Here is a 54,624-nt window from a genome sequence, read left to right on the forward strand (position 1 = left end):
GCCAGACCGTGCTGCTGGCGGGCCTGATCAGCGACAGCCAGACCAAATCCCGCGCGGGCATTCCAGGGCTCGACCAGATCCCCGTCCTCGGCGAGGCCGTATTCGGGCAGACCGACAAGCAGATCAAGCGCACCGAGTTGATCATCTTCATCCGCCCGCAAATCATCCGTGACGGCGCGGACGCACATTTCGTCGCCGAGGAGTTGCGCACCAAGCTGCGAGGCACGATCAACGCGATCGGGCCGAAGCAGATTGCACCCACCACCTACCGCTGAACCTCGGAGCGGATCTATGATCAAGTCGGGCAGACTCCTCTTGCTCATGGCCGTCCTGGGGATCGCCGCAACTGGCGTTGCCCACGCGGATACGCTCGGCGCCGGAAACGCTGCATTCTCCCGTGGCAATTACAGCGGCGCCGCACGTCTGTTGCTGCCGCTAGCCGAGCGAGGAAACGCCCGCGCTCAGGCCATGGTCGGCTTCATGTGCGCGACAGGACAAGGTCTTCCGCAGGCCTACGACGCCGCGGGCTATTGGTACCGCCTGGCAGCCGAACAAGGCGATGGTACGGCACAATATCTGCTGGGCCTCGCCTACGACAAGGGCCAGGGCGTTCCGCAGGACGACGTCGCCGCCTACAAATGGCTCAACCTGGCCGCGGCGCATGCCCCGAAACGAAACCGCGAGAATTTCGCTAAGCTGCGCAATGCGGTCGCCTCGAAAATGAGCCGAGGCCAGATCGCAGCCGGCCAGTGGCACTCGCTGCGATGGCCTGTGGCCTCGCCGTTCTGAGCAACCCCGCAAGCGAAACCATGTCGCAGTCGCGCCCTCACAGCGGTTTACCCGGCCTGTGTGATCGCATGGATAATATTCAAGTAACATAACCGGACAGGAGTAACGTTACCTGCGCGATGACGATGAAGCAAAGCAGGATGCACAAATGAAACGCATCAAGCGGCGAGTCAGGCAAGCGAAGGGAAAGTGAACGTTTGTCAGAATGAAAAGGCGCGCTCTGTCAGAATTAGACAGACTTGGCAGACTAAGCCATTGAAAACACTGGAGCGGGTGAAGGGAATCGAACCCTCGTATTCAGCTTGGAAGTCACAAAATCTCGCAATCCGCGCAAGGGCTATTCCGACATTTTGCAGCCCTCAAGACGCTTGAGATCACTAGGGAATTTCCTGTTGTCGGAATGGTCGTGCGAGTTTCCCCAACGGTCGCCTAGTCTATGGAAATCCATGAAGTACGCCTAACCGCCGCAATCATTCCTCAACACTCCTGGCCCATCGGTGGAGAGCCGATCCTTGAGGATGTCAGTTTGTGATCGATAAACTGCTCAAATTCTCATTCGCGCTCGTTGCGGCAAGCATTGCTGCGGGCATGTCCTACTCGCTCGCCCTCGTCGTCGGCGCATCCTTGCACGGCGCGCCGGTGCTGAACCTATGGCACCTTACCGACTGGCTAGTTGGTCTGACTGTCCTCCCCTTTATTGGTCTGACTACCATCCCCGAGGCGTTTATCCTGCTTGCCCTTTTCGTCTTCGGGCCTTTGCAGATCGTTCTTGCATGGCGCGGCAAGAACGGTCGCGTCGCGCATATCGCCGCATCGACCTTCATACTCCTCGTAGTCGTCCTCGGATCCCTCCTGATTCTTCAATATGCCGATACGCGCCCGCCGCCACCTTTGCTCGACGAACTGATGTTGCTTGCACCGGTTGCGCCGCTTCTTCTGCCCCCGGTCCTGTTTGCAGCGCTCGTCTCGGGCAGCACATTCACCTGCGTGATGAACGCGCCGCAAAAGCTTGAACTCTGGCTGGTTGCGCCGCTGCTGATCTGGTGCGTCGCGCTCTATGTGGCGGCGCAGGACCATGTCACGGCGGGCATGTCAGGCACACACTGGTCCTATCATCCGGAATTCGCCCGCGACCCGATCCGCGTGGCATGGTCTCGTTATGGTAGTCCTCTGCTCATCCTTCTTGGTGGCGTCGGCGCCTTTCTGGCCTGCCTGCACCCGCGCCTCTCGCTGGCTTTCTTCGCGACGGCGCTCGCTATGCCGCTGTCCTTCGGCCTTTGGTACCGCCTGACGCCGACCGGCCCCGTCAATCCCTCCTTCACCTTGGGCAACCGCACGTTTTCGCTCGATTGGCGGCTCGAGCCTCGTCTCGACAAAGACCAATTCAGCTTCGTTGCTGAAAAGTCCGGCCCCTGGCGCATCGCAAATAGCCCCTTCTCCTCGAACATGAGCATCACGATCGGCACCGATCTCGCTAAGTTCGACAGCCTGAACGGCTATTCATGGGAGCGCGGCCCCTATGAAAAAGAAGGTCTGTCCTGCCGCGACGGACGCTTCGAACGTCGCCCCGAGAATCTCGCTGTCGTCTGCGAGGCGAAAACCGCGGATGGCCATGTGCTATCGTATGTCATGTGCGAGGCCGGCTATTGCTCGCATCATTTCCGCTCGGGCGAGTTCGCCTACTGGCTGCATTACAACCGCGACGATTTCCCGAAATGGCGGGCGTTCGAGACGGAGACTGTCGCCTATATCGACCGCGCTGCACGCGGCGAATTGCGCGACGTGCTCAAGGGCCGCAAATGCTCGATCACATACCGCTGCGCGGAGGACGCTTGGCTCGATAATCAGGGAACGGCGAACAACCTTCCGCGCCCCGCGCCGTGAAAAGGTGATAAGCAACTGAAATCATTGGAGCGGGTGAAGGGAATCGAACCCTCGTATTCAGCTTGGAAGGCTGCTGCTCTACCATTGAGCTACACCCGCGACACCGGCTCCCTAACACGGCCGGGCGGCGGTCTCAACTGCCACTCACTCCCCTTGGACCGCTTTCGCCGGTTGTCCTGACCTTGCGCACAGGCCTGGTTCCGCTCCTCGCCGCGGCCCCTTAACAGCGTCGGCCTTTCTGCCTATATTGAGATCTCCCGCAATCAACGAAAGGAGGTGATCCAGTGTCTTTTACCAAGCGCTGTCACCTCGCTGGGATCGCCCGCTAAGCTCTCGATAAGGGCTCGGCATCGGGGCGCTCTCAGCCCTGGACCAGCGAGCAAGAAATCGGGCGCGACGGGGTTTCCCCGCCGCGCCTTTTTCGTGGTCGGACCGCGCTCGCCGGCGCACGCTCCGCCTAGAGCGGCGGTTCGCCCGCGAGCATCTCGCGAATCTTCTGAGACAGGTCGGCCTTCCGGTACGGTTTCGGCAGCAGCGCCACGCCGGGATCGAGATGTCCCTCGTGGACGATGGTGTTGTCGGTATAGCCGGAGGTGTAGAGCACCCGCACGCCGGGCCGACGGAGCCGGACTGCTTCGGCCAATTCCCGCCCGTTCATGCCGCCGGGCATGATGATGTCGGTGAACAGGAGATCGAAGCTCACCCCCTGGTCGACCAAGGCGAGCGCGGTTGCACCATCGCTGGCAGTCAGCGTGCGATAGCCGAGGCTGCCGAGCTGGGCGATGACATAACCCTGCACGAGCGGATCGTCCTCGACCACGAGGATGGTCTCGTGCCCTCGCGCCGGCGCGGGCGCCGCCACCGGCCCGGTCCTCGTGGCCGCTTCGCCTGCCGATCGCGGCAGGAACAGCCGCATCACCGTGCCGTGGCCCTCCTCGCTCTCGATCGCAACGCTGCCCCCGGTCTGCTTGGCGAAGCCATAGACCATGCTCAGACCAAGTCCGGTGCCGCGACCGACCCCCTTTGTGGTGAAGAACGGCTCGAACACGCGGTCGCGGATGTCGGCTGGGATGCCGTGACCGGTGTCGGCCACGGCGACCATGACATAGGAGCCGGCATCGCCGTCGCCAGTGCCGCTGCTGTCGAGCTCCCGGTTTGCCGTCTCGAGCGTGAGCGTGCCGCCATCCGGCATCGCATCGCGCGCATTGACGGCGAGGTTGACGATCGCCGACGAAAGCTGCGACGGATCTGCCATCGCCAACCACGCATCGTCTGCGAGCCGGGTCACGATCTCGACATGCTCGCCGAGGATCGGCCGCAACAGCTTCGCCGTCTCGACCACGAGACCATTGACGTCGATCTCGCGCGGCTCCAGCGGCTGGCGCCGCGCGAAGGTCAGGAGCTGAGACGTGATCTCGGCGCCGCGCAAGGCGGCATCGTCGATGAGCTGGGCGATCGCGGCGAGCTCCGGCTTGTCGGCGAGCCCTTCCTGAATGATCTCGATGGTGCCGGTGATGACGGTGAGCACGTTGTTGAAGTCGTGCGCGACGCCGCCGGTGAGCTGGCCGATCGCATCCATCTTCTGGGACTGGCGAAGCCGCTCCTCGGTCTCGTGCTGCGCGGTGAGATCGGTGGAGGAGCCGCGATAGCCCATGAAACGCCCGTCCTCGGCGAACACCGGCTGACCGTTGACACTGAAAGAGTGCAGGCGCCCCGCCCGATCGCGGCCGCGATACTCGAACTTCCGGAACGGCTCGTGGCGATCCAGCGTCGCCATGTGATTGCGCCATTTCTCCGCTTCGGCGTCGTGGTCGAAGGCCGCATCGGGACGACGCTTGCCGATCAGGGCCTCGCGATCCATGCCGAAGGCGCCGGCCCGGTCCGATATGTAAGTGAACACGTGATCCGGCCCGGTTTCCCAGAACCAGTCGGATGCGGTCTCGGCATAGTCGCGAAAGCGCTGCTCGCTCGCGCGCGCATCCTCTTCGGCGCGCCGGCGGATCTTCAGATCACGTTCGAGATTCGCATTGGCCTCGCGCAGCTCGCCGTAGGCACGGCCGAGGTTGGCGCACATGGTGTTGAACGCATCGATCACCTTGTCCAGCTCATCGGGATCGTAAGGAGGCCGTCGCTCCAGATGCAACGGCGGCGGCGGCCGCGCCAGGCTGTACTTGCTGACGAAGTCGGCGATGGCGACCAGATGCCGCGTCACCAGAAGATGAACCATGTAGATGATGAACAGCGAGACGAGGAACGTCTTCGCCGCCTGGCTTGCCAGGATGACGAGAGCCCGGTTCAGCAATTGCTGATAGACATCACTCAGCGTCGCCTCGACATGGAGCACGCCGATGGGACGCGCAGTCCCCTGCACGGTGGTGGTCAGGGGATAGTCGCGCGTCACGACCGAGCTGCTGCCTCGCTCGCCGACGGCGACACGGATGGGATTGGGGCGATCGGCAACTTCACGCACTTCGGCGGCGCGGATACTGGGCAGCCGTAGGATGCCGTCGAGCTGGAGCTTGAGCTGGTTCTGGTCGAGATTCCACAGGCTCTCGCCGAGGCTCGCCGTGCTGCTGCGGCCGACCTCATCGAGCCGCGTCTCGATCACGCCGACTTCGCGATCATAGTCCAGATAGAGCTGGAGCGCGGTCAGCGTCAGCGTCACGATCGAGGAGAACAGCAGCACAGCGGCAAGCAGGCGAGGTCCGATGCCGCTGCGTGACCAGTTGAAGATTCGCGACAGCAGCGCTGCGAGCATCGGGGACGTGAACGCGGATCTGATGCCGTTCAAGTCCTGCTTCGCAGCCGCCGGCGTAACAGCGCGGCTGCGATCGGGATTGCTGTCACCTGCGTTGCCCATGCACCCCGTCCCCGAAAATGGCGACACCTCTCCGGCCTGCCGGTCGCAGCCTCACACAATTCAACGGTTTTGAATCTCCCTCAGCACGTGATGCGCGCAGCAATCCTGTCGGCCCTTGAGCGATCTGAGGTCGGTGGGGTCATGTCTTGCGGTCCGGCAGCGGGATCCTCGCGCAAGCTACCACTTCGCATGCTAGAATGACATCGGTGAAAATCGGGAGTCGCCCCCATGACGGGCGAAGGGTCAGTGTTGTTGCTCCGCGCAAGCGCCATCTCCGGTAGATCGCGCAGGCACCAGAACCCAGTGGTAGCAGGACCCGACCAGAGAGGCACATCATGTGGCGGATAGTCGTCGTCTGCGTGTCGCTGTTCGCAGCCGGTTCGTCCTCCGCGCAGTCGGTGATTCGGCTCGCGCGGATCGCCGACATCCCCGATCAGTATGTCGGCGGCGAGATGCTGCGGGCCGTCTATGCCAAGCTGAACATCAAGCTCGAATTCGAGGATGTCCCCGGCAAGCGGGCGCTGGCCCTGTCGAGCGCCGGCGAGGTCGATGGCGAAATCCAGCGGATCGGAACGCTGTCGCGCGAATATCCGACGCTGCTGCGGGTGACGCCGGCGATCAACTACATCGAACCCGCAGTGTTCGCGACCAAACTCCATTTCGACGTGAACGGCTGGAATTCGATCAGGAACTACAGCATCGGCATCGTCCGCGGCGTTGGCTCGTCTGAAGCCGGGACGCGCGGCATGGACCACGTCACGGCGACCACGAGCCTGGAGAACATGATCAGGATGCTGGATGCCGATCGTTTCGACGTGATGGTCACCGACCTCTTCAGCGGGCTGGTCGCCGTTCGCAAGCTCAATCTACAGGGAAGGATCTATCCGCTCTCCCCACCGCTCGAACGCATCCGCATCTTCCACTATTTGCACGAACGCCACCGCGATCTCGTGCCGAAGGTTGGACAGGTGATCGAGCAGATGGAGACGAGCGGCGAGCTGGCGGCGCTGCGCGAGACACTCGTCAAGCAGGTCCTGAGCGCCCCCTGACAACCCGGCTCAGAAGCCGAAGATGGCGAGCACGGACGGACGCTTGCCGCGGCGGCTCTCGACGATACGCTCTCCGCCACTCTCGGCCGAGCTGCCATAATAACGGTGATGGCCGGCCTGGTCGTGCAGATCGGCAGGTTCGGACTTCCCTGCCCGTCGCGCGTCGCAGATGATCTTGATGGTCTGACCCGACATTGCCGCCTCCGATGAGCCTTAACTGCTCTTGTGGCAATCAGTCGCCCCGTCTCCGGACGGCGTTCACTCCGCCGGGTGGTAATCGGGTTTCAGGACCGTTTCGTCGCACGCGCCGCGGCGCAATATTTTCCGGTCGGCCGTTGTCGGTCTCGGCGGCGACCATACGTCCTTCGGGCTGCGTGCCCGAAAAACAAACGAGGTGAAGATGCTTTACGCGATCCTGGCTTACCATGTGGAAGGCGAGATCCTGTCGTGGTCCGCGGCGGAGGACGCCGCGGTCGTCGCCAAGGTCATCGAGGTTCAGGCGCCCTTGAGGGCAAGCGGGCACCTTGGGCCGGCGGCCCGTCTGGACGACACCCACAAGGCCCGCACCTTGCGTGGCCCCGGCGCCGGCATCGTGCTGGACGGCCCGTTCGCAGAGACCAAGGAGCAGCTTCTGGGCTTCCACCTCGTCAACTACGACACGGAAGAGGAGGCCATCGCGGCCGCGCGATTGCTGCGCCAGGTCAATCCCAGTGCGGTCTATGAAATCCGACCGGTCAAGCTTTACGTGCCAGCCGATGGGTTCGGCGCGACGCCATCGAGCAAATAAGCGCGCGGCCTACGCGTTCGGGCCGCTCGGCGCCCCATAGAAGCGCCGGATCAGGAGCCCGCCGAAGGCAATGAACCAGAGGAAGGGCGCGACATGCGGCGCGAATGCCGCAACGATCGTGCCCGGAATGAACACGAGCAGCGGAAACAGCGAGGCCATGGTCTCGCGCCGCCAGCCGCCCAGAATGATCCACCACAGCCACGCATTGAGGCCTGCAATGGCGGTCAGGTGCAGACCGTAGAGCACGGCCACCGCACTGCTCATGCTGTAATTGGTGTAGAGGCCGTTGGTCACCGGCAGCAGCACGATCGAGAGCAGGAAGAACAGATTGAGGATCACCATGCCGCGGCTGCCCACGGGCTGACGTGCCAGCCGCCGGTGATGACTGATCCAGAACAGGCCGGCGATGATGAAGCTGAGCGCAAAGCCGGAAAGCTTGCCGGAATAGGCCTGGGCGAGATCGCTCCAGTCCGGCGCGCTGGTGAACACCGCCGCTTTGGGCAGGTCGTAGGCCAACAGCGTCATGGCGACACCGAAGATGGTGTTGCTGAGCGATTCCAGCCGCCGCATCTCGAACTGGTCGGGCTTGAGCTCGGTCATGCAGGGCGCGCGCTCTTCGGGCTGGAACCTTGGGCCGTCTTTCCCCCTAAATCCTAATTCCGGTTCCGTCCAGCCGCATTGCGATTCGCGCCGGGATCGCCGACTCTCGGTCTTTCACCGGGGCGATTCGTGACGACCTATCTGGACACGCTCAATGCGGAGCAGCGCCGCGCCGTAGAGCATGGCGTGGCCGATGGCGCGACCGTGGGCGCGCCCCTGCTCGTCATTGCCGGCGCCGGTTCCGGCAAGACCAATACGCTCGCCCACCGCGTCGCGCATCTGATCGTCGCCGGTGCCGATCCGCGCCGCATCCTGCTGATGACGTTTTCCCGCCGCGCCGCCGCCGAGATGGCCGGCCGGGTCGAGCGCATCGCCCGAAAAGTGCTGGGCGAGAACAACGCCGCGATCATGCGCGATGCCCTGACCTGGGCCGGCACCTTCCACGGCATCGGCGCGCGGCTGCTGCGCGAATATGCCGAACGGATCGGCGTCGACCCCGCCTTCACCATCCACGACCGCGAGGATTCCGCCGACCTGATGAATCTGGTCCGGCACGAACGCGGCCTGTCGAAGACGGAGAGCCGCTTTCCGGCCAAGGGCACCTGCCTGTCGATCTACTCGCGCTGCGTCAATGCCGAGATGGAGATCGAGAAGGTGTTGGGGGCGCACTACCCCTGGTGCGCGGGCTGGGCCGCCGAGCTGAAAGGCCTGTTCGCCGCTTATGTCGAGGCCAAGCAGGCCCAGCACGTGCTCGATTACGACGACCTGCTGCTGTACTGGTCGCAGATGATGAGCGACGCGCTGATCGCCGACGAGATCGGCGGCCGTTTCGATCACGTGCTGGTCGACGAATACCAGGACACCAACCGCCTGCAATCCTCGATCCTGCTGGCGCTGAAGCCTGATGGACGCGGGCTCACCGTCGTCGGCGACGACGCCCAGTCGATCTATTCGTTCCGCGCCGCCACCGTGCGCAACATCCTGGATTTTCCGCAAAGCTTCTCGCCGCGCGCGGAGATGATCACGCTCGACCGCAACTACCGCTCGACGCAAGCAGTGCTCGCGGCCGCCAACGGCGTCATCGGGCTTGCGCGCGAGCGCTTCACGAAAAACCTCTGGACCGACCGTACCTCCGCGCAGAAGCCGCAACTCGTCACCGTGCATGACGAGGCCGACCAGGCCCGCTACATCGTCGAGCAGGTGCTGGCCAATCGCGAGCAAGGCGCGCTGCTCAAGCACCAGGCGGTACTGTTCCGCACCTCATCGCATTCCGGCCCGCTCGAAATCGAGCTGACCCGCCGCAACATCCCGTTCGTGAAGTTCGGCGGGCTGAAATTCCTCGACGCCGCGCATGTCAAGGATGTACTGGCGCTCTTGCGCTTTGCCGAGAACCCGCGCGACCGCGTCGCCGGTTTTCGCATCCTGCATCTGCTGCCGGGCATCGGCCCCGCGACCGCGCAGCGCGTGCTCGACCAGATGGCCGAGAGCATGGACCCGCTGCACGCGCTCGCGCATCTCCCGGTCCCCGCGCGCACCGGCGATGACTGGACCGCTTTCGTCCGCACCGTCGAAAACCTGCGCTATTCGGAATGGCCTGTCGATCTCGAACGCGTCCGTCTGTGGTACGAACCGCATCTCGACCGCATCCACGAGGATTCCGAGACGCGCCGAGCCGATCTGATGCAGCTCGAGCAGATCGCCAGCGGCTATTCCTCACGTGAAAAATTCCTGACCGAGCTCACGCTCGATCCGCCGGATGCGACCAGCGACAAATCCGGGCCGCCCTTGCGCGACGAGGACTATTTGATCCTCTCCACCATCCACTCGGCCAAGGGCCAGGAGTGGAAGTCGGTGTTCGTGCTCAACGTCGTCGACGGCTGCATGCCCTCCGACCTCGGCGCCGGCACCAGCGCCGAGCTGGAAGAAGAGCGCCGCCTGCTTTACGTCGCGATGACGCGGGCCAAGGACGATCTGCATCTCGTGGTGCCGCAACGCTTCTTCGTCCACGGCCAGCAAGCCAAGGGCGACCGCCACGTCTACGCCTCGCGCACCCGCTTCATCCCGGAGCAGCTGGTCTATCTGTTCGAGCGCGCCGCCTGGCCGAAGGCCGCCGCGGGCGCGGCGCGCACCGGCGCACAGGGGCCGAAGGTCGACATCGGCGCGCGGATGCGGGGGATGTGGCGCTAGACGCAAGAGGCTAGTCTCGGGATCTGCCAGAATGACTGGAACAACAGAGGTCTGAGATGAAAGCCGTCGTCGTCGAGCAATACGCCCCGATCGATCAGATCGAACTCAAGGAGATCCCGTCTCCGCGCATTGAGCCCGGACAGCTGCGCATCCGCGTGGAAGCGGCGGGCATCGGCTTCGTCGACGGCTTGAAGATCGAGGGGCGCTACCAGACCAAGGATCCCCTGCCCTTCACCCCCGGGACGGAATTCGCGGGCATTGTCGTGGAAGCTCCCGGCGCACCGGGCGGCTATCAACCCGGCATGCGCGTGATGGGCATGACGCGATCAGGCGCGCTTGCCGAGGAGATCGTTGTCAAGGCCGACGCGCTCCATCCCCTGCCGGACGGCGTCGCGGCCGACGTCGCCGCCTCGTTTCGCGCCAATTACCTGACCGCCCTCTATGCGTTGAGCGCGCGTGCGTCGCTCTGCGCAGGCGAACAGCTTTTGGTGCTGGGCGCGGCCGGTGGAACCGGCACCGCGGCCGTGCAGATCGGCAAGCTGCTCGGCGCCCGTGTGATCGCGGCCGCGTCAACGCCGGAGAAACGCCAGTTCGCGCGGGCGCATGGCGCCGACGCTGACATCGACTACACGCAGACCGGCTGGCGCGACACGCTGAAGGAACTGACCGGAGGACATGGTGCCGACGTGATCTTCGATCCGGTTGGAGGCGACATCTCGGTGCAGGCCTTCCGCTCGATTGCCTGGCGGGGACGCCATCTCGTGGTCGGTTTTGCCGGCGGCGCGATCCCCGCGCTGCCGTTCAATCTGCCGCTGCTCAAAGGCGGCGCCCTGCTCGGCGTCGACCTCGCCCAAATTCCGACGCGCGAGCCCGAGGTGCAGAAGCGCCTGATGTCGGAGCTGATCGGCTGGCTTGCCGAGGGCAAGCTGACGCCCGCGGTCGGCCGCGTCTTCGGGCTCGAAGACTTCCGCGAGGCCTTCAAGACGATGCAGACGCGCGCGGCGCTCGGAAAGATGGTCGTGCGCCTCTCAAAATAGGATGCACAAACGGAAACCGAGCATTTCCGAAAGCCGCCTTGTGACCCGGCTGCCGTCCATTAGATCTGGTCGATCCTCCCCACAGAGACCTGATCGATGACCGCACCGCTCGAATTCGGACTGGATACCTTTGGCGACGTGACGAAGGACGCCTCCGGCGCCATGATTCCGCATGCGCAGGTGATCCGTAACGTCGTCGACGAGGCCGTGCTGGCCGACGAGCTCGGCATAGACTTCATCGGGCTCGGCGAGCATCACCGTTCCGATTTTGCGATCTCCTCGCCCGAAACCGTGCTGGCCGCGGTCGCGTCGCGCACCAAGCGCATCCATCTCGGCTCGGCCGTGACGGTGCTGAGCTCCGATGATCCCATTCGCGTGTTTCAGCGCTTTGCCACGCTGGACGCGCTTTCGAACGGACGCGCCGAGGTGATCCTCGGCCGCGGCTCCTTCACGGAATCCTTTCCGCTGTTCGGCTTCGACCTCCGCAAATACGAGGAGCTGTTCGAGGAAAAACTCGATCTGTTCGCCGCACTGCTCTCGCAGAAGCCGGTGACGTGGCAGGGCAAGCTGCGCCCGCCGCTCAAGGATCAGCTCGTTTATCCGCCGGTCGAGAACGGCAGGCTCAAAACCTGGATCGGGGTCGGCGGCAGCCCGCAATCGGTGGTGCGCGCCGCGCATTACGACCTGCCTCTGATGCTCGCCATCATCGGCGGCGACCCCGAACGCTTCGCGCCCTACGTCGATCTCTATCATCGCGCCTTCAAGGAGTTCGGCCGCCCCGCGCAGCCGATCGGCGTGCACTCGCCCGGCTACGTCGCCGAGACCGACGAACAGGCGCGGGAAGAGCTGTGGCCCGACTACAAGGCGATGCGCGACCGCATCGGCCGCGAGCGCGGCTGGCCGCCGATGGGCCGCGACGAATTCGTCAGCGAAGCCGAGCACGGCTCGCTCTATGTCGGTTCGCCCCATACGGTTGCGCGCAAGATCGCCAAGACGGCCAAGGCGCTCGGCATTGCCCGGTTTCAGCTGAAATATTCGGCGGGGCCGTTGCCGCACGAAAAACTGATGAACAGTATCGAGCTCTACGGGCGGAAGGTGGTGCCGATGGTGAGGGAGATGCTGGCGTAGTGCGGCAGTCCGTCTTCGCTCTCGCTGCGCTCAAGCTACGCCGGACACGCTTCGCCCTGACGGGCTACGCTCGGCTGCGCCATGCGTAGCCCTTCAGGGCGAAGCATGGTGGGGGAGGCAGGACTCGAACCTGCGAAGCCATGAGGCGGCTGATTTACAGTCAGCTCCCTTTGCCACTCGGGACACTCCCCCGCTCGACGGCAGCACAATCGGGCCGGACCTTGCCGGCGGACCGAAGACGGCCATGGAACGTGAAGGCCGCGACAGCCCGGATGGGGGCGCGACCGGGCGCGGTTATGGGCGAAGCGATGGGGTAAAGTCAACCGAGGCGAACAGCTAAAATCATCCTCTTGGGCGTCCAAATTGCCATATTCCGGGACCCGTGACACAAGCGAGCCCATGAAGGATCGAAAATTCATCCCCAAGGGCCCCCGGAGCGGGTCTAAGCCCTTCAACAGGCCCGGGAAATCGGCCGGCCGGCCGGCCCGGCGCGAACGTGATTCGCATACCGACGGGCCGGTCATCCTCTATGGCTGGCACACCGTCACCATGGCGCTCGCCAACCCCGAGCGGAACATCCGCAAGCTGACATTGACCGAGAACGCCGCAAAGCGCCTGGCGGACGACAACATCCAAACCCGGATTGCGCCCGTGATCGTCCGGCCGCAGGACATCGACCGCCTGCTGTCGCCCGACGCGGTGCACCAGGGTCTGCTGGCCGAGGCCGATCCCCTGCCCTCACCCGACGTCGAGGATTTGAAGCAGGAAGGCCTGGTGCTGGTGCTCGACCAGATCACCGATCCCCACAATGTCGGCGCCATCCTGCGCTCGGCCGCGGCGTTCGCGGTGAAGGCGATCGTCACCACCGCGCGCCACAGTCCGGAAGCGACCGGCGTGCTCGCCAAAGCCGCCTCCGGCGCGCTTGAGCTGGTGCCGATGGTCACGGTGCCAAACCTTGCGCGCGCGCTGACCACGCTGAACGAGATTGGCTTCCAGACCGTCGGCCTCGACAGCGAAGGCAGCGAAGACCTCTCGGACATCACACTGCGCGAGCCACTCGCACTGGTGCTCGGCGCCGAAGGCACGGGGCTGCGGCGTTTGACCCGCGAGACCTGCAGCGTCGTGGCACGGCTCGACATGCCCGGCGAGATCAAGAGCCTCAACGTTTCGAACGCCGCCGTGCTCTCGCTCTATGTCGGCGCGAGCCGGCTTGGCTTGATGAAGCCCTAAAAAAGAAAACGCCCGGCCGTGAGGCCGGGCGCTTCGTCAACTCAACCAATCAGAGATCAGTAGTAGCGGCGCAGCACGCGATGGCCGCCGTAATACGGCGCGTAGCGATGGGCGTAGCCATAGCGCGGGCCATAGCCGTAATGCGTGCGCGGCAGGTAGCCGTAGCGCGGACCGTAGCCGTAGCGATACGGACGGTAGTACGGGCGGTGATGATAGGCGTACGGCGCGACGGCAGCCGCGCGATAGCCATAGCCGTAGCCGTAATTGGCGGGCGCGACGACAGCGTCTTCCTGGTAGGTCGGGGTCGGCGCGAAGGCGCCCGGACCGGTGTAGGTCGGGCCCTGGTTGACGTAGTAGTACTGCGAGGTCGGCTCGGCGAGGCGCTCATAGCCGCCGTAGCCATAGCCGTAACCACCGCAACCGGTGTTGCAGCCGGAATAGACCGGAGCAACCGGCTGGCACGGGTTGAAGCCGCAAGCCATGGCGGGCGCAGCGCCCACAAACATCACGGCAGCCGCCGCGACCAGTCCCGAAATCATTTGACGCATTACTCTCTCCTGTTGATGTCCGTCTTGTTGGATTCTGACGTTTCTTAACCCGGCGGTTTGCCGGGCATTCCTGCACGCGGCCGTGGTCGCGGAGGCCGCGGACGGTCGTTGATTTCTGGGGCGAGGATCACCGGCGGCGGGTTGACCGGCACATCCATTTGCGGCGGCAGCGGCGCGGACGACGCACCCCAGCTCTCGTGATAGCTCTCGGCGGGCTTCGGCAATTTGCGGTTCGCGGGCGGCTCGATTTCGAGGCGGCCATAGCCGGGCTGCAAACCCATGCTCGGGTAATAATGGCCGACGTCGGGGGGCTGCCGTTCAGCCACATAGCGCCCGCCATAGATCGTCGGCTGGACCTGGACGTTCTTGCCCAGGCCCCAGACACCTTCGACGACGCTATAGGACGCATCGATATTGTTGATGATGATGGGCACGCCGGGACGGCCGGGCACGACGATATCGAAGCCGCCGCCGGCAAAGGCCGTCGCGGGCAGTCCGATCAGAAAGGCCGCGAGCGCGTATGCGCGCATGGAAGGATCCCGGTTGTCCGGATCACAACCTAACGGATGGCGGCGTAGAGAGGGTTAAGGACAGCTGAGCAAATTCCGGTAAGCCTAACGCGTAAGGATCGCGCGCTGCTCAAATGCGGCGAAGCGCGCTAGTGAAGCGTTAACGGGAGAGACAGCCGCTCCACCGCTGGCGCCGACAAGGTTGCCTGGCACAGGCTGCACATCCTGCGCGGGTTCACGTCGATGTGACCCCGCAGGCCAGAAAACGCGGCAGAAAACGCGGAACGACAGCGTCACGTTGCACTTAGCACAGGTCTCAACAACATGGAGGAAATGCCATGACGAGCCTGAAGCTACTTGGCTTGGCCGCGATCGTTGCGTCCACGCTCGCCACACCAGCCTTCGCTCAAACTGCGGCCGACAATGCGGCCCGCTGCAATGGCTTGTTCCAGGATCCCGCTTGCCAAAATCTCGGCCCCGGCAATCCCACCACCGATCGCGCCTATCGCCGCCGGCACATGGCCCATCAGCAAATGAACCCGAATGATCAGGGACAATCGGGCTTCTGGCCGGTCGACACGGCGGGGGCGGTGGCAGGCGCCGCCGTCGGCACCGCAGCAGCGGTCGCCGCCGCGCCGTTCCAGGGCTGGAGCAATTCCTATGCGAGCTACGACCGCAGCGGGCCCGGCTGGTACGGCAATTGGGATGCCTATGCCGCCCGCAACGGCATCGTGTGCAGGCCCGGCACGTGGTTCAAGGGGGACGACGGCCGGCAGCATCTCTGCCAATAAGCCCCAAAAACTCAGTCGAAATGGCTCAGGCGGCCCCGATCGGGCCGCCTGTTTCATGCCGGCGGACACCACCGCAGGTTCTGGCACTTCCCGGACAAGTCTGGTATTGCGACCGCGAACAAGCGGACATGCTGGCGCCAGCCGGCAACCCGCATGGGTTCCTTGCAAGTGGCCGGCTTAGCTCAGCGGTAGAGCAGCGGTTTTGTAAACCGAAGGTCGGGGGTTCAATCCCCTCAGCCGGCACCACATCCATCCGCGTTCGTCAGCTCGACGTCTTCCTGATGCTGCCGTGTGGGAGATGCTCGACGTCTGCGCCGGTGATCTCCACCCATACATGCTTCGACCGCTCGAAGACCGATTTGATTGGCGCGGGGAAGTTCGGGTCTGCGATCGCGCCGAGGGCGACGCCGATCATCGCCGGCAGATTGTCGGCTTTCCAATAAACGGTCGAGCCGCAATCAGGACAAAAATAGGAGCGGACCGTGCCGCCGCTCTCGGCGGGACGGACATATTCCTTCGTCGTCCCGGAAATTGTGACGGTGTCTGCAGGATAAAAGGCACCGACGCCAAATGGCGCGCCGCTCCGCCGCTGGCATTCGATACAGTGACAAGCCGCGACCAGGTTGGTCGGTCCCGGAAGCGAAACCACGACTGCGCCACAACTGCATCTGGCATCGATCATTGACTACACTCCTTGCGTCTATCTCTTCCATGTCCGGGCATTTTTGTTCCGCCGAATCTCGCATGGCCTCATGCGCAACCATCCGCGTCCCGCTCCGTAACTCGAAGCGGTGGACTCGGAGCATGCATGGTTATTTTGACTGACGAAGAAGATCTCGCCGTCCAGGCGAAACTCAATTTCATCCTCGGTGCCAAAACATACGATACGTATTTCCAGGGGTTTCATTGTGCAGAACTGACCGACGGCGTCGTCACAGCCTACGCCAAGAGCGAGTACATGGCTGGCGTCATCAGCGCCGAATTCAGCAGCGAGCTCGCGGTGGTGGTGGAGAGCATTACCGGTGAACGCGTGACGGGCGTGCTGGTCCTGCCGCCGCCCGCATCGCGGCGGTGATGGCCGAGCGGCCTGTCAGACGGAGGCCGTGCCGCCGTCCGGCAACTCATCCAGCCGCCAGAGCCCGATACTCTTGTCACGCCAGCCGCCACCACCCTCGTCGCAGCGCTCGTCGATCAGCTCGGACGGGCGCGGCCAGTGGAACGGCGCCTTGGTCATGTTGAGCGCGCGCCAGTCGCCGTCCTCGCAATCGCTATTGTTGTCCCACTCCGGAAACGTCGTAACCAGCAGGAATTGCGCGCCGCTTGCACGAAAGCGAGCGATGGCGCGCGCGATGTTCTGGAAGCTCAGATGCACGAGGCAGTCGCGGCACAGGATGACGTCGCAACCCGGCAAGGAATCGCGCGTGATGTCGGCGACCAGAAAGCGGCCGCGCACATCGCCTCGCGCCACGCGCGCCATGTTGGCCGCGATCAGCGACGGAACGATGTCGATGCCGGTATAATCGACCTCGAGCTTGATGCTGCCGATCCAGCCCGCATCGCCGCAAGGCGCATCGAGCAGCGAACGCGCGCCAAGCCGCTGCAACAGGCCGGGCAGCGTCTCGCGGATCCCTGAGGTGGCATGCCCCTCCGACCCGAGGCCCGAAACCGAGGTCGAAGCTCCCCACAGGTTGGTCCGCTGAATCCGCTCAAAGCGCGCGGCAAGATCGAGGCCGGCAAAATTCTCGCGGTCGGCAACGAACCGCTCGTGGGCAAGCACGGAGGGGCGATGGGAGATCATCGGATGGGCTCGCGTCAAGATTCCGTCGCAACCGCAATATAGACGCGATGCATCGCATCCGAAATGTTTCTCCGAGCCCGTCGATGATCAACCGCCGCGCGGCGCTGGCCGCCATCGCCGCACAGCTCATCCCCGTCACTGCACGGAGCGCACCCGGCGAGCAATTCAACGTCGCGAGCGGACATGACAGCCTGCCGGTGTCGCGTTATGCAGCGGCAGTCGACGGAAAACGTCCCGCCGTCATCGTGCTGCACGGCTCACGCGGGATTGAGCTCAGAACCCGCGCCTATGAGCGATACGCCGACGCGCTGACGGCACGGGGCATCGACACCTATTTTCTCCGCTACATGACGCCGGCCGATATGGCTGCGTTGACGGCCACCTCGCACGACATCCGTGAGGCCTATGAGACGACGCGGTTCGACGGCTGGGCCGATACGGTCGCCGCCACCGTGACAGCGGTCCTCGATCGATCGGACAGTTCGGGACGCATCGGCCTGCTCGGCTTCTCGCTGGGCAGCTATGTTGCCGCCGAGGCTGCCGCGCGCGACACCCGCGTCGCAGCCCTCGCGGTGCTCTATGGTGGCATGCCGCAGGCCATGACCACCAGGATCAAGCATATGCCGCCGTTGATCGCGCTGCATGGCGAAGCGGACAAGAACGTCCCGATCGCGGAAGGCCGGCAACTGGTCGCGCTCGGCAAGTCGTTCGGCGCCGAGACCGAATTCGTGCCCTATCCGGGCAAGGCTCACGGCTTCGATTTCTCGGACACCGATCCGATGACCCAGGATGCGATCGATCGGGTCACGCGGTTCTTCCAGGCCAAACTCATCGTCTGAGCTTAATCCGGCTTCTGCCACTCCATGACGTGGAAGAACGGCACGCGACGATGATGCGCAATTCTATTGGGATCGCCGGCTGTGGGCTGCGGTTCAACGAACAGGCGCAACTGGAGGCCGTGACCGAGCAGCAGCGTCATGTAGGTGCTGAGCGGACGATGCCAGTTCTGGACACGGATGCCGCTCCAGCTGACCCAGATCGGCCGCTCGTCCATGTAGTGGTCGATCGCGAAGCGCGGGATACCCTCGCGGTCGCGCGTCCATCCATCGGGCTGGCCCGCGGTGTTGAAGCTGGTCAGATTGGCGATCAAAAGCGTGCCGCCGGGCCGCAGCGCCGCCACCATCTTCGCGATAGCCCCAGCAAGATCTGGCATGTCGATCAGGCTGAGATAACTGACAACCAGGTCGAACTCCGCCTCGACCTCCATCGTCTCGGCGGAGCCGAGCCGGTAGTCGCCCTGCGGATCCAATTCCTTGGCGCGCGCGAGCAGTACCTCGGTCGGATCGATGCCGATGGTGCGGATGCCGGCACGCTGCATGATGCGGCAGAAGCGGCCTTCCCCGCAGCCGACGTCCAGCGCATTGTGGAAACCGCGTCCTTCGATGCGCGCCTGCATCGGTGCATCCAGCACAAAACGCCGGCCATAGTCGCCGTGTTCGCCCTGCTCGACGATCCATGCGGACGCGGACGCGGCCCAGCCGTCGCCGATGTCATCGCTCATGGCGTAGCCTTCGCGAATGGAGTTGGCCGCTTGCCAGCGGGGACGGCTACTGACCACAGATTGGATCGGAGTTCAACATGAGGTAGCATGCGAGCCGCATGCCGTCCTACACCAACAGAGAAAACGCCAAGATCATCGCCGGAGCCGTCGCGGCCGTCGTCGCGACGCTGTTTCTTTTCGCGGTCGCGATGGCGTTCTTGCTACAATAAGATCTGTGGTCCGCCGGCGGCCTGGAGTGCCGCCGGATCTTCTCCGTCGCGCGGCTCAGGCCGCGCGCACCGTCCGCAGGAATTTTCCGACTTCGTCCTTCAGCCGATTGCTGTCGGTCGCCAGCATCTTCGCGGTCGAGAGCACCTGCGAGGACGCCGAGCCGGTCTCGGCCGCGCCGCGCTGCACGTCCGTGATGTTGGTCGAGACCTGCTGGGTGCCGTGCGCGGCCTGCTGCACGTTGCGCGAGATCTCCTGGGTCGCGGCGCCCTGCTCCTCGACGGCGGCGGCAATGGTCGAGGACACTTCCGACAGCCGCTCGATGGTCGCGGAAATGTCGCGGATCGCCGTCACCGATTCCTGCGTGGCGTTCTGGATACCGGAGATCTGCTGGCTGATCTCGCCGGTCGCCTTTGCGGTCTGCTCTGCCAGTGTCTTCACCTCGGAGGCGACGACGGCGAAGCCGCGGCCGGCCTCGCCCGCGCGCGCCGCCTCGATGGTGGCGTTCAGCGCCAGGAGATTGGTCTGGCCCGCAATGGTGTTGATCAGCTCGACGACGTCGCCGATGCGCGTTGCCGCGACCGAGAGCTCGCTGACGCGCTCGGTGGTGGTGCGGGCCTGATTGACGGCCTCGCTCGCCATCCGCGCGGATTCCTGCACCTGCCGGCTGATCTCGTTGACCGAGGACGACAATTCCTCGGTTGCGGTCGCGACCGACTGGACGTTTCCGGTGGCTTCACCGGAGGCAACCGCGACCACCGAGGTCAGCTCCTGCGCGCGGTGCGCCGTGGTGGCCAGCGTCGAGGACGACGCTTCGAGCTCGGTGGAGGCGGATCCGACGGTGTCGATGATCTCGCCGACCGCGCGCTCAAAACCATCGGCCAGGTTGAACATGTCGCGGCGGCGCTGCTCGGCAGCCTGCTTCTCGGCTTCCACCTGGGCCGCCTTGAGCCGCTCGACCTCGAGCGCGTTGGTCTTGAACACTTCGACCGTCTTGGCCATCTCGCCGATCTCGTCGCGGCGATCCTTCTCCGGCACCTCGGTCTTGAGATCGTTGCGCGCCAGGCCCTCCATGGCGAACTTGAGCCGGGCGATCGGCTTCGACATCGCCACGAGGCCGATGAAGAGCGCAATCGCGATGCCGACGATCAGGCCGCCGGCGCTGACGCTCACCACGGTCCAGGTCGCGGATTTGGTATCACGCTCGATCGCTTCCTTGCGCTGGGTCACGGCCTTGGACGTATCGGCCGTGAACTTGGCAACGCGATCGAGGGCGGCATCGATCAGCGGGTCACACTCCTTGTGAGCACGATCAGCGGCCTTGGCGTTTTCTTCCGGGCTGTTCGCAGCCGCGCCGGCCTGGAGCACGGGATCGCAGCCTGCAAAGGCAGCCGTCAACTGCGCGCCGACGCTCTTCGTCTCGGTTGCTCGCGCCGGGTCGTCCTGCTCCGCAGCGTCCAGGTATTGGCGAATCTCATTGCGATTCTGGTTCGCGATCTTGAGGCGATTGGCGTTGCCCGCCTCGGTCGTCTCGGTGAACACCGCATAGAGTGCGGCGTGGTAGGTCTCGATGCGGCGTTGGGCCCGCGTGAGGTTGAGGGCCGACGACTGCATGGCGGTAAGCTCGCTGAAACCGTCGACGGCCGCCGACAGCTCGCGGATGCCGAAGGCGGCGACGGCGACCAGGGCGAAGCCCATCACGGTCACGATCAGCGCAACCTTCAACACGATCTTCAAATTGTTCAAAAAGCTCATCGCAGCCGCCTAAATTTTTCGATCACCATTGACCGAAGCAGTCCCAGCGGCGGCATTGGAACCCGCTAACGTTAAAATTTGATACTAAATGACGCGCGTAACCTTACGGGAAAATACCCATTCGGCGGCCACCCGTAAGCCTCACGTAAGTTTCGATCGGTTATAGGGCCGCCCGAGCCGCCACGGCTCGCCCGGAACCAACCGCCCGGCTCGCTCGTTCTCGCCCCCATGCGGATCAGAGAAGACAATCGAAACATGTTCCTGCTGACGACGGTCGCGCTGTGCTGCGCCCTTGTCGCCGGCGCGCTCGCGGTGCTCAAGCCCGCGCCCGCGGTGCTCGAGCCCGCGCTTGCGGTGCTTCAGCCGGTGTATGGAGAGCCTCCAGCGAAGCAGGTCGCCGACAGCAGGCCGATCGATAGCTCAGCCCCATCTCAGGTCCGGGTGGTCGGCGGCGCCGCGTTCGTGCCCAACGTCAATCCGCGTCAGCGCTAGCTCGCGATCAGGTCGGAGAGGCCTCGTGGCCGTCCTCGGACCGGGCTTGGGCACGCAGCAGATTCTCGACGAACGCGATCACCTCCGCCCGCTTGTCAGGTGGCAATGACAGAAAGGCGCGCACGAGCCGCAGGCCCTGCGCTTCCTCCGACTGGTCGGCCCCGGAATCCATCCATCCAATGTCGGGCGCCCGGGAAAAATATGCAATCCCTTGCAGACAGCCTGCTTGATTCGGCGCCCCGGCTTTGGTGGAATAGCTCCAAACAGGGTGGTGGATCATGAAGTGGATCAGAGAGCGCGACGCGCTGATCGCGCAGACACTGGCCTTCGTCCAATCGGTTTCCGGCAAGAAGGACGACATCCGTCAGCCGGATACCGCTGCGGCTGCGCCGGTTCTGGCTGCGGAGATCGTCTCCGTCCAGACCGTGACTGTCGCGTTCGAGCCGCAGCCGGCCAATCCACCGCCGCTCGCCCCGCTGCCGCAGCCCCCGCCGGTCCCTTTGCCACCTCGCGCGGCAGGCGATTTCCGCAGCGAGATGCAGGCCCGCATCGCCAATTTCAGAAAGCATCAGGAGCGCTTTGAGCGCGAGCGCGAGGAGTATTGCGCGGCGACCCTGAGCAAGTTGCGCGCCGCCATCAGCGCTTCCGGCCCGCCGCCGGCCCAGAAGTAGGGCCGGCCCGGCTCCGACCTTACAGCCAAGATCTTACAGCCAAGACCAAACCAGCCAGAGATTGGCTGCGCAGGCGCCTAAAAGTGCCAGCGTCAGTGGCAGAAGCATGTGCCCGCAGCAGGTTTTCAGGTCGGTCGTCATGGCCGGAAACATCCGCTGATTCCGCCAAACGAGTCCCAATGTTTCTTTTTTTGCGGATTCAGGACTCGTTAAGGACTCAAGGCCCCAGCTCCCTCCCCCCTCGATCACGGCCCCGTGATCGCTCCGGAACCTCCCATGCCATGAAGTCGTTAACGCGCTTTCCGGGAGCGGGAAGCATGCCCTACGCCCTGTTCTGCAACGACAGCCAGATCAGCAAAGCCTATCCTGATGAGGCCGACGTCTGGAAGCTCGCGCAACGAAGCGGCCTGGTCGTGGACATCGGCACCGACGACGAGCGGCACGGTCCGCGCCGGGTGCTCGACAACGACTATGAGATCAAATCGTGCCGGGCCGCCCAAGGCGAGGACCCCGCCAAGAACAAGGCGGACGCCGAGCGGGAATCCAGGATGGAGCTTGAGCTCAACTCGTGAGATCGGGCCGGAAGGTTCGCCGCGTGCCTCAGGGCGTCGCTGTCGCCAGCGAGGCCTGCTCACCGGCCAGCGCCACGCAGGCCTTGCGGCGGTGCAGCCCGCGGATCGCGCCCGTCACCTTCAGCACCTTGCCCGACTGACAGGAGGCGTCCTTCACGAAGGCGACCTCGTAAGGTGCCAACATCAGAGGCTCGGATTTGAGGATTGTTTGGGCAGAGCACGGCAGGGCGACGAAGCACGAGACCACCACCACCGACGCCAAGATACGCATGTTCGTTGTCCCACCAGCCGGCAATTGAGTAATTAACGCTTTCCGGAGCGCGAGTTCCGTAAGTCGCAAAAATTATTTTTGCTTTACCCGATCCCCGTGACACGCGTGAGAAGGCGCACGCCAGACTGTTTGCTTGCAAATGACGCGCCAGATGGTTCACGTAAGGCAAACAAGCGGTCGGCATGGGGTTGGCAGACGACATGGGCTGACAAACGAAAGGCCGGCGGGAAGCCGGCCTTTGTCAGATCGTGGTCGTGCTAGTGCGCGGCGGATCAGTAGCGCGAGGCCGCCGGGCCGCCCCAGCCGAAGCGGTAGTTCACACCGACCTTGACGGTATGCTCGTCGTCCCGGCCGCGAACGCCGACGACGTCGGCCGGACCGGACGTGATCGTCGTGCTGCCGAAGTTGTAATACTGGTATTCGGCCTTGGCCGACCAGTTCGGCGCGAACATGTATTCCAGGCCGGCGCCGACGGTATAGCCGTCCTTGCTGTTGCCGGTGGCGGTGAAGGTCTGCGGCACGCCGGCAATGTTCACGCCCAGGCCGCCGTTGCGCCAGGCGTAACCGCCCTTGGCGTAGAGCAGCGTCGGGCCCCAGGTGTAGCCGATGCGGCCGGTCACCGATCCGAGTTGGTCGGTGCCGGACGTCACCTGCGTGCCCAGCGGGAACGTGACGCCCTTGTTGTTGGTCGGCAGCCAGGAATACTGCGCCTCGATACCCACCACCCAATTGGGCGCGAACTGGTAGTCGAAGCCGCCCTGCACGCCGCCCAGGAAGCGGGCGTCGCTGGACTGGAAGCTGCTGTCCCCGGCGAAGGCGCCGCCAACATGGCCGCCGATGTAGAAGCCGGTCCAGTTGTAGATCACCTGCGGCGGCGTATAGGCCGGAGCCTTGGTGTAGGTGCGCGGCTGCATATCCGCCGCTGCCGCCGGTGCGGCCAGCGCAAGCAGAGCTGCTGCACCGAGCAAAATCGTCTTCATGGTCATCCCCGTTCTTTCAGTTACGACACTCAGGAAACAACGTGGCGTGAATTGGGTTGCTTCGCGGCGATGCCGGAACGTTGATCGTTCGTGACTGTGACGGAGCGGCAACATCGCGCTTTTGTTCCATCACGTCGGCCTGCGCCGACAGATTTTGCGTCCGCACAAGTCCGGCCGTAACGATTTGTCGCAAGGCAAAACCGATCCGTTCAAAGCTCGCCGAAATGTGATCCGGCGACTCCGGCGGTTGTTGTCCTAACACCGCGCGATGAAGACGGGCTTTGCGTTACCGCGTCATCTTTTCCAGTTCTGGAAAGGGTGCGTAAACCGCGCCTGCGCAGATCTCGTTGGCGCGATCGATGACGCGGTCGGCGCGGCCGTTGACGTAGACGACGGCGCGCTCACGCACCGTCTTGTAGCTGCCGTCGGTCTCGCGCGGGGTGAAGTGCAGGCAGCTGATATAGAACTGCCGGCCACCAATCTCCCGCAGCACCGGATCGGCCATGCTGGCGTCGCGCACGCCGACCGGATTGTTGAGATAGGCACGCATCAGGGCTAGCGCGTCGGTGCGGAAATTGTCGGGAAACGGCTGAGGGCCTCCGGCCTGGCTTCCCTCCATCAGGCTGGGACGGTCACCGTCGCTGCCGAAACATCCCGCGAGCGCCAACGGCAATGCCAGGATCAGTGCCAGGCTCGCCGCACGTTTCGCCAATCGCCCCACAGTTCGCGCTCACCGCTCAATCGACCTGGAGCGTTCCAGCCCCGAGGTTGCAATGATGCATCTCTAGAGGTGTTTTGCCCGACGAGTCAAACGGATTCGCAAAATCCGCAGACGCGTGTCCATCAGCTCGTTGCTGTCATCTACTGTGCATGGGGTTGTTTTCGAGATTCCTGCTTGCGCTCTCGACGCGACGGAAATTCGTTGCGGCAAACGGCGCACCGGCCCGCCGCCAGCACCTCGCGCTTGCGCGCGGGGGGTGACGTGCGAGCCGGGCCTGAACTCCACACGCGGCAGCAGGGCAATCCAGGGATGCCGCCGCGCGGGATCAGTTTTTAGCTGCGCTTCTCGGTGGTCACCGGCTTGGTGACACTCGACTGCGTCTTCAGCGACTTCTTGGCCGACAGATGCTTGTGGTGATGGCGATGCGTCCGCACCGTCTTGTGCTCGTCCGGCGTGATCGCGGCATTGGCGTTCATCGCCTTGGTCTTGGTATCGACCTTGGCATCGGCCTTCACATCCGGCTTGGCGGTCGACTTGACGTCGGCGCTCTTGCCATCCGTCTTGGCGCCCGTCTTGGCGTCGGCCTTCACGCCGGCGTCGGGTTTGGCGGCGGTGGTCGAGACCTTGCTCTGGGTCTGGTCCGCCTTGATCACCGGTGCAGCGGTCGTGGTCTTGCCGGCTTCGGCGGCGAAGGCCGGGGCTGCGATGACGGAGGCTGCGAGCAAGGCTGCGGAAATGGTCTTCAACATGGTGGTCTCCTCTTGGAAGGATCTTAGGCGGCGCCCTCTCGCCAACCCTTCGATCATGGGTCAGAGCCTAGGGGGAGCGCACTGAACCCTGTCTGAAGCCCTCTGCCAGCTTCCGTTCATCTGGATGACAAGTTTGTCATCTGAGGAAAGGCGAATAGACCGGGGGGCCGGGGAATGTTTTTGCGAACCGGGTGTTCCGGTATTCGGGCAATCGTGTAGGATCGCCACGTTCCATACGGGAGAACTTCAATGCGCAAACTCTCAATGCTAGTTGTGCCGGGACTCGTCGCCATGTCGCTGGCGGCCGCGCCGGTGCTGACCAGCGCCTATGCCGCGGGCAGCGACGAGCCCTCCTCGCCGCCAAAGTCGGACTCCTCGTCCACCAAGAAGGGCAAGAAGAAGAGCTCTTCCGTCAGCGATCCGAAATTCCTCGCGGCCTATCGCACCGCCTACACCACGATCTACGACAATCACGACTACACCGGCGCGATCGGCCAGTTGAAGTCGCTCAAGCGTGACGACGTCGCCGACGTCGCCAACCTGATCGGCTATTCCTATCGCAAGCTCGGCGACTACCAGTCGTCCAAGGTCTATTACGAGATCGCGTTGAAGGACGATCCGAACCACGTCCGCACCTGGCAGTATTACGGCCTCTGGCAGCTCGAGCAGGGTAACCGCGAACAGGCCCAGTATCATCTGAACAAGATCGCCATGCTCGCCGGCACCGACAGCTCCGAGTATCGCTCGCTGGCGGCCGCGCTCGACAAGCCGACCGGGGCGACGCTCGTCTACTAAAGACACCGCATCTTCGCATCACGCGAACGGGCACAACCTGACGGTTGTGCCCGTTCTGCTTTCTCGGCTAGCTTCTCGCAACCAATCCCCTCGCAAACCGGTAGCGCAATGGACAAGTGGCTGCGATCCGCGATCGACTACATCAGCTCCTGGATCGAATTCCAGCAGACGACCTTCCAACAGCCCGGCGTCCTGGTCGCCTTCGTCCATCGCGGCGAGGTCGTCGCCGAGCATGCGTTCGGCCTTGCCGATCTCGACACCGGCGAGAAGCTCACCCCTCGCCACCGCTTCCGCATCGCCTCGCACTCGAAGAGCTTTACCTCGGCCGGCATCATGAAGCTGCGCGAGCAGCGCAAGCTCAGGCTCGACGATCCCGTCGGCCAATATGTCAGCGGCCTGCATCCGCGTGTGGCGGAGAACACGATTGCGCAGGTGCTGTCGCACAGCGCCGGGCTGACGCGCGATGGCGCCGATTCCGGCCAGTTCATCGACAGCCGTCCCTATCTCAACGCCAGGGAGCTGCTCGCCGAGTTGAAGGGGCCGACCGCGATCGAGCCCGGCACGCGCTTCAAATATTCCAATCACGGTTTTGGCCTGATGGGCCTCGTCATCGAAGCCGTGACCAAGGAGCCCTACTCCGCCTGGATCAAGCGAGAGATCATCGAGCCTGCGGGCTTGCGCGAGACGGAGCCGAACGCGCCGCTTCCGAAGGGCGCGCTGTTTGCGCGCGGCCACACGCGCAAGCTGCCGTTCGGCGAGCGCTGCGTCATCCCGGGCGACAATCCGGCGCACGCGATGGCGTCCGCCGCGGGCTTCGTCGCCACCGCCGCGGACACCGCACGATTCTTCGCGCAGCTGGCGCCCAATGCCAGGAAGAGCGTCCTGTCGGTCGCGAGCCGACGCGAGATGACGCGGCATCAATGGCGCGTGCCGCAGAGCTTCGAGGCCTATTACGGCCTCGGCGTCAACGCCGGCAAGACTGACGGCTGGGATTGGTTCGGCCATGGCGGCGGCTTCCAGGGCTATATCTCGCGGACCTGCTCCATCCCCGGATGCGAACTCGCGATCAGCATCCTCAGCAACTCCATCGACGGCGCGGCTCCGTTCTGGATGGACGGTGCGATGCAGATCCTTCGCGTGTTCAAGACCCGCGGCGCACCCGACCGGCGCGTCCGCGACTGGACCGGCCGCTGGTGGACGATCTGGGGCGCGACCGACCTCGTGCCCGCCGGCAACCGCGTGCTCGTCGCCAATCCCCAGTTCAACAACCCGTTCATGGATGCCGGCGAGATCGAGGTCACCGGCCGCGGCACTGGCAAGCTCGCCTGGGCGGCCGGCTATTCCAGCCATGGAGAGCCGGTGCGCCGCATCCGCGACAAGCGCGGCAAGGTCAGCGACGTCTGGCTTGGAGGAGCAAATCTCAAGCCTGCGAGCACCGTGGCGCGCGAGATCGCGCGTCGGTATCAGCCGCAGAAGAAGAAGCGATAGCAACCGCGCGTCGGAGCATAGACCGGCCACGCTCGGTCAGGGCACACGGCGCCCATTCTGTGGGCTTGACAAATTTTCCCCCGACTTCAACTCTCCCCGGAGATCGCAAGCGATTGTCGCGGATGGTGGAAGATCATGTTCTCAGTATCACGTCGCAGATTCCTGACGGGTTCAGCAGCAGGTGGCCTTGCCCTCGCAGCACCGCGCGCATTTGCCGCCGATAAACTCAAGGTCGCCGGCATCCACGCCTCGCCTGTCGAGAATGCCTGGAATTCACGACTGCACGAAGCGCTGCAATCCGCGGCCAAGGACGGCGTCATTGAGTATGTGTTTTCGGAAGGCGTGTCCGGCACCGACTATCCGCGTGCCATGCGCGAGTATGCCGAGCAGGGCCACAAGCTGATCGTCGGGGAATCCTATGCGGTCGAGGCTCAGGCGCGGCAATTGGCCGCCGACTATCCGCAAACCGCGTTCCTGATGGGATCGAGCGGCAAGCCGTCAGGAGACAATTTCGGCACCTTCGGCACATGGAATCATGAGGCTGCCTATCTCGCCGGCATGCTCGCCGCGCCTCTTTCCAAGAGCGGTACCTTCGGCACGGTCGGCGCAATCCCGATTCCGGAAGTCAACATCCTGATCAACGCGTTTCGATCGGGGGTGAAGGAGGTGCGGCCCGACGCCAAATTCCTGATCGGGTTCATCGGTACTTTCTTCGATCCTCCCAAGGCGCGCGAATCCGGCCTCGCGCAGATCGACGCCGGCGCGGACATCCTTTTTGGCGAGCGCATCGGGACGGCCGACGCCGCCAAGGAGAAGAAGATCAAGTCAATCGGTTCACTGCTCGACTACACGCCGCGTTACCCGGACACGGTGTTCGCGAACGCAATGTGGTACTTCCGTCCCATTCTCGACGCGGCCATCGCTGATGCGAAAGCCGGCGCCAAGGCAGGCAAGGACTACTCCTCCTTCAGCTTCATGAAGGCGGGAGGCAACGACGTCGTGTTCAGCAAGAGCATGGTCGCTCCGGAATCGATTGCCGCAATGGAAGCCAAGCGGGACGCGATCAAATCCGGCAGCTTCACTGTCCCTGTCGACCCCAAAGAACCAACCTAGTTCCTTGCGGAGTTGACTGGCGCCGTTTCTCCCAGTCCTTCGGGGATGTGCATTGTGACAGACGCACGCGATCCGCAGGATGGTGTGACCCTCGGTGCAGCCGTTCGTGCTGGACGAACGACAAGCCGCGACGTCCTCGAAGCGGCCCTCGAGCGCGCAAGCGCCGTCAGCCGGTTGGGGGCGATCAGCCATCTTGCCGCCGACATAGGTCAGCAGCAGGCCGCATCGATCGACGCACGCCGTGGACCGCTCGCACAAGACGATCGAGGTCCCTTTTGCGGCGTCCCTTTCCTGATGAAGGACCTCGGTGCTGCGGCCAAGGGCCTTCCTGTCGTCTGCGGCTCGCGCGCGCTCAAGCCGGTGCCGGCCGACAGTGATGATGTGCTTGCACAGCGCTTCCGCAAATCCGGACTTGTTCCGTTCGGTCTCACCACCGTTCCGGAGTTCGGCCTGTCGCTGAGCAGCGAACCGGCCCTGGGGCCGATCGCACGCAATCCTCTCGATCCGTCTCGGACGCCCGGCGGATCGTCCGGAGGTGCCGCGGCCGCCGTCGCCGCGGGCGTGGTGGCGCTTGCGCACGCCACGGACGCCGGCGGATCGATTCGTGTTCCGGCGGCCTGTTGTGGTCTTGTCGGACTGAAGCCGAGCCGCGGTGCCGTTCCTGGAGGACCGAGCTTCCAGAACCACCTCGGCGGTCTCGCCTCCGAGCTCGTGGTCAGCCGCTCGCTCCGCGACACGGCCGTCGCCCTCGACTGCTGTAGCGGAGCGGCTGGCGGCCCCTGCCCTGATCCCGACCTTGGCAAGCCGCTGGCTGATCGCCTCGACATTCCTCCCAACGGCTTGCGGATCGGGCTCTGCTCCGACGTCAGCGAAGGCGCGCCGATCCAGCCGAGCTATCGCGAGGCCGTGCATCACGCGGGCTCCGTGCTGGCCGCCGCCGGCCATCAGGTCACCGATATCGGTCCCGAAATTCTCAATCCTCTCGCCCGCAACGCCGCTCTGGTTTTTGACAGGGTCATCTCAGTCAATCTGGCGCGAACACTTGGTGACGTCTCCGCCGTGGAGCCGCTGACCGCCGCCGTCGTGCAGCGTGGGCTTGCCATCACCGCGCGCGAACTTCAGGATGCCGAGCTCACCGGCGTCCGTATCGCGCACACCCTCTGGCGGCTTTTCGATGAGTTCGACGTGATCATCACGCCTATGCTGAGCGGGCCGCCGCCATCGATCGGGTCCTTTCCCATGGACCACGGCGACGTCGACCTGCACTGGCGGCGAATGTCGGATTTCGCACCCTACGCCATGATCTCAAATGTGGGCGGCACGCCGGCGCTGTCGATCCCGCACGGGATCGACGACCGGGGCCTTCCGCTGTCCGTGCAACTGATCGGTCCCATGGCGGCCGATGGCCTGCTGCTGCGCCTTGCGCGCCAGCTGCAAAAGGCGGTGCCGTGGCATTTCGCCGCGCCAATCGCCGGATTGCCGCGATGAACGAGACCGTCCTGAGCCTGGAGGGGATCACCAAGCGGTTCGGTTCTCTCATCGCGAACGACGACGTCACTCTGAATTTGCGGCGCGGCGAATTGCTGGCTCTGCTTGGCGAGAATGGCGCCGGCAAGACGACCTTGATGAACATCCTGTTCGGTCACTACGCAGCGGATGCAGGTCGCGTCGTCGCTTTCGGCCGCGAGCTGCCGCCCGGGCGCCCTCGTGCGGCGATCGACGCCGGGATCGGCATGGTCCATCAGCATTTTGCGCTCGCGGCAAACCTGACCGTCCTGGAGAACATCGTCGCAGGAACGGAGAACATCGGTCGGCTTCGTGGCCGCTGGCGAGAGGCGCGCGCCAAGCTCACGGAGATTGCCCGGCGCTTCGGCCTTGCGATCGACCCTGATGCGCGGGTCGGCGACCTCTCGGTCGGCGAGCGGCAGCGGGTGGAGATTCTCAAGGCACTCTATCGCGACGCCCGCATCCTGATCCTCGACGAACCCACCGCCGTCTTGACGCCGCAGGAAGCCGAGAAGCTATTCGATACGCTGCGTGTCATGGCTGCGAACGGCCTTTCGCTCATCTTCATTTCGCACAAGCTGCATGAAATCCTTGCTGCCGCAGATCGGATCGTGGTGTTGCGCGCCGGCAAGGTCACGGCCGAACGGATCACGGCCAACACCAACAAGAACGAACTTGCCGAACTGATGGTGGGGCGGCCCGTCACGCGGCCCGCCCGGGAGCCACAACAACCGGGCGCGCTGGTCATGCGGGCCGCAAATGTCTCTGTCGCGGGCTTCAAGCCGCTTTCGGATATTTCCTTCGAATTGCGCGCGGGCGAGACGCTCGGCATCATCGGCGTCTCCGGCAACGGACAGTCGACGCTCGGTCGGCTTCTCGGAGGCCTCGTCAAGCCGACGGCGGGCCGTTTCGAGCTTCTTGGAGCAACCGTTGCAGAGCCGACGCCTGCCTCGTTCGTTGCATCAGGTGTTGGCCGCATTCCCGAGGACCGCAATGTCGATGGCACGGTCAGCGACATGACGCTGTGGGAAAATTCCGTGCTGGAGCGGATCGGCGAGCAGCGCTTTTCGGCCTTTGGCCTGGTTCGTCGATCAGGTGCGCGCGCCTTCGCGAAAGCCATCATCGAGCGGTTCGATGTCCGCGGCGGTGTGCCCGACACACCGATCCGCCTGCTGTCCGGCGGCAACATGCAGAAGCTCATTCTCGGGCGAAACCTTCTGACCTCGCCGCGTATTCTGATTGCGGCCCAGCCGACCCGCGGGCTCGACGAAGGCGCGGTCGCTGCGGTCCACGCCGAGATCCTCGCGGCGCGTCGCGCCGGCGCCGGGGTCCTCCTCATCTCGGAGGATCTCGACGAAATCCTGCAACTGGCGGATCGGGTCCAGGCGATCGCAAACGGTCGTCTCTCGCCGTCGATCCCGATTGAAGATGCAGAGCCGCGCCGGCTCGGCCTGATGATGGCGGGCGCCTGGAGCGAGATGGCTTGATGCGGCTCGATCGACGCGCCCATGTTCCTGTGACGCTCGCCGTTGCGGCCCCGTTCGGCGCCGTTCTGGTCGCGCTGTTGCTCGCCGGCATTCTGATTGCGATGAGCGGCGCTCCGGTCCTGGAGGCCTATCTACGCATCCTGACCAGCGCGTTCGGCTCCAAATCGTCGATCACCGAAACGCTCACGCGGGCGACACCGTTGATCCTCACCGGCCTCGCGGTGGCGGTCGCCTTCCGGACGCGTCTGTGGAATATCGGTGCCGAAGGCCAATTCTATTCCGGAGCGCTGGTCGCCGCGATGCTGGGCTCGCAGCACGGGCTACAACTCCCGGGCCCGGCACTGATTCCGGTCCTGATGGTCGCGGGAGCCGCGGCCGGCGCGCTATTGATGCTCGCCCCGCTCGGGCTGCGACTGCGTTTCGGCGTCGACGAAGTGGTCACGACGCTGCTGTTGAATTTCATCACGATCCTGACGGTGTCGATGATGATCGACGGCCCGCTGAAGGACCCCATGGCTTTCGGCTGGCCCCAGTCGGTCCCGATCGTTGGCGACGCCTTTCTTCCCAAGCTCGTTTCGCGCTCCAGGCTGCATATTGGATTTCTCATCGCGATCGGCCTCGCCGTCCTGATCTGGTTCGTCCAGGAGCGGACTGTGTTCGGCCTCAAGACTCGCGCCGCAGGCCTCAACCCCGCAGCGACCAACTTCGCTGGTATCAAGGTCAATCGTCTGCTGGTGCAGGCTGCTTGCGTCTCTGGCGGCCTCGCCGGCCTTGCCGGTGCGATCGAGGTCCTTGGCGTGAAGGGGTATGTGACGACCGACCTGTCGCCCGGTTTTGGCTACACCGGTATCATCGTTGCGATGCTCGCGAGCCTGAATCCGATCGGCGTCGTCGTCACGGCCATTTTCGTTGCGACAATATTCGTCGGATCGGACGGCATGAGCCGCGGGCTCGGCGTGCCGAGTTTCATTGCCGATGTCATCGTGGCTCTGTCGCTGCTGGCCGTGCTGGTGGCGCTGGTGCTCACCAATTACAGGATCCGCCGTTGACCGCCGCGCTGGACCTTTTCGCATCTGCCGGGCTCTGGGCGGCCATGCTTCGCATCGCAACGCCGCTCATCTTCGGCACGCTCGGCGCGCTGCTCTGCGAGCGGTCGGGCGTTCTCAACCTCGGCATCGAGGGTATCATGACGTTCGGCGCCATGATCGGCTGGCTGACCGTCTATCATGGCGGCGATCTCTGGCTCGGTCTGCTCGCCGCGGCGCTCGCTGGGGCAGCGTTCGGTCTGCTGCATGCACTCCTCACCGTCCCGCTCGGTGTCTCGCAACATGTCGCCGGCCTCGGCATCACGCTGTTCGCGTCGAGCCTTGCCTATTTCATCTTCCGCCTCGCGATCCCCGTATCGGGTTCGCCGCCGACAATCGTGCCGTTCCAGGTGCTCCAGATCCCGCTGCTCTCGAATCTTCCGTTTCTCGGCGAAGCGCTGTTCCACCAGACCGCTCCCACCTACATCGCGATCCTGCTCGCTCTGTTGCTCGGTTACGTGCTGAGCGTGACGCCGTTGGGGCTAGCCATCAGGATCGTGGGCGAGAACCCGCATGCAGCCGAGGCCCAGGGGCTGGATCCGATCGCCATCAGGGTCGGCGCGATCGCCTTCGGCAGCGCCCTCATGGGCCTGGGCGGCGCGTTTCTCACCCTGTCGGCCTTCAACAGCTTCTTCCCGACCATGGTGCAGGGACGGGGCTGGGTCTGCATCGCACTCGTCGTCTTCGCATCATGGCGCCCGACACGGGCACTTCTCGGCGCGCTGCTCTTCGCACTGTTCGACGCCTATCAGCTTCGCCTCCAGCATATCGTTGGCAAGGCGGTGCCATATCAGCTTTTCCTGATGCTGCCCTATGTGATGTCGATCGTCGCCTTGCTCGTGATGGCGCGGCGTGCGCGGGTCCCGCAAGCGCTGATGCAACCGTTCCGGCGCGGCGAACGCTAGGATTCCCTCGCCGGTCTCCTATTCCCTGATCAGGGTCTCGACCTCGCTCCGAAGCGCCTGTCGCGAGCCGTCGCGCGAATAGAACATGTGGCCGCCGGGATAGACGACGAACTTCACGCGCGACGTCACAAAGGACGGCAGCTGGTCGAGCGCCCGCTTCGTGCCGAAATAGGGCGTGGCAAGATCGAACAGGCCGTGCGCGACCAGCACGTTCAGCTTCGCATCGGTGGCGAGAATCTGGCGCAGCTCCGACAGCGATTGCGGCGGGTTGATGCCGCCACCAAAGTCCCAGTTGCGCTCGACCGCGCCGTTGAGGACTTCATAGGAGCCGTCGGGGCGCCAATTGAGCTTGCGCGTGAGCACATCGACCGCGGCACTCGTCAGCGGCGCCTGAAGCGCATCGCCTGAAGGGTCGCCGAAGCGCGAGCTGCTCGAATCCGGATACGGATCGAGACCGCGCACGGAGGCGTCATAGCGCCCGGTCACCATGCCGTTCCTGCGGTCGAGCTCGCGGCGGAATTCGCTGACGTCGAATCGGCCGGCGAGCCTGCGGCTCACCGCAGGGTCGAGGCCGGTCAGTTCGGCGACCTTGTCGGCCAGGCGATTGGTGGCTTCCTTGTCTGCTTCGCCCTTGACGAGGTCGGCTAAAAATTCTCCGCGGGCGTAGGCCTCGACGTCAGCGAGATCGGCGCGCTTGACCGGCCCCTTGGCTTCACGCGCCACCGCCACATAGCTCGGCAAGGTCGCGACATATTGCAGAAGGCTCGTGCCCGTGAACTCGCGGAAATCCAGGAGCGGCGACACCAGGATCAACCCTTTGACGCCGACGCCGTGCTGAATCTGCAACTGGCGCACGACCTTCGGCCCGCGAATCCCACCATAGCTCTCGCCCGCCACATATTTCGGCGAGGTCAGGCGGTTGTGCTTCTCGAGCCAGCGGCGGATCACGAGCGCAATCGAGTTGACGTCGCCGTCGACCGAATAGAACCGCTTGCGTGTATCCTCGCCGCTCGCGATGACACGGCTGTAGCCGGTGCCGACGGGATCGATGAAGACGAGATCGGTGAAGTCGAGCCAGGTTTCCGCATTCGGCTTCACCTCGGGCGAAGCCGACGGCGACAACCCCTCGCCGTCGAGCGGCAGCCGCCACGGCCCGGCCGCGCCGAACTGCAGCCACGCCGACGAGGCACCGGGCCCGCCGTTGAACAGGAACGTCACGGGACGCGTGGCGCGATCGGCACCGTCCAGCTCGTAAGACGTGGTGGCGATGTCGGCGAGCGGCTCCCCCTTCTCGTCGAATACGCGGACGGAGCCGGCGGTCGCGGCGAAGTTGAGCGTTCGACCCGGCAGTTCGAGGGTCTGCTTGGTGGTCTGGTCGCCCGGCAGACGATGCTGGTCGGCGGCCGCGGGCGACGCCTGCGCTGCATTGCCGCCCCGCCCGCCCTTCTGCCCCGCGGGCGCCGCCGCCTCGTTGCGCGGCTGCGGCGGATCGTCCGCGCGCGCCAAATCCGTGAGCGCCAGGCCCGCAAGCGCGAAAGCAGACACCGTCAGCACCAACCCCGCGCGGCGCAGCATCGGCAAGCTCATGATCATGATCGTTCTCCCAGCCGCCCGTCGGTCCCCTGCCACAGCTGTAGCGGGCAATTGCGACGGTTTGGGGGATCGGAAGCCTTGGGAAGGGCATTCCGGGCCGATCCGCATCGCTTTTGTCTGGAATCGGGATGCCGGGCCGACCGACCTGTTTGCCTTGCCGGGCGGTCATCCTCGACAATAGAGGCCCAGGTCGTATAGACGACCTCGGCGGAACTTTCTCGAGCCAGCGACACCTGCCTGTAAGCCAAGATCTGGAAGCCATGACCAAGCCATCGCGATACGACCGGATCGCCTTCGTCGCCAGCCCGAGCAGCGACGCAGAGGCCGCCCTCCACCAGCTCACCACGCAATATGGCAATTGCGATCCGAGCGAGGCCGACGTCGTGGTCGCGCTCGGCGGCGACGGGCTGATGCTCCAGACGCTGCACCAGCACATGCGCTCGGGAAAGCCGATCTACGGCATGCACCGCGGCACGGTCGGCTTCCTCATGAACGAGTACTCGACGCACGATCTGCGCACGCGCCTCGAGGCGGCGCATGAATCCGAGATCAACCCGCTGCTGATGCGCGCGACCGATACCAACGACCGCGTCCACCTGCATCACGCCATCAACGAGGTCTATCTGTTCCGCCAGACCTCCCAGGCCGCGCGCCTGCGCATCCTGATCGACGAGCGCGAGCGCATGCCCGAGCTGATCGCCGACGGCATCATCGTGGCGACGCCGGCAGGCTCGACCGCCTATAACCTCTCCGCCCAAGGGCCGATCCTGCCGATCAACGCCGCTTTGCTGGCGCTGACACCGATCAGCGCCTTCCGGCCGCGGCGCTGGCGCGGCGCACTGCTGCCCAACACGGCCTATGTCGTGATCGAGGTGCTGGAAGACGACAAGCGGCCGGTCGCGGCCGTCGCCGACCACGAGGAGGTGCGCAGGGTCCGGCGCGTCGAGATCCTCTCCGACAAGACCATCTCGATGCGCATGCTGTTCGACCCAGGCCACAGCCTGGAAGAGCGTATCCTGCGCGAGCAGTTCGGCTACTGACCTGCCCGCCCCGCAGCCCTCCGGGCGCCCGATCGCAACGCTTCGTTAACCCTCCGCACGATATGGTTAATGAAAGTTGACCCTTTGGCCTGGGCGTCATGTTTCGCATCGACTTCAACAAGCTGCGCTTCCTCGTCTGCGACGACAATCCGCACATGCGCCGCATCCTGCGGACGCTGCTGCATTCGTTCGGCGCGCGCGAGGTCTATGAGGCGGAGGACGGCGCGACCGCGCTGGAAATGTACAGCCATTACGTGCCCGACATCGTCATCACCGACTGGGCGATGCCGATCTTCGACGGGCTCGAGCTTGCGCAGATGATCCGGCAGCCGGAATCCAAGGGTAACCCCTACGCGCCGATCATCATGCTGACGGGGCATTCCGAGAAGCGCCGCGTCACGGTCGCGCGCGATGCCGGCGTCACCGAATTCCTGGCCAAGCCGATCTCGGCCAAGGGCCTGTACCAGCGCATTCTCAACGTGGTCGCCAGTCCCCGGCCCTTCATCAAGACCAAAACCTATTTCGGCCCGGACCGGCGCCGCAACACCAATTCCGCCTATATGGGTCCGGAGCGCCGCGTCGGCGAAAAGCACGAGGTGCTCCAGCAGCCCTCGCTGCTCGACAAGGCCCGCTCCTCCATCTAGCGCAACGTCTCACCCGACGAGGCAGGCATCATGGCGAAGAACAGCGCAAAGGACATCGAGGTCACGGCCTTCGCCACGCATCATGTGATCACGCAGCCCAATCCGCTGCGCAAGGTTCTGCGCCGGGTCGCGGAAAAGGACATGGACGATCCGATCGCACGCGCCGAGCAGGCGCTTGCCGATCTGTCCAGCGAGTTCAAGAGCTGGATGACGACCGAGGTCAACCGGCTATCGTCTGCCTATGTCGTCATCCGCAACAACGGCTTCACCAAGGAGCGGCGCGACGAGCTGTTCCACGCCGCCCACGACATCAAGGGCGACGCCGCCACGTTCGGCTTCCCCGCCGCAGCGGGAGTTGCCGAGAGCCTGTGCCGCGTCATCGAGCATGCGCCGGATCTCGAGAAGGTGCCGGCCGAGCTGTTCACGCACCACATCAACGCGATCCTCGCCATCGTGCACGAGAACACCAAGCTCGACAGCATCAGCGTCTCCGCCGAGCTCAGCCGCCGTCTGCGCAAGGTCGCCGATGATTATCTCGCCGACGTCAACCGCGACCGCCCCGAGCATCTCGAAGTGATCCTCGCGCCGAGCATCGTGCCGGCGGAGTAGTCCTCCCTTTCGGCAAGGCAAGATATCGTAGGGTGGGCAAAGCGGAGCGTGCCCACCAGTCAGCTCATTAGGCGGATAATCGTGGGCACGGCGCAAGGGCGCCTTTGCCCACCCTACGGCATCTCGTTATGCCGCAATCAGATCGTCATACATGGGATCGATTGTGTCTTCCGCGACGAGCTCGTCGCAGAACAATCTCGCCTCTTCGCGCGCGGATTCGGTGGCGAAGCGGCGCAGCAGGACCATCAGCGGCTCGGTGGCGCCGCGGTCGGTCTCGCAATGGGTGAGCACGCGCTCGACCATGCGACGGCGCAAGCGTGCCGCGGTGTCGTCTGTATCGGCAAAGCCCTGCTCGTGGCAGGCATCGAGCGCGACCTGGAAGGCCGCGAACGTGGCCTCGGGCAGCCCGGCGCGACGGAGCAGCGCGTGCAGGCTGTTGCCGCCGCGATCGTGCAGCAGCGCGGAGACGCGCGCGAGCGGCAGATCGGCGAGTTCAGCGAGCGCGGCGTCGAACAGTTCGAGATTGCTCGACAGCAGCGCACGCAGGATCAGACCCGCGGTGAGCTGGCCGGTGATCCGCAGATGCTTCACCAGGCCCTGCATGTCGTCGCCGCGCGAGCGCGCTGCGATGTTGATGGTGGAGCGATCGCGTGCCTCGATCGTCATGCGCTCGGCACGATCGGCGCTCAGCCAATTCCGCGCCACCACGAACTGGGCCAGCGTCTCGGAGAGCTTTGCCACCAACGCGGCGCGGGTTGCAGCCGGAATGTCGTCCAGCACCAGCATCGCCTCGCGGATCGCGGCGAGATGGCCGTGGCGCTCGACGATGCGATTCCACGAGAACGGTGCCAGCTCGGCGTGCGGATTTTCGATGAGCTCCAGCGCCGCGGCCGCGCAGCCCACCTCGGCAATGGCGGCGCAGACCGAGACCGGCAGCGCGATGCGGCGGGCGACTGCACATTGCACCTCGTCATTGCCGGTCGCGACGATGTCGACGAGATCGGCATCGATCAGCAGCGGTGAATGTTCAAGCACGGGCAGCGCCACGGTCGGCTGGTCCGCCGACAGCGCCCGCACGATCGACGCCGGCGCATCCGTGCTGCGCGCAAAAGCCTCGGCCATCGCCTGCCGCACCAGCGGCGAGGGATCGTCGAGCAGCATCAGCAGCGCGCCTTCGGCGGCGACACGGTCGTCGTGAGAAAGGTCCGAGATCAGCCAGGCCCGGGCCAATGCCCGCGTTGCCTCCGCCCGCTCACCGGCGGGCGCGGTCCTGATCCAATTGATGAACTGCCGAACAATCATGGTGCTTCCGGCTTACGCAACGAAAAAACGAAACGGTGACGGCTTGTCACCTGCAACACAAAATAAACCACGACGCTTAACAAAGCGTTCACCATAACTGGCTGGTTTTATTGATGATTTGTTAAGGGCTGAAAACGGCCCGACGGCCGCGACCGCGCGCTAGCTCGAGAACGTGCCGCTGCGATCGCTGAAGAGATCGAGCGGTTGCGGCGGCCGCACGTCGGGCGTTGATGACGCGACCGAAGTGAGCGAGGCGTTGTTGCCCCACAATTTCTGCACCGTCGTCGAGACCGGCTGCGTTGTATCGCCGGGTTGATAGATCGAACGGAATGCCGGCGTGACGGGCGCGCTGTCGGCGACCGTCGTCGACGACGTCGCACTCACCGGCGTCACACCACGTGCATCCGGGAAAGTCTGGAGATAGGCGGCGCTGTTGGCCATCGGCGCGGTGGGCTGCACGCCGTTGGCGGCGGCGACCTGCGTGGTCGACGGCGTGTCGCCATACATCGCCATCGCGCTGCGCGTCGATTTCGCATTCGAGGCGCTGGCGTAACGCGCATTCAGCACCGAATAGACTTCGGAGACGCTGCGCGCACGACCGTCCTTGGCATAGAAGATCGAGCGGTTGGAAGATGCCGCATTGGGAAACAGCCGCGCACCGACTGCTTGCGGGTTGTCCTCGGCATTGGCGATCAGTTTCGCCGCACCGCCGACGCCCATGAAATGCGCCATGTAGAGCTCGCTGTCGGACGGCCGGCGGCCGAGCAGACCGGTGAGCTTGAAGCTGTTGGACTGCGTCAGCGCCGCCGCCATGCTGGACGCGGCCTCGGGATCGTCGCGCAGCTTCATGATGGATCGCTTCATGAAGGGATCGTCGACGGTGTAGGTGCCTGACGAGGTCCGCGTGATCGCGTCGGAATAGTTGCCGTAGCCGAGTTGGGTGCCCGCCTCCTTCACCGTACCAAGCCAGGTCTGGTCGATGAACTGATAGAGGCCGTGAGCGGACGAGGTGGTGGCGCTGGCCGACGGATCGAAATCCGATTCCATCTTGGCGGTAGTCAGCATGTATTCGAAGCTGACGCCGGTCTGGTTCGAGCCCTGCTTGATCGCACCAGCGACGCGCTTCAAGCCGTCGGTCGCGGCTGTCTGCGAGGCACTGGAATTGTCGACCGACATGATGGACTGCCCGCCCCGCGCGGCGTTGAGCGGCGCCGGCAATTCGGCGGCCTGATCGTCCCACCGTGGGACAATTATGGTTAACGCGGGGTTAATTTGGTGGTCGCACTCATTCCGGTGCCCATCGGCAGCGGGCAAGCCCTACTTCTTGTAGACCGCGTTCGGATCGAACAGCCTGTCGGCATCGACGAAGACGAGCTTCGCACCACCACCCTCGGCTTCGACCTTGCGATAGAAGCAGGATCGGCGGCCGGTGTGGCAGGCCGCGCCGATCTGCTCGACGCGGAGCCAGACCGCATCCTGATCGCAATCGGTACGGATCTCGACCACGCGCTGGGTCTGACCTGAGGTCTCACCTTTTCGCCACAAGGCATTGCGCGAGCGGCTGAAGTACCAGGCTTCACCGGTGGAAATGGTCCTGCGCAGCGCCTCGTCATTCATATGCGCGACCATCAACACGTCACCGGTAGCGACGTCCGTCGCCACGCAGGTCACGAGGCCGTTCGCATCGAACTTGGGGAGGAAGGCCAGGCCTTCCTCGATCTCGTGGGAGTGTGCGGACACGACAAATCTCGCCGGTTGTTCGCGAGGTCAGCGCGCCATGCCTCGCACCATGGACAGGAAGCGGGCCTGCTCCGCCGGGTTGTCGCGGAACATGCCGGTGTAGCGGCTGGTGAACGTGGAGGCGCCATGCTTGGCGACGCCGCGCACCGACATGCAGGTATGCTCGGCCTCGATCAGGATGGCAACGCCACGCGGCTTCAGGATCTCGTCGATCGCGGCTGCGATCTGCGCCGTGAGATGCTCCTGGGTCTGGAGCCGGCGGGCGAAGATGTCCGTCAGGCGCGCAAGCTTCGACAGGCCGACGACACGCTCCACCGGCGTATAGGCGATGTGCGCCTTGCCGTAGAACGGCATCATGTGATGCTCGCATTGCGACGTGAACTCGATGTCTCGCACCAGCACGAAGTCGTCATAGCCGGCGGTCTCGCCGAAAGTGCGGTCCAGCACCTCGGCCGGGCACTGGTGGTAGCCCTGATAGAGCTCGTCGAAAGCCTCGACCACGCGACGCGGCGTATCGAGCAGGCCCTCGCGCCCGGTGTTCTCGCCGATATAGGCGAGCAGCGTTTTCACCGCCGCTTCCGCCTCGGCACGCGCTGGACGCGGCTGGTCGGCGCGGACGGCGGCCGCAAGGAATTCGGCAGGATCGAGCTCGGCCGGGCGGCTCTCGAGCTGCTTGTCAGAGGGCTTGCTCGGGCGGATAGATTTGATTGCAGCGTCCATATCGACTCCGTTCGACGGCCTCGCGGCCGGAGTGTCACCGGCAGACGGGGCGGACAAGCCGCCGGACGCCTGAAGAGAACAGTATTTGGCGAAAGAGGTCTCTTGGCAATAACGCCGGCAATGCAGATCTGGATCATCGCCTGCGCACCGCCGGACTGTTTTTCCGCCAGTTCCAGCCCTATATAGGTCGATGGACCGCGCCCGCCAAGGCCGATCCGGCAGGTAAGTGTTGGACTCCATCACATGCTGAACGACATCTATAACAAGCGGATCATCGAGCTGGCCGGGAATATTCCGCGCCTCGGACGGTTGTCGGACCCCGACGCGAGTGCCACCGCCCATTCCAAGCTGTGCGGCTCGACCGTGAAGATCGACCTCAAGATGGAGGGCGACACCGTCACCGACTTCGCCCATGACGTGAAGGCCTGTGCGCTGGGCCAGGCCTCTTCATCCATCATGGCAAGTCACGTGGTCGGCTCGACTGCGAGCGAACTCCGTGAGTTACGCGAAACCGTTCGCAAGATGCTGAAAGAGAATGGTTCGCCTCCCGAAGGCAAGTGGGAGGAAATCAAATTCCTCGAACCGGTCCGCGACTACAAGGCACGCCATGCCTCGACGCTGCTGACCTTCGATGCGGTCGTGGATGCGATCGGCCAGATCGAGGCCAAGGCGAAGCAGCCGGTCCCAGCGCAGGGCTGAGACCAACGCTGAAGCCTCTACTTCGGTGGGAGCGCAGCCGGCGTCGCGGCACCACCTGTCGGCACCACGGCTTCGGCCGTCTTGGTCGACTTGGCAGGCTGCGCCTGCTCCTCGCCGAACCTTGCCTGCGTCTTCGGCGCAAGCTCGGCCACCGCAGGCGCCATCACATCCACATGCGGCAGCACGTCAGCGACCAGATCGGTCGTCACGAGATTGGTCAGCTTTAGCTCGGCTGCGTCGAGCTCGTGGAGATCTTCCCAGGGCGGCACGTTGAGCGCGAGCGACAGCAGGTCGCCTGCCCCGCCCATGTCGAAGGTGTATTTGGCGAGCCGGCCGATGTCGCGTTCCACGATCATCAGATCCTGCGCGCTGTAGCTCGCCGCCTTGGCGTCATCGGCGCGATCGCCCATCCAGATCTGATGGACGCGGACATGGGCCGCTTCCGGCACGTAGCGCTTCTTGCCGGCCAGCAGCAGGAACACGCACATGGATTCGCAATAGGCTTCCGAGGCAACCGCCGGACGGGTGCCCTGCTGCGTGATGCCCACGGTGGTGAGGAGGCCGAGATTGCGGAAGCGCCGGCCGAGCGTGATGGCGTCGTTGACGGAACCGCCACTGGAGTCGAGCACGACGGTGGCGCCGCCGAGCTGGCGTCCGCGGGCAAAGTCGTCGAAGTCCTTCGGTGTATCAGCAGTGATGATGCCGACTGCGCTGACCCAGCCTCGGCAATTGGGCTCGCAGGCCACCCAGCCAAACTTCATCGGCAGCTTGCGCTCTTCAAGCGAGGCGCCGGCGCTGGCCGACGAACCGAGAGTCGCGATGGCGCCCGCCAACACGACACCACAAGCGGCGGTTCCCATCAGCAACCAGCCACGAAGGTTGAGCGACTTCAGAACTCTCAAACTGGTTCCTTCCCCAAGCCCCAAAAGCAATCAGGTAAGCCCCGTTTCGACGTTCCCTGAGTCTACACATGGACGTCACAAAAATGGTATCCGGGGGAATACAGATCGTCCATAGGTACTTGCTGCACTGCTCCCAGAAAGCAGGCAAACTATGGCGTGGACACAACAGCTCGCTGTTCCCTGCGCTGGAACTGCGCAACCGGACGCTCACGATGGCGGCAAAGCGCACATGAAGCACACAAGCTGTGAGCACTGCTCCACCCCTGTCGCTGAGGCGCTGCGGCTGCCTCGCAGATTCGGCCGCGCGCTGATCTGGCTCTATCGGCACATGCTGTCGCCGTTGGTCGGCTACAACTGCCGGCATCTGCCGACCTGCTCCGTGTATGGCGACGAGGCGATCGAGCGGTTCGGACTCTGGGCCGGCGGCTGGATGACGCTCGCGCGCCTGCTGCGCTGCAACCCCTTCGGCACCTCTGGCATCGACAACGTGCCTGTCGCCGCGCCGAGGGGCGCGCGCTGGTACCTGCCCTGGCGCTACGGCCGTTGGCGCGGCGTCAACGCCTCGTAAGCATGCTGCGGTGCTTTGCGCATCGCTGCTCCGACCGGAACCGGAACTTTTCCATCGCGTTGTTGTGTTGCTCCTCAGGGAGGAAACAATAATGCGCTGGAAAATCAGCCCTCATTCTCACGTCCGGCCTGGTTCACATCTTGGCTCCCATCCGCGGGATCACGACCCCCGCACCATCGACATGGTCGCTATCATCGCGCTGCTCGTGCTCGTCGTCGGCTCCGGCTGGTATCTGGCAACAAGCCTTGCAACGCCGCCGAGCACAACGGCGTTCATCGTGCCAAGCCAGAGCGTGCACTGGTAGCTAGCGGAACCAGAAGAAGCGTCCCGGCGGCGGCGGGATCGACTCGGGCGGACGTAGCCGCTTCGGCCGCGGTTTCGGCGGCGGTTCAACAAACGAGGTCGTCTCCGCGGTCGGCGCGACCTCGCTCCCCGGGATCTTCACCGACAGCAGCAAGTTCGACTCGTGCATCCGCCAGCGATAGCCGACGCCGAAATCGATCGGCTGGGCGTGTGTGAACAGCTCGGCGTAACGCTCCTGATAGCGGCCTGGGAATTCGTCGATCGGCCCCAGATAGCGGCCGAACGGGAAGAAGCGCCACTGCCGCGAATTGTAGTTGGCGAGCGGAATGCCGGAATCGTCCTGGATGATGGTCGCGCTGTTGGCGAGCAGCCAGTCGCGGGCGACGGTGAAGTTTCCCGCGTGCAAGAGATACGACGCACTCTTGAGCAGGCTGTTGCCTGGCCCGAGCGTCTCGCAGAATTTCAGGAAGCCGGTTGCGCGCGCCCCGGAATTGGAAAGATCGGTCGAGAAATAATACAGCGTGCGCACCTCGCCGTCGGCACCTGCAAAGATGATGCGAACCCCGCGCGTGGCGTTCGGCCCCGGATTGTCGTTGCCCGTGTGCACCCCGCCCTTGTTGTCGAGCGCGACCGTCTCGACGTTGCGGATGGTTTTGCCGGAGCGCGCCAGGAAGACGTAGAGGATCGGCAAGGTGCCGTTGACCTGATTGGCGTGCAGGTCGACCTTCATCTGCTTAGTGATGAAGAAGGAGAAGCTCAGGATCGAGCCGAGCGAGCGCTCGACATTGTAGAGCGCGGCACCGACCGAGCCGCGCGGCAGCCTGGTCAGATCGGGCACCGCACCGACCGGCTCCAGCGCACCCAGCACGTAGGTGCTGGCCTTGGAGTAAAAGGCGTTGGCGTAGAGGAAATCCGGGCCGCTGAAGAAATAGAACATGGTCGGCCGCGGTGCGGCGAGATTGACGTCCGACCAGCTCCGGATCTTCGATAATTGCCGCTGCTCGAGTTGGGCGAAGGCGCCGTCGAAGAATTTTGCGTGATGCTGCCAGGACGGGTCCCTGGTCAGCGCAACCAACGGCGAGTCGGCCGAAGGCTGCATGCCCGCGAGGAAGCGCGCGGTGTCGTCGAAGGTGACGTCGGCCGCGCGCGCGGACGAGATGGCCGCAGCCATAAGGGCAAGAGCGACGGCCGCAATTCTCATGGGTCGAAACATGTCTATTCGCGATTGTGAGACGTAGCAGCGGCGACCGGCCGCCTGCGGAAAACAGCATAAATCACAAGGCCCGAGAGCATGACGAGCATGCCCGACAGCGACTGCACAGGCCGCTCGGTCAAGAGGTAGTACATCATCGACGCGGTCACGAGCAGGAAGATGAGCGGCGTGAACGGGTATCCCCAGGCGCGATAGGGCCGCGGCAAATCGGGATCGGTGATGCGCAGCTTGATGACGCCGGCAACCGTGAAGAACGAGCAGAACAGCAGCGAGAACTGGATGAAGTCGAGCACCGCCTCGAAGCTGCGCGTGAACAGCAGCAGGTTGGCGACTGCGAGCTGAAACAGGATGGCGTAGGCCGGCGCGCCCCTCGCCGATCGCGTCGAGAACATCCGCAGCGCCGGGATGTCCTCACCCATCGTCATCATCACGCGCGGGCCGATCCACATCATCGCGCTGATCGAGGAGATCAGGCCGACGCAGATCATGGCGCCGACGATCCGGCCGCCGAGGCCTCCGAAGATGGCGCTGCCGGCTACGCTTGCGACGTCGAGCTGGCCGGCCAGCGCGCTGATTGGCGTCGAGTAGAGGAACACAGCGTTGAGCGCGACATAGAGCACCAGCACGATCACCGTGCCCGCGAGCAGCGCACGCGGCAGGCTCTGCTGCGGTGTGTTCATCTCGCCGATGATGTAGGTCGCGGCGTTCCAGCCCGAGAACGAGTACATCACGAAGACAAGCCCGATCGCGAAAGGCGCGCTCAAGATATAGGAGAGATCACCGGCGTGCGGCGCAAAGGAGATCGGCTGCGGCGTGCCGACGACGAAGCCGGCGACCAGGAAACCGACGATCAGCACGACCTTGAGGATGGTCGAGATCAGCTGGAAGGTCGAGGAGTGCCTGACGCCGGTCAATTGCACGATCGAGACCAGCCACACCACGCCGATGGCGAGCGGGATCGGTGGCACCTCGGGCATGACGGACTTGGCGTATTCGCCGAAAGCCATGGCCGCGAGCGCTACGGGTGCGGCAAAGCCGACCGTCGCCGAAACCCATCCCGCAAGAAAGCCGAAGGCCGGATGATAGGCGCGGCCGAGGAAATTGTACTCGCCGCTCGAGCGCGGAAACATCGCGCCCAACTCGCTGTAGGAGAACACGCCGCACAGCGCGACGATGCCGCCGACGGTCCACAGCGCGAGGATCGAGAAGCCCGAGGGGATGTCCTTGACCTGGAAACCGAGGCTGGTGAAGACGCCGACCCCGATCATGTCGGCAACGACGATCGCGGTTGCGACCAAAACGGAAACCCCGGAGCCACCTCCGCTCAGCCGCCCGGTCCAGGGCGCCGTTCCCGCATCTGATGCCGTCATCTGGGTCCTTAGCCTCAGGCGTCGCGCCTCGTGGGAGGCATCGTGCAGATTGGTCCAGTCAATTCAAGCAGGGTTAACAAGGGTTAAATGAGGCGGCCAAGATAGGTAACCAGCCACCTTTTAAGCCGGCCTTTGGGCAATAAACCCCTATTTGGCCGCGGAAATACGCACTCCCCTCCCACAATCGCGACACGATTGCATGGTCTTTTTTGACCGTTCCGGATGTGGGGAAGTTTCTCCGGACGCTTAACGTCACCTAAACGCCAGTCGGCTCAATTGTCTCAAGATCGCCGATGGACGTGTGACTTGGGGTCATGGGTGGATGGTCGGGGCCGTTCCGAAATTGAAGGCAGACGTGCGCGCTGACCGGACCAAGGCGTCCGGGGCGCGGCGTCGTGCGCTTCGGATCGCCCTGATCTCAGGCTTGGTGCCGTTGTCACTGACGCTGGTTCAATGCGGCAGGGCTCCCAATCCGGCGGCGCTGGCGGCGAACTCGCAGGCCAACGTCCAGGTCGTTGCGAAGACCAATCCGCAAGCCCAGAGCGGTGACACGTTCGAAGATCGCTTCCCCGCTCCGCAGTTCAGGGAGCGCTTCCCTTCGGCGAGCGAGAGTCTTCTGCAACGGCAGATGTCGGACTTCTCGCCCAAGCGCGCCGTACAGCAACCGCCTCAGCCGGAGCAGGCACCCTACAAGATCGCCTCGCTGGAGCCGCAAATCCCCTACCAGCGTCCACCACGGCAAGACCTGACGACGCTGGTCAGCATGAAGTCCTCGGCCTTCCCTTATTTCGGCAACAACCCTGCGTCCGACGCGCCCTTCCTCAACATCTCCAAGGGCGACCGCCGCGGCCACCGCAGCTATTCCGGGCGCGTGTTCTGGCAGGACGAGACCTACAACGACAGCCGCGTGCTCATGCACGTCCCCGAGCATTTCGACGTCCGCAAGCCTGGCGTGATCGTGGTGTTCTTCCACGGCAATGGCGCAACGCTCGAGCGCGACGTGCGCGACCGCCAGCTGGTGCCGCGGCAGATCACCGATTCCGGCGCCAATGCCGTGCTGCTTGCGCCGCAGATGGCGGTCGATGCCGCCGATTCCAGCGCTGGAAAATTCTGGCAACCCGGTGGCCTCAAGCGCTTCATGGAAGAGTCTGCCAGTCACCTCGCGCAGCTGACCGGTGATCCGAACAGCGCGCGTGCCTTTGCCAACATGCCGATCGTGATCGTCGGCTATAGCGGCGGCTTCCTGCCGACCGCCTGGAGCCTCGAGGTCGGCGGCATCAGCGACCGCGTCCGCGGTGTCGTGCTGCTCGATGCGGTCTATGGCGAAATGGACAAGTTCGCCTCCTGGATCGAGAGCCATCGCTCGGGCTTCTTCGTCAGCTCCTATACGCACTACACCGCACGGCGCGACCGCGAGTTGATGAGCATGCTGCGGCAGAAGGGCATCGGCGTTTCCGAGGACATGGATGGGCCGTTGCGTCCTGGCAGTGTCGTGTTCGTCGAAACCGGCGACGGCATAACCCACCGCGACTACGTTAACCGCGCGTGGACGCAATACCCGCTCAAAGACGTGCTGGTGAAGATGTCGGCAACACCGGCGCTGGCGCTGACGCGCGTCGCAGCCACCAGCTCTTCCGCGCCAAGCCGTTAGTCTGGATTTTGCATGCGCCGGCATTTCGCTGCGCTGGCTGCGATTCCGTCGGGCCGTGATCAAAATGCGGTGTTGATGGCCGACAATCCCCGGCAGCTACCGGATTGCTTCTGCCGGCCACGACCATATTTTGCCGGCCAAGCTGCAGTTGAACCAGTGCACCTGGAATACCGCGGGGACAGGCAGTGCGTCAGGGACTGTACAAGGTCGACTTCCATACCGTTCATGGGACGGGCTGCGGAGTCGTCTATGTGACGGATGGCAAGATGCGCGGCGGCAATTCGGCCTTCGCCTTCATTGGCACCTATGCGGGCGAAGGCGACAGCATCAAGGTCAAGATCTCGACCGAGCGCTACAACGACGACCCGTCGTTCAAGGCGCTGTTCGGCATCGACCGGATCACGCTGACACTCGCCGGCCGCGAGGACGGCGACACGGCCGAGTTCGAAGGCACCGCGCTGCAAGTGCCGGGCGTTGCCTTCAGGGCGGTGCTGAGCCGGATCGCCGACTAGGCGCCCGGCCCTCGAAGCTCGGCCCTAGGTCTTGGGCAGCTTTGGAATGCTCTCGGCAAAGCCGTTGAAGCAGGCCAGCCGCTCGTCCTCTTCCTTGAAGAAGCGGCAATCGGCGTAGCCCTTGGCCTTCGCCGGCTTGGGCTTGGGCGTCGGCGGGATAATGGCGTCGTAGCAGTTGAGCCGGTCCTTGGTGCCATCGTCGGTTTCGAGGCAGGCCTGGAGCCGCGCCGCGACCGATTGCGGCTTGCCCTTGGGCGCTGCAGCCGGCTTGGCGGCGGCTTCCTTGGTGCCGGCCTTGGTCCCCTTGGGCTTCACCTGCACCAGCGGCTTGTCCCCCACCATCGGTGGCTTGTCGGTCTGCGCAAATGCGGAGGCTGAATAGAGCACCGCGGCAACCGCCAGAATCATCCTCATTTCAGTCAACTCTCTTTGGTCCCCATGCCTCGCCTTCTAGCGCTCCCGCGCGCGGTTTGCCAAGCGCCTTGCGCACAGGAAAACGCGCGATTCAGCCCGGAGCGGCGGCCCGCTGGGGCCGGCTCAGGATCACCAGGATCAGCGCCAGCACGACGAAGCCGGACGCCACGAAGCCGAGCGGATGCAGCAGTTCGCGGGCGAACAGCAGTCCACCGATGGCAGAGCCGACGGCCTGGCCGATATAGAGCACGGAGGTGTTGAGGGCGACGGTCGCCGATGCAAGCTGCGGGGCGGCTGCGACCAGCCGCACCTGCTGCATCGAATTGGTCGATGCGAAGCCCAATCCCCAGATCGCGACCGCGCCCGCCATCGACATGAGCGTGCCGGCACCGAGCGCCCAGCCCGTGATGCCCGCCAGCAGCAGGCAGGTGAACAGCAGCGAGGTTCGGTAAGGTCCCCAGGTGTCGACGATGCGGGTCGCGATGACGACACCAAGGAAACCGCAGACGCCATAGGTGCCGAACACCATGCCGATCGCATCGGGGCTGGCATCGGTGAGCTTCTTGAGCAGCGGGCCCATGAAGGTAAACACCACGAACTGACCGGACATTTGCAGCATGGTGATCGCAAGCAGCAGCAGGATGGTCCGGCTGCGCCCGACCGCGCTCCAGGTTTTCAGGTCGACCGGCGTGCCCTTCAAGCCGGCCGGCAGACGCACCAGCAGCAACAGGAAGCTGACGCAGCCGAGCGCACCGATCTCGCCATAGGCGGCGCGCCAGCCATAGCGGCTGGCAATGAAGGTGATCAGAGGAAGGCCGATGGCGGCAGCCAACGACCAGCCGAGGAAGATGTAGGCAATCGTACTGCCACGCCGCTCCGCCGGCACGATCAGCGCCGCCGTACCGGCCGCCTGCGGCGTGTAGAGCGCGCCGACCGCGAGCATCACCAGGCGGATGACGAGGAGGCTCGCGTAATCCGGCGCAAAGGCCGAGGCGAGATTGCCGAGGGCGAGCACCGCGAGTGTGGTCGTAAGCAAGATCCGCCGTTCGATGCGGCTGGTCAGCCATGCCGTCAGCGGCGAGCCGATGCATAGTGTGATCGCACCGAAGGTGATGAGCAGCCCGGCCGCATGGATGCTGATCCCGAGCCCCGCCGACAATTCCGGCAGCATTCCCGCCGGCGCCAGCACCGAGCAACCGGTGACGAGATTGCCAAGCATCAGGGCGGTGGGCGCGAAACGGCCGGCGCGGGGATTTTCCATGCAAATGCATGTAGAACACACGCGCCACCAGCGAAAGAGCGCCGTTCGAAATAGTTCGGCCTCGCCCCGGCTTTTGCGCGCCACTTTCTTGGAATTGCCGGATTGCGCAGGCCGAATCGCCTGATATATCGCTCGTTCCCGCTTACCTGCGCTCGTTCGCAGGAGTGAGCCTCAGGAGAAAAGCAATGTCCGATCAGCCCAAATCCGAATCCGGCTTTCAATATAGCCTCAGCAATCTCAAGCCTGTGACCCCAGCCGCCAAAGTCACCCTCACCTTCCCCGACGGCGCCCAGCGCCAATATGACAAGAGCATCACTGGCCTCGAGATCGCCAAGGGCATATCGCCCTCGCTGGCCAAGCGCACCGTCGCAATGGCGCTCGACGGCGAGCTCGCCGACCTCAACGATCCCATCGAAGCCGATGCGAAGATCGAGCTGGTCAACCGCGACGATCCGCGCGCGCTCGAATTGATCCGCCACGACTGCGCGCACGTGCTGGCTGAGGCCGTGCAATCGCTTTGGCCGGGCACTCAGGTCACGATCGGCCCGGTGATCGAGAACGGCTTCTATTACGACTTCTTCCGCAACGAGCCGTTCACGCCGGAAGACTTTGCCGCGATCGAAAAAAAGATGCGCGAGATCATCGCGCGCGACAAACCCTTCACGAAAGAGGTTTGGGATCGCGAAAAGACCAAACAGGTGTTCCGCGACAAGGGCGAAGCCTTCAAGGTCGAGCTGGTCGACGCCATTCCCGGCACCGAGCCGATCAAGATCTACTACCAGGGCGACTGGTTCGATCTCTGCCGCGGCCCGCACATGACCTCGACCGGCAAGGTCGGCAACGCCTTCAAGCTGATGAAGGTGGCCGGCGCCTATTGGCGTGGCGACAGCAACAACCCGATGCTGACGCGCATCTACGGCACGGCCTTCGCCAAGCAGGAGGACCTCGACGCTTATCTCAAGCAGATCGAGGAAGCCGAGAAGCGCGATCATCGCAAGCTCGGGCGCGAGCTCGACCTTTTCCATTTCCAGGAGGAAGGTCCGGGCGTCGTGTTCTGGCACCCGAAGGGCTGGACCATCTTTCAGCAGCTCATCGCCTACATGCGCCGCCGCCTGAGCGGCGACTATAACGAAGTCAACGCGCCGCAGATCCTCGACAAGTCGTTGTGGGAGACCTCGGGCCATTGGGGTTGGTACCGCGAAAACATGTTCGCGGCGCAGTCGGCCGGCGACGAGGCCGAGGACAAGCGCTGGTTTGCGCTCAAGCCGATGAACTGCCCCGGTCACGTCCAGATCTTCAAGCACGGCCTGAAGAGCTACCGCGATCTCCCGCTGCGCCTCGCCGAATTCGGCGTGGTGCATCGTTACGAGCCGTCCGGCGCCATGCACGGATTGATGCGCGTGCGCGGCTTCACCCAGGACGACGCGCACATCTTCTGCACCGAGGATCAGCTTGCCGACGAGTGCCTGAAGATCAACGATCTCATCCTGTCGACCTATGCCGATTTCGGCTTCACCGGCGATCTCACCGTGAAGCTCTCCACGCGGCCGGAGAAACGCGTCGGCACGGATGCGATGTGGGATCACGCCGAACGCGTGATGGCCACTGTGCTGCGCGAGATCCAGGCGCAGAACAATCACATCAAGACCGAGATCAATCCAGGCGAAGGCGCCTTCTACGGGCCGAAGTTCGAGTACGTGCTGCGCGATGCCATCGGCCGCGACTGGCAGTGCGGCACCACGCAGGTCGACTTCAACCTGCCGGAGCGGTTCGGCGCGTTCTACATCGACCATGACGGCGGCAAGAAACCGCCGGTGATGGTGCACCGTGCGATCTGCGGCTCGATGGAGCGCTATATCGGCATCCTGATCGAGCACTATGCCGGCAACTTCCCGCTCTGGCTCTCGCCGGTGCAGGCGGTGGTCACGACCATCACCTCGGAAGGCGACGAATACGCCAAGGTGGTTATGGAGCAGGCGCGGCGCGCGGGGCTGCGGGTCGAGATCGACCTGCGCAACGAAAAGATCAACTACAAGGTCCGCGAGCACTCGCTGGCCAAGATCCCGGCACTGCTCGTGGTCGGCAAGAAAGAGGCCGAGACGCATTCGGTCTCCGTCCGCCGGCTCGGCAGCGACGGCCAGAAAGTGATGACGACCGAGGAGGCAATCGCCGCCCTGGTCGACGAGGCGACCCCGCCGGATGTCCGGCGGATGCGCCAGGCGGTCTGATCCCTGAAATCGATCTAAAATCGCTTTCGGTTGCGGGCGTGCATGCTTATCTCGGCATGGCACGCCCGTTGCCCATCTGAAGAGGCCATCGCAATGCCCGACGCCATCGAACTCCTCAAGACCCGCCGCTCGGTCAAGCCGCGCGAGATGACCGGCCCCGGCCCCTCGCCGGCCGAGCTCGAGACCATTTTGACCATCGGCGCGCGCGTGCCCGATCACGGCAAGCTCGCACCATGGCGCTTCATCATTTTCGAAGGCGATGCTCGCCAGCGCGCCGGTGAGGTGATCGCCAAAGTCTTCGCGCGGAAGAATCCCGGCGCACCCGCAGCCGATATCGAGACCGAGCGCAAGCGTCTCACCGATGCGCCGCTGGTGATCGGCATCGTCAGCTTCACCAAGCCGCATCCCAAGGTGCCGGCGTGGGAGCAGGAATTGTCGGCGGGCGCGAGCGTCATGAACATCGTCACGGCCGCCACCGCGCTCGGCTACGGCGCCTGCTGGCTGACCGGCTGGTTCTCCTTCGATCGCGACGTGCTGGACGGGCTTGGCCTCAAGGCCGACGAGAAGCTCGCCGGCCTCGTTCACATCGGCACGCCGACCAAGCCGAGCGAGGACCGTCCGCGACCGGTCCTTTCCGAAATCGTGACGCGCTTTTAATCGAAGTCTTGTTGACGCATCGGACGTCTTGCGGCTTTGTTCCCTGCTTGGGAGGAAGCCCGGATGAAGCGTCGTGAATTCTTGGTCGGAGCCGCGATGCTGGCCGGCTCGATGGCGCAAGGCCGCGCCGCCGCCAACATCCCGGCCCCGTCGCCTGACGGACTCGACCGCATCACCGACTATTTTGACAACGAGGTGACGACCGGCCGGCTGCCGGGCGCCATCGTTCTGGTGCAGCAGCACGGCAAGGAGGTCTATCGCAAGACCTTCGGCGTACGCGACACCAGGACGGGCCTCGCGATGACGCCCGACACGATCTTCTCGATCCACTCGATGACCAAGCCGATCACGTGCCTTGGCGCGATGATGCTGATCGACGAAGGCAAGCTCGCGCTCACCGACCCCTTGTCGAAATACATTCCTCTCTTTGCCGACACCCAGGTCGGCATCGAGCCGGATGGCACCTCGAAACTCGGACTGGAGCCGCCGAACCGCCCCGTCAACATCGAGGATCTGCTGCGGCAGACCTCGGGTATCAGCTACGACTACATCGGTGCCCCCTGGGTCATGGAGGTCTATCAGGCCGCCAATATTTTCGAGGGCCCGTTCAACAACAGGCAATTCGCCGACCGCATCGCCAAGCTGCCGCTGACCCGTCAGCCCGGGACATTGTGGCGCTACGGCCATTCCACCGACGTGCTCGGCGCCGTCATCGAGATCATCTCGGGCCAGACGCTGTACCATTTCCTCAAGCAACGCATCCTCGATCCGCTCGGCATGACCAGCACCAAATTCGTGCTGACGACGCCGGAGGAGCGCACGCGGATGGCGCGGCCGCTGCCGAACGACCCGATCCTGCTCGCCGGCGAGCGGGACCGCCTCGCCCATCCCGAATGGGAATCCGGCGGTGGAGGCCTGCTCTCGACCATCACCGACTATCAGCGCTTCTCGCAGATGCTGCTCAACGGCGGCGAGTTCGAGGGCAAGCGTTACCTCAGCCCGGCGACCTTCAAGGCGATGACGACCGACCACGTCGGTCCCGGCTCCGGCGTCGGCCGCGACTATTTCTATTTCCCCGGCGATGGTTTTGGCTATGGCTACGGCATCGGCGTACGCACCGATCCCGGCAACGCAAAGCCGCCGCCGGCAGGTTCGATCGGCGAATTGAAATGGGACAGCGGCAGCGGCACCTATTTCGGCGTCGATCCGAAGCTCGACATGGTCTACGTCCTGATGCAGCAGACCCAGAACGAGCGCGGCCGCATCACGCCTGCGTTCAAGGCCCTGGTCTACGATTGCTACCCCGACGAGTTACGCCGCCCGTGAGGCGCGCTGGCCGAAATCGGCCAACAGCTTTGCGATGTCGGCAGCCGGCCGCGCCGCGCTGAACAGAAAACCCTGCACCTCGTTGCAGCCTTCGGCGCGCAGCCAGTCGAGCTGGTCCTCGGTCTCGACACCTTCCGCGGTCGTGGTGATATTGAGGCTGCGCCCAAGGCCGGAGATCGCACGCACGATCGCGCCGCAATCGGGCCGCTGCGCCAGATCCTTCACGAAGGAGCGGTCGATCTTGATCTTGTCGAACGGGAAGCTGCGGAGATAGCTCAGGCTGGAATAGCCGGTGCCGAAATCATCCATGGAGATGC

58 protein-coding genes and 3 tRNA genes (2 of these 61 running past the window's edge) are annotated in these 54,624 nt (G+C 64.3%); 34 read left to right on the forward strand and 27 right to left on the reverse strand.

What is annotated here, in order from left to right; genetic code table 11:
• The 3 genes from gspD to NLM32_RS29465 all read left to right on the forward strand — a co-directional run.
• Positions 1-275, forward strand: partial view of a type II secretion system secretin GspD gene (gene gspD / locus NLM32_RS29455; RefSeq protein WP_375143579.1) — the final stretch only. 2,098 nt of this gene lie to the left of the window's left edge; 275 of the gene's 2,373 nt are visible here — the last part of the coding sequence; the start codon falls outside the window, past its left edge; its stop codon occupies positions 273-275.
• A gap of 16 nt (positions 276-291) precedes the next feature.
• Positions 292-789, forward strand: a complete 498-nt coding sequence (locus NLM32_RS29460) for a tetratricopeptide repeat protein (RefSeq protein ID WP_254132267.1) — start codon at positions 292-294, stop codon at positions 787-789.
• Positions 790-1,317: 528 nt separating this feature from the next.
• Positions 1,318-2,673 (forward strand): hypothetical protein, encoded by a 1,356-nt coding sequence (locus NLM32_RS29465; protein WP_254132268.1) that lies wholly within the window; start codon positions 1,318-1,320, stop codon positions 2,671-2,673.
• 25 nt (positions 2,674-2,698) lie between these two features.
• Here NLM32_RS29465 and NLM32_RS29470 read toward each other — a convergent pair.
• Both NLM32_RS29470 and NLM32_RS29475 read right to left on the reverse strand, forming a co-directional pair.
• Positions 2,699-2,772, reverse strand: a tRNA-Gly gene (locus tag NLM32_RS29470).
• Positions 2,773-3,130: 358 nt separating this feature from the next.
• Complete coding sequence (locus NLM32_RS29475) at positions 3,131-5,533, reverse strand: ATP-binding protein (RefSeq protein WP_254132269.1); 2,403 nt, start codon at positions 5,531-5,533, stop codon at positions 3,131-3,133.
• Between the two features lie 335 nt (positions 5,534-5,868).
• Between NLM32_RS29475 and NLM32_RS29480 the strand changes: the two genes are divergently transcribed.
• Entirely contained in the window at positions 5,869-6,582 is a 714-nt protein-coding gene (locus NLM32_RS29480) for an ABC transporter substrate-binding protein (protein ID WP_254132270.1), read from the forward strand.
• A gap of 9 nt (positions 6,583-6,591) precedes the next feature.
• Here NLM32_RS29480 and NLM32_RS29485 read toward each other — a convergent pair whose 3' ends face one another.
• Positions 6,592-6,777, reverse strand: coding sequence for a hypothetical protein (locus tag NLM32_RS29485; protein WP_254132271.1), 186 nt, complete (start codon positions 6,775-6,777; stop codon positions 6,592-6,594).
• 205 nt (positions 6,778-6,982) lie between these two features.
• On the opposite strand from NLM32_RS29485, the gene NLM32_RS29490 reads away from it, so the two are divergent.
• Positions 6,983-7,369, forward strand: coding sequence for a YciI family protein (locus tag NLM32_RS29490; protein ID WP_254132272.1), 387 nt, complete (start codon positions 6,983-6,985; stop codon positions 7,367-7,369).
• A 9-nt stretch (positions 7,370-7,378) separates the two neighbouring features.
• Here NLM32_RS29490 and NLM32_RS29495 read toward each other — a convergent pair whose 3' ends face one another.
• Positions 7,379-7,969: a TMEM175 family protein gene (locus NLM32_RS29495; RefSeq protein WP_254132273.1), complete on the reverse strand. Its 591-nt coding sequence runs from the start codon at positions 7,967-7,969 to the stop codon at positions 7,379-7,381.
• 129 nt (positions 7,970-8,098) lie between these two features.
• On the opposite strand from NLM32_RS29495, the gene NLM32_RS29500 reads away from it, so the two are divergent.
• The 3 genes from NLM32_RS29500 (at position 8,099) to NLM32_RS29510 (ending at position 12,321) form a co-directional block, all read left to right on the forward strand.
• Positions 8,099-10,156 carry an ATP-dependent helicase gene (locus tag NLM32_RS29500; RefSeq protein ID WP_254132274.1) on the forward strand — a complete coding sequence of 686 codons (2,058 nt, stop codon included), beginning with the start codon at positions 8,099-8,101 and terminating at the stop codon, positions 10,154-10,156.
• Positions 10,157-10,212: 56 nt separating this feature from the next.
• On the forward strand, positions 10,213-11,193 hold the full coding sequence (locus NLM32_RS29505; RefSeq protein ID WP_254132275.1) for an NADPH:quinone oxidoreductase family protein: 981 nt from the start codon (positions 10,213-10,215) through the stop codon (positions 11,191-11,193).
• A 96-nt stretch (positions 11,194-11,289) separates the two neighbouring features.
• Positions 11,290-12,321 carry an LLM class flavin-dependent oxidoreductase gene (locus NLM32_RS29510; protein WP_254132276.1) on the forward strand — a complete coding sequence of 344 codons (1,032 nt, stop codon included), beginning with the start codon at positions 11,290-11,292 and terminating at the stop codon, positions 12,319-12,321.
• Between the two features lie 106 nt (positions 12,322-12,427).
• Here NLM32_RS29510 and NLM32_RS29515 read toward each other — a convergent pair.
• Positions 12,428-12,513: transfer RNA gene (locus tag NLM32_RS29515), tRNA-Tyr, on the reverse strand.
• Between the two features lie 207 nt (positions 12,514-12,720).
• Here NLM32_RS29515 and rlmB point away from each other — a divergent pair.
• Positions 12,721-13,551, forward strand: a complete 831-nt coding sequence (rlmB, locus tag NLM32_RS29520; RefSeq protein WP_254132277.1) for a 23S rRNA (guanosine(2251)-2'-O)-methyltransferase RlmB — start codon at positions 12,721-12,723, stop codon at positions 13,549-13,551.
• Positions 13,552-13,607: 56 nt separating this feature from the next.
• Here rlmB and NLM32_RS29525 read toward each other — a convergent pair whose 3' ends face one another.
• A complete protein-coding gene (locus NLM32_RS29525) occupies positions 13,608-14,099 on the reverse strand; it encodes a hypothetical protein (protein ID WP_254132278.1) in 492 nt (163 codons plus the stop codon).
• 44 nt (positions 14,100-14,143) lie between these two features.
• Positions 14,144-14,629 carry a hypothetical protein gene (locus tag NLM32_RS29530; RefSeq protein WP_254132279.1) on the reverse strand — a complete coding sequence of 162 codons (486 nt, stop codon included), beginning with the start codon at positions 14,627-14,629 and terminating at the stop codon, positions 14,144-14,146.
• 317 nt (positions 14,630-14,946) lie between these two features.
• On the opposite strand from NLM32_RS29530, the gene NLM32_RS29535 reads away from it, so the two are divergent.
• Positions 14,947-15,399: a hypothetical protein gene (locus tag NLM32_RS29535; protein WP_254132280.1), complete on the forward strand. Its 453-nt coding sequence runs from the start codon at positions 14,947-14,949 to the stop codon at positions 15,397-15,399.
• A gap of 171 nt (positions 15,400-15,570) precedes the next feature.
• A tRNA-Thr gene (locus tag NLM32_RS29540) sits at positions 15,571-15,645 on the forward strand.
• Between the two features lie 16 nt (positions 15,646-15,661).
• Here NLM32_RS29540 and NLM32_RS29545 read toward each other — a convergent pair.
• A complete protein-coding gene (locus tag NLM32_RS29545; protein WP_254132281.1) occupies positions 15,662-16,081 on the reverse strand; it encodes a GFA family protein in 420 nt (139 codons plus the stop codon).
• Positions 16,082-16,207: 126 nt separating this feature from the next.
• On the opposite strand from NLM32_RS29545, the gene NLM32_RS29550 reads away from it, so the two are divergent.
• Positions 16,208-16,474 (forward strand): hypothetical protein, encoded by a 267-nt coding sequence (locus NLM32_RS29550; protein ID WP_254132282.1) that lies wholly within the window; start codon positions 16,208-16,210, stop codon positions 16,472-16,474.
• Positions 16,475-16,489: 15 nt separating this feature from the next.
• Here NLM32_RS29550 and NLM32_RS29555 read toward each other — a convergent pair whose 3' ends face one another.
• On the reverse strand, positions 16,490-17,197 hold the full coding sequence (locus tag NLM32_RS29555; protein WP_254132283.1) for a class I SAM-dependent methyltransferase: 708 nt from the start codon (positions 17,195-17,197) through the stop codon (positions 16,490-16,492).
• Between the two features lie 83 nt (positions 17,198-17,280).
• On the opposite strand from NLM32_RS29555, the gene NLM32_RS29560 reads away from it, so the two are divergent.
• Positions 17,281-18,036: a dienelactone hydrolase family protein gene (locus NLM32_RS29560; protein WP_254132284.1), complete on the forward strand. Its 756-nt coding sequence runs from the start codon at positions 17,281-17,283 to the stop codon at positions 18,034-18,036.
• Between the two features lie 2 nt (positions 18,037-18,038).
• Here NLM32_RS29560 and NLM32_RS29565 read toward each other — a convergent pair whose 3' ends face one another.
• Together NLM32_RS29565 and NLM32_RS29570 are read right to left on the reverse strand one after the other, a co-directional pair.
• Entirely contained in the window at positions 18,039-18,758 is a 720-nt protein-coding gene (locus tag NLM32_RS29565; RefSeq protein ID WP_254132285.1) for a bifunctional 2-polyprenyl-6-hydroxyphenol methylase/3-demethylubiquinol 3-O-methyltransferase UbiG, read from the reverse strand.
• 264 nt (positions 18,759-19,022) lie between these two features.
• Complete coding sequence (locus tag NLM32_RS29570) at positions 19,023-20,720, reverse strand: methyl-accepting chemotaxis protein (protein ID WP_254132286.1); 1,698 nt, start codon at positions 20,718-20,720, stop codon at positions 19,023-19,025.
• Positions 20,721-20,975: 255 nt separating this feature from the next.
• Between NLM32_RS29570 and NLM32_RS29575 the strand changes: the two genes are divergently transcribed.
• Entirely contained in the window at positions 20,976-21,212 is a 237-nt protein-coding gene (locus NLM32_RS29575) for a hypothetical protein (protein ID WP_254132287.1), read from the forward strand.
• Between the two features lie 7 nt (positions 21,213-21,219).
• On the opposite strand, the gene NLM32_RS29580 is transcribed toward NLM32_RS29575, so the two are convergent.
• Positions 21,220-21,492 carry a hypothetical protein gene (locus NLM32_RS29580; protein WP_254135576.1) on the reverse strand — a complete coding sequence of 91 codons (273 nt, stop codon included), beginning with the start codon at positions 21,490-21,492 and terminating at the stop codon, positions 21,220-21,222.
• Between NLM32_RS29580 and NLM32_RS29585 the strand changes: the two genes are divergently transcribed.
• Both NLM32_RS29585 and NLM32_RS29590 read left to right on the forward strand, forming a co-directional pair.
• A complete protein-coding gene (locus NLM32_RS29585) occupies positions 21,491-21,883 on the forward strand; it encodes a hypothetical protein (protein WP_254132288.1) in 393 nt (130 codons plus the stop codon). The genes NLM32_RS29580 and NLM32_RS29585 overlap by 2 nt on opposite strands.
• Positions 21,884-22,200: 317 nt before the next feature.
• Entirely contained in the window at positions 22,201-22,455 is a 255-nt protein-coding gene (locus NLM32_RS29590) for a hypothetical protein (protein ID WP_254132289.1), read from the forward strand.
• A gap of 28 nt (positions 22,456-22,483) precedes the next feature.
• On the opposite strand, the gene NLM32_RS29595 is transcribed toward NLM32_RS29590, so the two are convergent.
• From NLM32_RS29595 to NLM32_RS29610, 4 genes are all read right to left on the reverse strand, one after another.
• Positions 22,484-22,726: a hypothetical protein gene (locus NLM32_RS29595; RefSeq protein WP_254132290.1), complete on the reverse strand. Its 243-nt coding sequence runs from the start codon at positions 22,724-22,726 to the stop codon at positions 22,484-22,486.
• Between the two features lie 272 nt (positions 22,727-22,998).
• Positions 22,999-23,706: an outer membrane protein gene (locus NLM32_RS29600; RefSeq protein WP_254132291.1), complete on the reverse strand. Its 708-nt coding sequence runs from the start codon at positions 23,704-23,706 to the stop codon at positions 22,999-23,001.
• Positions 23,707-23,992: 286 nt separating this feature from the next.
• A complete protein-coding gene (locus NLM32_RS29605; RefSeq protein ID WP_254132292.1) occupies positions 23,993-24,427 on the reverse strand; it encodes a hypothetical protein in 435 nt (144 codons plus the stop codon).
• A 332-nt stretch (positions 24,428-24,759) separates the two neighbouring features.
• On the reverse strand, positions 24,760-25,176 hold the full coding sequence (locus NLM32_RS29610) for a His-rich protein BRANT (RefSeq protein ID WP_254132293.1): 417 nt from the start codon (positions 25,174-25,176) through the stop codon (positions 24,760-24,762).
• A 249-nt stretch (positions 25,177-25,425) separates the two neighbouring features.
• Between NLM32_RS29610 and NLM32_RS29615 the strand changes: the two genes are divergently transcribed.
• The 7 genes from NLM32_RS29615 to NLM32_RS29645 all read left to right on the forward strand — a co-directional run bounded on the left by NLM32_RS29615 (position 25,426) and on the right by NLM32_RS29645 (position 33,555).
• Positions 25,426-25,971, forward strand: a complete 546-nt coding sequence (locus NLM32_RS29615; protein WP_254132294.1) for a lipopolysaccharide assembly protein LapB — start codon at positions 25,426-25,428, stop codon at positions 25,969-25,971.
• A gap of 108 nt (positions 25,972-26,079) precedes the next feature.
• On the forward strand, positions 26,080-27,459 hold the full coding sequence (locus tag NLM32_RS29620; RefSeq protein ID WP_254132295.1) for a serine hydrolase: 1,380 nt from the start codon (positions 26,080-26,082) through the stop codon (positions 27,457-27,459).
• A 135-nt stretch (positions 27,460-27,594) separates the two neighbouring features.
• Positions 27,595-28,572 (forward strand): BMP family protein, encoded by a 978-nt coding sequence (locus tag NLM32_RS29625; RefSeq protein ID WP_254132296.1) that lies wholly within the window; start codon positions 27,595-27,597, stop codon positions 28,570-28,572.
• A gap of 54 nt (positions 28,573-28,626) precedes the next feature.
• Positions 28,627-30,060, forward strand: coding sequence for an amidase (locus NLM32_RS29630; protein ID WP_254132297.1), 1,434 nt, complete (start codon positions 28,627-28,629; stop codon positions 30,058-30,060).
• Entirely contained in the window at positions 30,057-31,565 is a 1,509-nt protein-coding gene (locus NLM32_RS29635; RefSeq protein WP_254132298.1) for an ABC transporter ATP-binding protein, read from the forward strand. The genes NLM32_RS29630 and NLM32_RS29635 overlap by 4 nt, the downstream gene beginning before the upstream one ends.
• On the forward strand, positions 31,565-32,614 hold the full coding sequence (locus NLM32_RS29640) for an ABC transporter permease (protein ID WP_254132299.1): 1,050 nt from the start codon (positions 31,565-31,567) through the stop codon (positions 32,612-32,614). The genes NLM32_RS29635 and NLM32_RS29640 overlap by 1 nt, the downstream gene beginning before the upstream one ends.
• Before the next feature lie 44 nt (positions 32,615-32,658).
• The gene (locus NLM32_RS29645) at positions 32,659-33,555 is read left to right on the forward strand and encodes an ABC transporter permease (protein ID WP_375143651.1); all 897 of its coding nucleotides are present in this window, start codon (positions 32,659-32,661) and stop codon (positions 33,553-33,555) included.
• A gap of 18 nt (positions 33,556-33,573) precedes the next feature.
• Here NLM32_RS29645 and NLM32_RS29650 read toward each other — a convergent pair whose 3' ends face one another.
• Positions 33,574-35,148, reverse strand: coding sequence for a S10 family peptidase (locus NLM32_RS29650; protein ID WP_254132301.1), 1,575 nt, complete (start codon positions 35,146-35,148; stop codon positions 33,574-33,576).
• 260 nt (positions 35,149-35,408) lie between these two features.
• Here NLM32_RS29650 and NLM32_RS29655 point away from each other — a divergent pair, with 260 nt between their 5' ends.
• The 3 genes from NLM32_RS29655 (at position 35,409) to NLM32_RS29665 (ending at position 37,441) form a co-directional block, all read left to right on the forward strand.
• A complete protein-coding gene (locus tag NLM32_RS29655) occupies positions 35,409-36,188 on the forward strand; it encodes an NAD kinase (protein WP_254132302.1) in 780 nt (259 codons plus the stop codon).
• A gap of 98 nt (positions 36,189-36,286) precedes the next feature.
• Positions 36,287-36,832 carry a response regulator gene (locus NLM32_RS29660; protein ID WP_008133731.1) on the forward strand — a complete coding sequence of 182 codons (546 nt, stop codon included), beginning with the start codon at positions 36,287-36,289 and terminating at the stop codon, positions 36,830-36,832.
• Between the two features lie 30 nt (positions 36,833-36,862).
• On the forward strand, positions 36,863-37,441 hold the full coding sequence (locus NLM32_RS29665) for an Hpt domain-containing protein (RefSeq protein ID WP_254132303.1): 579 nt from the start codon (positions 36,863-36,865) through the stop codon (positions 37,439-37,441).
• A gap of 126 nt (positions 37,442-37,567) precedes the next feature.
• On the opposite strand, the gene NLM32_RS29670 is transcribed toward NLM32_RS29665, so the two are convergent.
• The 4 genes from NLM32_RS29670 to folE form a co-directional block, all read right to left on the reverse strand.
• Entirely contained in the window at positions 37,568-38,743 is a 1,176-nt protein-coding gene (locus NLM32_RS29670) for a DUF2336 domain-containing protein (RefSeq protein ID WP_254132304.1), read from the reverse strand.
• 159 nt (positions 38,744-38,902) lie between these two features.
• The gene (locus NLM32_RS29675) at positions 38,903-39,919 is read right to left on the reverse strand and encodes a lytic transglycosylase domain-containing protein (protein WP_254132305.1); all 1,017 of its coding nucleotides are present in this window, start codon (positions 39,917-39,919) and stop codon (positions 38,903-38,905) included.
• Positions 39,920-40,060: 141 nt separating this feature from the next.
• Positions 40,061-40,483 carry a phosphoribosyl-AMP cyclohydrolase gene (gene hisI, locus NLM32_RS29680; RefSeq protein ID WP_254132306.1) on the reverse strand — a complete coding sequence of 141 codons (423 nt, stop codon included), beginning with the start codon at positions 40,481-40,483 and terminating at the stop codon, positions 40,061-40,063.
• A 27-nt stretch (positions 40,484-40,510) separates the two neighbouring features.
• A complete protein-coding gene (folE, locus tag NLM32_RS29685) occupies positions 40,511-41,203 on the reverse strand; it encodes a GTP cyclohydrolase I FolE (RefSeq protein WP_254132307.1) in 693 nt (230 codons plus the stop codon).
• A 243-nt stretch (positions 41,204-41,446) separates the two neighbouring features.
• On the opposite strand from folE, the gene NLM32_RS29690 reads away from it, so the two are divergent.
• Positions 41,447-41,902 carry an iron-sulfur cluster assembly scaffold protein gene (locus tag NLM32_RS29690; RefSeq protein WP_254132308.1) on the forward strand — a complete coding sequence of 152 codons (456 nt, stop codon included), beginning with the start codon at positions 41,447-41,449 and terminating at the stop codon, positions 41,900-41,902.
• A gap of 17 nt (positions 41,903-41,919) precedes the next feature.
• On the opposite strand, the gene NLM32_RS29695 is transcribed toward NLM32_RS29690, so the two are convergent.
• Entirely contained in the window at positions 41,920-42,804 is an 885-nt protein-coding gene (locus NLM32_RS29695; RefSeq protein WP_254132309.1) for a hypothetical protein, read from the reverse strand.
• 229 nt (positions 42,805-43,033) lie between these two features.
• On the opposite strand from NLM32_RS29695, the gene yidD reads away from it, so the two are divergent.
• Positions 43,034-43,372: a membrane protein insertion efficiency factor YidD gene (gene yidD, locus NLM32_RS29700; protein ID WP_254132310.1), complete on the forward strand. Its 339-nt coding sequence runs from the start codon at positions 43,034-43,036 to the stop codon at positions 43,370-43,372.
• Positions 43,373-43,463: 91 nt separating this feature from the next.
• Positions 43,464-43,676, forward strand: a complete 213-nt coding sequence (locus NLM32_RS29705) for a hypothetical protein (RefSeq protein WP_254132311.1) — start codon at positions 43,464-43,466, stop codon at positions 43,674-43,676.
• On the opposite strand, the gene NLM32_RS29710 is transcribed toward NLM32_RS29705, so the two are convergent.
• Positions 43,677-44,888, reverse strand: coding sequence for a hypothetical protein (locus NLM32_RS29710; RefSeq protein WP_375143580.1), 1,212 nt, complete (start codon positions 44,886-44,888; stop codon positions 43,677-43,679).
• A gap of 2 nt (positions 44,889-44,890) precedes the next feature.
• Positions 44,891-46,258: an APC family permease gene (locus tag NLM32_RS29715; protein WP_254132313.1), complete on the reverse strand. Its 1,368-nt coding sequence runs from the start codon at positions 46,256-46,258 to the stop codon at positions 44,891-44,893.
• A gap of 322 nt (positions 46,259-46,580) precedes the next feature.
• Between NLM32_RS29715 and NLM32_RS29720 the strand changes: the two genes are divergently transcribed.
• Both NLM32_RS29720 and NLM32_RS29725 read left to right on the forward strand, forming a co-directional pair.
• Positions 46,581-47,909 (forward strand): alpha/beta hydrolase, encoded by a 1,329-nt coding sequence (locus NLM32_RS29720; RefSeq protein WP_254132314.1) that lies wholly within the window; start codon positions 46,581-46,583, stop codon positions 47,907-47,909.
• A 185-nt stretch (positions 47,910-48,094) separates the two neighbouring features.
• The gene (locus NLM32_RS29725; RefSeq protein WP_254132315.1) at positions 48,095-48,421 is read left to right on the forward strand and encodes a GrlR family regulatory protein; all 327 of its coding nucleotides are present in this window, start codon (positions 48,095-48,097) and stop codon (positions 48,419-48,421) included.
• A 24-nt stretch (positions 48,422-48,445) separates the two neighbouring features.
• Here NLM32_RS29725 and NLM32_RS29730 read toward each other — a convergent pair whose 3' ends face one another.
• Both NLM32_RS29730 and NLM32_RS29735 read right to left on the reverse strand, forming a co-directional pair.
• Positions 48,446-48,835 (reverse strand): hypothetical protein, encoded by a 390-nt coding sequence (locus NLM32_RS29730; RefSeq protein ID WP_254132316.1) that lies wholly within the window; start codon positions 48,833-48,835, stop codon positions 48,446-48,448.
• 91 nt (positions 48,836-48,926) lie between these two features.
• Positions 48,927-50,096 carry an MFS transporter gene (locus NLM32_RS29735; protein ID WP_254132317.1) on the reverse strand — a complete coding sequence of 390 codons (1,170 nt, stop codon included), beginning with the start codon at positions 50,094-50,096 and terminating at the stop codon, positions 48,927-48,929.
• A gap of 185 nt (positions 50,097-50,281) precedes the next feature.
• Between NLM32_RS29735 and thrS the strand changes: the two genes are divergently transcribed.
• The 3 genes from thrS to NLM32_RS29750 all read left to right on the forward strand — a co-directional run bounded on the left by thrS (position 50,282) and on the right by NLM32_RS29750 (position 54,307).
• Positions 50,282-52,324, forward strand: coding sequence for a threonine--tRNA ligase (gene thrS, locus NLM32_RS29740; RefSeq protein WP_254132318.1), 2,043 nt, complete (start codon positions 50,282-50,284; stop codon positions 52,322-52,324).
• Positions 52,325-52,417: 93 nt separating this feature from the next.
• A complete protein-coding gene (locus NLM32_RS29745; protein WP_254132319.1) occupies positions 52,418-52,981 on the forward strand; it encodes a nitroreductase in 564 nt (187 codons plus the stop codon).
• A gap of 63 nt (positions 52,982-53,044) precedes the next feature.
• Positions 53,045-54,307, forward strand: a complete 1,263-nt coding sequence (locus NLM32_RS29750; RefSeq protein WP_254132320.1) for a beta-lactamase family protein — start codon at positions 53,045-53,047, stop codon at positions 54,305-54,307.
• Here the strand turns inward: NLM32_RS29750 and NLM32_RS29755 are convergent.
• A protein-coding gene (locus tag NLM32_RS29755) for a bifunctional diguanylate cyclase/phosphodiesterase (protein ID WP_254132321.1) crosses the window boundary here: on the reverse strand, positions 54,293-54,624 show its final stretch. It continues 2,131 nt past the right edge of the window; 332 of the gene's 2,463 nt are visible here — the last part of the coding sequence; the start codon falls outside the window, past its right edge; its stop codon occupies positions 54,293-54,295. The two genes, NLM32_RS29750 and NLM32_RS29755, sit on opposite strands and share 15 nt — an antisense overlap.

The organism is Bradyrhizobium sp. CCGUVB14 (assembly GCF_024199935.1).
Lineage (GTDB): Bacteria > Pseudomonadota > Alphaproteobacteria > Rhizobiales > Xanthobacteraceae > Bradyrhizobium.

Excerpts from the sequence above, each read along its gene's own strand:
- NLM32_RS29720 (WP_254132314.1), top strand. The coding sequence starts at position 46,581 with ATGGTCGGGGCCGTTCCGAAATTGAAGGCAGACGTGCGCGCTGACCGG.
- NLM32_RS29620 (WP_254132295.1), top strand. The coding sequence starts at position 26,080 with ATGGACAAGTGGCTGCGATCCGCGATCGACTACATCAGCTCCTGGATC.
- NLM32_RS29645 (WP_375143651.1), top strand. The coding sequence starts at position 32,659 with ATGCTTCGCATCGCAACGCCGCTCATCTTCGGCACGCTCGGCGCGCTG.
- NLM32_RS29750 (WP_254132320.1), top strand. The coding sequence starts at position 53,045 with ATGAAGCGTCGTGAATTCTTGGTCGGAGCCGCGATGCTGGCCGGCTCG.
- NLM32_RS29675 (WP_254132305.1), bottom strand. The coding sequence starts at position 39,919 with ATGTCGGTCGACAATTCCAGTGCCTCGCAGACAGCCGCGACCGACGGC.
- NLM32_RS29705 (WP_254132311.1), top strand. The coding sequence starts at position 43,464 with ATGCGCTGGAAAATCAGCCCTCATTCTCACGTCCGGCCTGGTTCACAT.
- NLM32_RS29710 (WP_375143580.1), bottom strand. The coding sequence starts at position 44,888 with ATGTTTCGACCCATGAGAATTGCGGCCGTCGCTCTTGCCCTTATGGCT.
- NLM32_RS29615 (WP_254132294.1), top strand. The coding sequence starts at position 25,426 with ATGCGCAAACTCTCAATGCTAGTTGTGCCGGGACTCGTCGCCATGTCG.
- NLM32_RS29530 (WP_254132279.1), bottom strand. The coding sequence starts at position 14,629 with ATGCGCGCATACGCGCTCGCGGCCTTTCTGATCGGACTGCCCGCGACG.
- NLM32_RS29490 (WP_254132272.1), top strand. The coding sequence starts at position 6,983 with ATGCTTTACGCGATCCTGGCTTACCATGTGGAAGGCGAGATCCTGTCG.
- NLM32_RS29655 (WP_254132302.1), top strand. The coding sequence starts at position 35,409 with ATGACCAAGCCATCGCGATACGACCGGATCGCCTTCGTCGCCAGCCCG.
- NLM32_RS29635 (WP_254132298.1), top strand. The coding sequence starts at position 30,057 with ATGAACGAGACCGTCCTGAGCCTGGAGGGGATCACCAAGCGGTTCGGT.
- NLM32_RS29545 (WP_254132281.1), bottom strand. The coding sequence starts at position 16,081 with ATGATCGATGCCAGATGCAGTTGTGGCGCAGTCGTGGTTTCGCTTCCG.
- folE (WP_254132307.1), bottom strand. The coding sequence starts at position 41,203 with ATGGACGCTGCAATCAAATCTATCCGCCCGAGCAAGCCCTCTGACAAG.
- NLM32_RS29590 (WP_254132289.1), top strand. The coding sequence starts at position 22,201 with ATGCCCTACGCCCTGTTCTGCAACGACAGCCAGATCAGCAAAGCCTAT.
- NLM32_RS29555 (WP_254132283.1), bottom strand. The coding sequence starts at position 17,197 with ATGATCTCCCATCGCCCCTCCGTGCTTGCCCACGAGCGGTTCGTTGCC.
- NLM32_RS29505 (WP_254132275.1), top strand. The coding sequence starts at position 10,213 with ATGAAAGCCGTCGTCGTCGAGCAATACGCCCCGATCGATCAGATCGAA.
- NLM32_RS29715 (WP_254132313.1), bottom strand. The coding sequence starts at position 46,258 with ATGACGGCATCAGATGCGGGAACGGCGCCCTGGACCGGGCGGCTGAGC.
- NLM32_RS29560 (WP_254132284.1), top strand. The coding sequence starts at position 17,281 with ATGATCAACCGCCGCGCGGCGCTGGCCGCCATCGCCGCACAGCTCATC.
- NLM32_RS29580 (WP_254135576.1), bottom strand. The coding sequence starts at position 21,492 with ATGATCCACCACCCTGTTTGGAGCTATTCCACCAAAGCCGGGGCGCCG.
- NLM32_RS29460 (WP_254132267.1), top strand. The coding sequence starts at position 292 with ATGATCAAGTCGGGCAGACTCCTCTTGCTCATGGCCGTCCTGGGGATC.
- NLM32_RS29495 (WP_254132273.1), bottom strand. The coding sequence starts at position 7,969 with ATGACCGAGCTCAAGCCCGACCAGTTCGAGATGCGGCGGCTGGAATCG.
- NLM32_RS29575 (WP_254132287.1), top strand. The coding sequence starts at position 20,976 with ATGTTCCTGCTGACGACGGTCGCGCTGTGCTGCGCCCTTGTCGCCGGC.
- NLM32_RS29510 (WP_254132276.1), top strand. The coding sequence starts at position 11,290 with ATGACCGCACCGCTCGAATTCGGACTGGATACCTTTGGCGACGTGACG.
- NLM32_RS29735 (WP_254132317.1), bottom strand. The coding sequence starts at position 50,096 with ATGGAAAATCCCCGCGCCGGCCGTTTCGCGCCCACCGCCCTGATGCTT.
- NLM32_RS29595 (WP_254132290.1), bottom strand. The coding sequence starts at position 22,726 with ATGCGTATCTTGGCGTCGGTGGTGGTGGTCTCGTGCTTCGTCGCCCTG.
- NLM32_RS29670 (WP_254132304.1), bottom strand. The coding sequence starts at position 38,743 with ATGATTGTTCGGCAGTTCATCAATTGGATCAGGACCGCGCCCGCCGGT.
- NLM32_RS29730 (WP_254132316.1), bottom strand. The coding sequence starts at position 48,835 with ATGAGGATGATTCTGGCGGTTGCCGCGGTGCTCTATTCAGCCTCCGCA.
- NLM32_RS29485 (WP_254132271.1), bottom strand. The coding sequence starts at position 6,777 with ATGTCGGGTCAGACCATCAAGATCATCTGCGACGCGCGACGGGCAGGG.
- NLM32_RS29565 (WP_254132285.1), bottom strand. The coding sequence starts at position 18,758 with ATGAGCGATGACATCGGCGACGGCTGGGCCGCGTCCGCGTCCGCATGG.
- NLM32_RS29550 (WP_254132282.1), top strand. The coding sequence starts at position 16,208 with ATGGTTATTTTGACTGACGAAGAAGATCTCGCCGTCCAGGCGAAACTC.
- NLM32_RS29650 (WP_254132301.1), bottom strand. The coding sequence starts at position 35,148 with ATGATCATGAGCTTGCCGATGCTGCGCCGCGCGGGGTTGGTGCTGACG.
- NLM32_RS29480 (WP_254132270.1), top strand. The coding sequence starts at position 5,869 with ATGTGGCGGATAGTCGTCGTCTGCGTGTCGCTGTTCGCAGCCGGTTCG.
- NLM32_RS29625 (WP_254132296.1), top strand. The coding sequence starts at position 27,595 with ATGTTCTCAGTATCACGTCGCAGATTCCTGACGGGTTCAGCAGCAGGT.
- NLM32_RS29600 (WP_254132291.1), bottom strand. The coding sequence starts at position 23,706 with ATGAAGACGATTTTGCTCGGTGCAGCAGCTCTGCTTGCGCTGGCCGCA.
- NLM32_RS29475 (WP_254132269.1), bottom strand. The coding sequence starts at position 5,533 with ATGGGCAACGCAGGTGACAGCAATCCCGATCGCAGCCGCGCTGTTACG.
- yidD (WP_254132310.1), top strand. The coding sequence starts at position 43,034 with ATGAAGCACACAAGCTGTGAGCACTGCTCCACCCCTGTCGCTGAGGCG.
- NLM32_RS29610 (WP_254132293.1), bottom strand. The coding sequence starts at position 25,176 with ATGTTGAAGACCATTTCCGCAGCCTTGCTCGCAGCCTCCGTCATCGCA.
- thrS (WP_254132318.1), top strand. The coding sequence starts at position 50,282 with ATGTCCGATCAGCCCAAATCCGAATCCGGCTTTCAATATAGCCTCAGC.
- NLM32_RS29660 (WP_008133731.1), top strand. The coding sequence starts at position 36,287 with ATGTTTCGCATCGACTTCAACAAGCTGCGCTTCCTCGTCTGCGACGAC.
- NLM32_RS29665 (WP_254132303.1), top strand. The coding sequence starts at position 36,863 with ATGGCGAAGAACAGCGCAAAGGACATCGAGGTCACGGCCTTCGCCACG.
- NLM32_RS29585 (WP_254132288.1), top strand. The coding sequence starts at position 21,491 with ATGAAGTGGATCAGAGAGCGCGACGCGCTGATCGCGCAGACACTGGCC.
- NLM32_RS29535 (WP_254132280.1), top strand. The coding sequence starts at position 14,947 with ATGACGAGCCTGAAGCTACTTGGCTTGGCCGCGATCGTTGCGTCCACG.
- NLM32_RS29640 (WP_254132299.1), top strand. The coding sequence starts at position 31,565 with ATGCGGCTCGATCGACGCGCCCATGTTCCTGTGACGCTCGCCGTTGCG.
- rlmB (WP_254132277.1), top strand. The coding sequence starts at position 12,721 with ATGAAGGATCGAAAATTCATCCCCAAGGGCCCCCGGAGCGGGTCTAAG.
- NLM32_RS29525 (WP_254132278.1), bottom strand. The coding sequence starts at position 14,099 with ATGCGTCAAATGATTTCGGGACTGGTCGCGGCGGCTGCCGTGATGTTT.
- NLM32_RS29745 (WP_254132319.1), top strand. The coding sequence starts at position 52,418 with ATGCCCGACGCCATCGAACTCCTCAAGACCCGCCGCTCGGTCAAGCCG.
- NLM32_RS29690 (WP_254132308.1), top strand. The coding sequence starts at position 41,447 with ATGCTGAACGACATCTATAACAAGCGGATCATCGAGCTGGCCGGGAAT.
- NLM32_RS29570 (WP_254132286.1), bottom strand. The coding sequence starts at position 20,720 with ATGAGCTTTTTGAACAATTTGAAGATCGTGTTGAAGGTTGCGCTGATC.